Annotated in this window: 62 protein-coding genes and 2 pseudogenes; 32 read left to right on the plus strand and 32 right to left on the minus strand. The window is 63.6% G+C overall.

Translation table 11 applies throughout. The annotated features are described in order from the left end of the window. Window positions 1-227 precede the first annotated feature (227 nt). Window positions 228-1,127, minus strand: a complete 900-nt coding sequence (locus tag FJ417_RS28415) for a LysR family transcriptional regulator (protein ID WP_140785733.1) — start codon at window positions 1,125-1,127, stop codon at window positions 228-230. A gap of 106 nt (window positions 1,128-1,233) precedes the next feature. On the opposite strand from FJ417_RS28415, the gene FJ417_RS28420 reads away from it, so the two are divergent. After that, complete coding sequence (locus tag FJ417_RS28420) at window positions 1,234-1,995, plus strand: SDR family oxidoreductase (protein ID WP_140785734.1); 762 nt, start codon at window positions 1,234-1,236, stop codon at window positions 1,993-1,995. On the opposite strand, the gene FJ417_RS28425 is transcribed toward FJ417_RS28420, so the two are convergent. After that, window positions 1,992-2,843, minus strand: coding sequence for a hypothetical protein (locus FJ417_RS28425; RefSeq protein WP_140785735.1), 852 nt, complete (start codon window positions 2,841-2,843; stop codon window positions 1,992-1,994). The two genes, FJ417_RS28420 and FJ417_RS28425, sit on opposite strands and share 4 nt — an antisense overlap. A gap of 76 nt (window positions 2,844-2,919) precedes the next feature. Here FJ417_RS28425 and FJ417_RS28430 point away from each other — a divergent pair, with 76 nt between their 5' ends. The 3 genes from FJ417_RS28430 to groL all read left to right on the plus strand — a co-directional run bounded on the left by FJ417_RS28430 (window position 2,920) and on the right by groL (window position 5,959). Beyond that, window positions 2,920-3,720, plus strand: a complete 801-nt coding sequence (locus tag FJ417_RS28430; RefSeq protein WP_140785736.1) for a class I SAM-dependent methyltransferase — start codon at window positions 2,920-2,922, stop codon at window positions 3,718-3,720. Between the two features lie 226 nt (window positions 3,721-3,946). Then, window positions 3,947-4,243, plus strand: a complete 297-nt coding sequence (groES, locus tag FJ417_RS28435; protein WP_006203049.1) for a co-chaperone GroES — start codon at window positions 3,947-3,949, stop codon at window positions 4,241-4,243. Window positions 4,244-4,306: 63 nt separating this feature from the next. Beyond that, window positions 4,307-5,959 (plus strand): chaperonin GroEL, encoded by a 1,653-nt coding sequence (gene groL, locus FJ417_RS28440; protein ID WP_140641057.1) that lies wholly within the window; start codon window positions 4,307-4,309, stop codon window positions 5,957-5,959. A 701-nt stretch (window positions 5,960-6,660) separates the two neighbouring features. On the opposite strand, the gene FJ417_RS28445 is transcribed toward groL, so the two are convergent. After that, a complete protein-coding gene (locus FJ417_RS28445; protein ID WP_140656922.1) occupies window positions 6,661-7,275 on the minus strand; it encodes a TetR/AcrR family transcriptional regulator in 615 nt (204 codons plus the stop codon). 111 nt (window positions 7,276-7,386) lie between these two features. Between FJ417_RS28445 and FJ417_RS28450 the strand changes: the two genes are divergently transcribed. Genes FJ417_RS28450 through FJ417_RS28460 form a run of 3 tightly spaced genes read left to right on the plus strand, consistent with a single transcriptional unit; the run spans window position 7,387 to window position 9,276 of the window. Beyond that, entirely contained in the window at window positions 7,387-8,397 is a 1,011-nt protein-coding gene (locus FJ417_RS28450) for an NAD(P)-dependent alcohol dehydrogenase (RefSeq protein WP_140785737.1), read from the plus strand. Between the two features lie 37 nt (window positions 8,398-8,434). After that, window positions 8,435-8,869 (plus strand): OsmC family protein, encoded by a 435-nt coding sequence (locus FJ417_RS28455; protein WP_140785738.1) that lies wholly within the window; start codon window positions 8,435-8,437, stop codon window positions 8,867-8,869. A 20-nt stretch (window positions 8,870-8,889) separates the two neighbouring features. After that, entirely contained in the window at window positions 8,890-9,276 is a 387-nt protein-coding gene (locus FJ417_RS28460) for a nuclear transport factor 2 family protein (protein WP_140785739.1), read from the plus strand. 79 nt (window positions 9,277-9,355) lie between these two features. Here the strand turns inward: FJ417_RS28460 and FJ417_RS28465 are convergent, their stop codons facing one another. Together FJ417_RS28465 and FJ417_RS28470 are read right to left on the minus strand one after the other, a co-directional pair. Next, complete coding sequence (locus FJ417_RS28465) at window positions 9,356-9,871, minus strand: OsmC family protein (RefSeq protein ID WP_140641048.1); 516 nt, start codon at window positions 9,869-9,871, stop codon at window positions 9,356-9,358. A 56-nt stretch (window positions 9,872-9,927) separates the two neighbouring features. After that, window positions 9,928-10,353, minus strand: coding sequence for a GFA family protein (locus FJ417_RS28470; RefSeq protein WP_140641046.1), 426 nt, complete (start codon window positions 10,351-10,353; stop codon window positions 9,928-9,930). A gap of 194 nt (window positions 10,354-10,547) precedes the next feature. On the opposite strand from FJ417_RS28470, the gene FJ417_RS28475 reads away from it, so the two are divergent. After that, window positions 10,548-11,561 (plus strand): AraC family transcriptional regulator, encoded by a 1,014-nt coding sequence (locus tag FJ417_RS28475; RefSeq protein ID WP_181175606.1) that lies wholly within the window; start codon window positions 10,548-10,550, stop codon window positions 11,559-11,561. Between the two features lie 7 nt (window positions 11,562-11,568). Here the strand turns inward: FJ417_RS28475 and FJ417_RS28480 are convergent, their stop codons facing one another. The 4 genes from FJ417_RS28480 to FJ417_RS28490 all read right to left on the minus strand — a co-directional run bounded on the left by FJ417_RS28480 (window position 11,569) and on the right by FJ417_RS28490 (window position 13,433). After that, entirely contained in the window at window positions 11,569-12,180 is a 612-nt protein-coding gene (locus tag FJ417_RS28480; RefSeq protein ID WP_140711052.1) for a LysE family translocator, read from the minus strand. A gap of 266 nt (window positions 12,181-12,446) precedes the next feature. Further along, window positions 12,447-12,803 (minus strand): YkgJ family cysteine cluster protein, encoded by a 357-nt coding sequence (locus FJ417_RS28485; RefSeq protein ID WP_181183326.1) that lies wholly within the window; start codon window positions 12,801-12,803, stop codon window positions 12,447-12,449. Between the two features lie 62 nt (window positions 12,804-12,865). After that, window positions 12,866-13,024 carry a hypothetical protein gene (locus FJ417_RS33275; protein WP_181183323.1) on the minus strand — a complete coding sequence of 53 codons (159 nt, stop codon included), beginning with the start codon at window positions 13,022-13,024 and terminating at the stop codon, window positions 12,866-12,868. Window position 13,025: 1 nt separating this feature from the next. After that, window positions 13,026-13,433: a hypothetical protein gene (locus FJ417_RS28490; protein ID WP_095768506.1), complete on the minus strand. Its 408-nt coding sequence runs from the start codon at window positions 13,431-13,433 to the stop codon at window positions 13,026-13,028. Between the two features lie 93 nt (window positions 13,434-13,526). Here FJ417_RS28490 and FJ417_RS28495 point away from each other — a divergent pair, with 93 nt between their 5' ends. Further along, window positions 13,527-13,751: a hypothetical protein gene (locus tag FJ417_RS28495; protein WP_140785740.1), complete on the plus strand. Its 225-nt coding sequence runs from the start codon at window positions 13,527-13,529 to the stop codon at window positions 13,749-13,751. Window positions 13,752-13,803: 52 nt separating this feature from the next. Here the strand turns inward: FJ417_RS28495 and FJ417_RS28500 are convergent, their stop codons facing one another. Continuing rightward, window positions 13,804-14,559, minus strand: a complete 756-nt coding sequence (locus FJ417_RS28500; protein WP_140641038.1) for an SDR family NAD(P)-dependent oxidoreductase — start codon at window positions 14,557-14,559, stop codon at window positions 13,804-13,806. A gap of 104 nt (window positions 14,560-14,663) precedes the next feature. Continuing rightward, on the minus strand, window positions 14,664-15,323 hold the full coding sequence (locus FJ417_RS28505; RefSeq protein WP_181183324.1) for a glutathione S-transferase family protein: 660 nt from the start codon (window positions 15,321-15,323) through the stop codon (window positions 14,664-14,666). A gap of 161 nt (window positions 15,324-15,484) precedes the next feature. Between FJ417_RS28505 and FJ417_RS28510 the strand changes: the two genes are divergently transcribed. Further along, window positions 15,485-15,664, plus strand: coding sequence for a CsbD family protein (locus FJ417_RS28510; RefSeq protein WP_140785742.1), 180 nt, complete (start codon window positions 15,485-15,487; stop codon window positions 15,662-15,664). A 57-nt stretch (window positions 15,665-15,721) separates the two neighbouring features. On the opposite strand, the gene FJ417_RS28515 is transcribed toward FJ417_RS28510, so the two are convergent. Then, window positions 15,722-16,852, minus strand: coding sequence for a metallophosphoesterase (locus FJ417_RS28515; protein WP_140785743.1), 1,131 nt, complete (start codon window positions 16,850-16,852; stop codon window positions 15,722-15,724). Between the two features lie 154 nt (window positions 16,853-17,006). Here FJ417_RS28515 and FJ417_RS28520 point away from each other — a divergent pair, with 154 nt between their 5' ends. Next, the gene (locus FJ417_RS28520) at window positions 17,007-17,594 is read left to right on the plus strand and encodes a hypothetical protein (RefSeq protein ID WP_140785744.1); all 588 of its coding nucleotides are present in this window, start codon (window positions 17,007-17,009) and stop codon (window positions 17,592-17,594) included. Between the two features lie 49 nt (window positions 17,595-17,643). Here FJ417_RS28520 and FJ417_RS28525 read toward each other — a convergent pair whose 3' ends face one another. Further along, window positions 17,644-18,303: a TetR/AcrR family transcriptional regulator gene (locus tag FJ417_RS28525; protein WP_140785745.1), complete on the minus strand. Its 660-nt coding sequence runs from the start codon at window positions 18,301-18,303 to the stop codon at window positions 17,644-17,646. A 244-nt stretch (window positions 18,304-18,547) separates the two neighbouring features. Here FJ417_RS28525 and FJ417_RS28530 point away from each other — a divergent pair, with 244 nt between their 5' ends. Continuing rightward, entirely contained in the window at window positions 18,548-19,306 is a 759-nt protein-coding gene (locus FJ417_RS28530) for an NIPSNAP family protein (protein ID WP_140785746.1), read from the plus strand. Here the strand turns inward: FJ417_RS28530 and FJ417_RS28535 are convergent, their stop codons facing one another. Both FJ417_RS28535 and choX read right to left on the minus strand, forming a co-directional pair. Beyond that, window positions 19,307-20,143, minus strand: coding sequence for an alpha/beta hydrolase (locus FJ417_RS28535; RefSeq protein ID WP_140785747.1), 837 nt, complete (start codon window positions 20,141-20,143; stop codon window positions 19,307-19,309). After that, on the minus strand, window positions 20,140-21,078 hold the full coding sequence (gene choX / locus FJ417_RS28540) for a choline ABC transporter substrate-binding protein (protein ID WP_140785748.1): 939 nt from the start codon (window positions 21,076-21,078) through the stop codon (window positions 20,140-20,142). The genes FJ417_RS28535 and choX overlap by 4 nt, the downstream gene beginning before the upstream one ends. Before the next feature lie 78 nt (window positions 21,079-21,156). Here choX and betI point away from each other — a divergent pair, with 78 nt between their 5' ends. Then, window positions 21,157-21,807: a transcriptional regulator BetI gene (betI, locus tag FJ417_RS28545; RefSeq protein WP_140785749.1), complete on the plus strand. Its 651-nt coding sequence runs from the start codon at window positions 21,157-21,159 to the stop codon at window positions 21,805-21,807. Window positions 21,808-21,880: 73 nt separating this feature from the next. Here the strand turns inward: betI and FJ417_RS28550 are convergent, their stop codons facing one another. Beyond that, a complete protein-coding gene (locus FJ417_RS28550) occupies window positions 21,881-22,852 on the minus strand; it encodes a LysR family transcriptional regulator (protein WP_140785750.1) in 972 nt (323 codons plus the stop codon). A gap of 105 nt (window positions 22,853-22,957) precedes the next feature. Here FJ417_RS28550 and FJ417_RS28555 point away from each other — a divergent pair, with 105 nt between their 5' ends. From FJ417_RS28555 to FJ417_RS28570, 4 genes are all read left to right on the plus strand, one after another. Then, entirely contained in the window at window positions 22,958-23,440 is a 483-nt protein-coding gene (locus FJ417_RS28555; RefSeq protein ID WP_140657019.1) for a cupin domain-containing protein, read from the plus strand. A 297-nt stretch (window positions 23,441-23,737) separates the two neighbouring features. After that, window positions 23,738-25,135, plus strand: coding sequence for a class II fumarate hydratase (gene fumC, locus FJ417_RS28560; RefSeq protein WP_140785751.1), 1,398 nt, complete (start codon window positions 23,738-23,740; stop codon window positions 25,133-25,135). 409 nt (window positions 25,136-25,544) lie between these two features. After that, window positions 25,545-25,967, plus strand: a complete 423-nt coding sequence (locus tag FJ417_RS28565; RefSeq protein ID WP_140710710.1) for a DoxX family protein — start codon at window positions 25,545-25,547, stop codon at window positions 25,965-25,967. A 172-nt stretch (window positions 25,968-26,139) separates the two neighbouring features. Next, window positions 26,140-26,562, plus strand: coding sequence for a DoxX family protein (locus FJ417_RS28570; RefSeq protein ID WP_140785752.1), 423 nt, complete (start codon window positions 26,140-26,142; stop codon window positions 26,560-26,562). A gap of 4 nt (window positions 26,563-26,566) precedes the next feature. On the opposite strand, the gene ppx is transcribed toward FJ417_RS28570, so the two are convergent. Both ppx and FJ417_RS28580 read right to left on the minus strand, forming a co-directional pair. Continuing rightward, complete coding sequence (gene ppx / locus FJ417_RS28575; protein ID WP_140785753.1) at window positions 26,567-28,102, minus strand: exopolyphosphatase; 1,536 nt, start codon at window positions 28,100-28,102, stop codon at window positions 26,567-26,569. Further along, the gene (locus FJ417_RS28580; protein WP_140785754.1) at window positions 28,099-30,294 is read right to left on the minus strand and encodes an RNA degradosome polyphosphate kinase; all 2,196 of its coding nucleotides are present in this window, start codon (window positions 30,292-30,294) and stop codon (window positions 28,099-28,101) included. The genes ppx and FJ417_RS28580 overlap by 4 nt, the downstream gene beginning before the upstream one ends. Before the next feature lie 252 nt (window positions 30,295-30,546). Between FJ417_RS28580 and FJ417_RS28585 the strand changes: the two genes are divergently transcribed. Both FJ417_RS28585 and FJ417_RS28590 read left to right on the plus strand, forming a co-directional pair. After that, window positions 30,547-30,792: a zinc-finger domain-containing protein gene (locus FJ417_RS28585; protein WP_140656878.1), complete on the plus strand. Its 246-nt coding sequence runs from the start codon at window positions 30,547-30,549 to the stop codon at window positions 30,790-30,792. Window positions 30,793-30,821: 29 nt separating this feature from the next. Next, window positions 30,822-32,054 carry an FAD-dependent monooxygenase gene (locus FJ417_RS28590; RefSeq protein WP_140785755.1) on the plus strand — a complete coding sequence of 411 codons (1,233 nt, stop codon included), beginning with the start codon at window positions 30,822-30,824 and terminating at the stop codon, window positions 32,052-32,054. A gap of 158 nt (window positions 32,055-32,212) precedes the next feature. Here FJ417_RS28590 and FJ417_RS28600 read toward each other — a convergent pair whose 3' ends face one another. From FJ417_RS28600 to FJ417_RS28620, 5 genes are all read right to left on the minus strand, one after another. Beyond that, entirely contained in the window at window positions 32,213-32,878 is a 666-nt protein-coding gene (locus FJ417_RS28600; RefSeq protein WP_140785756.1) for a TIGR02117 family protein, read from the minus strand. A gap of 274 nt (window positions 32,879-33,152) precedes the next feature. After that, complete coding sequence (locus tag FJ417_RS28605) at window positions 33,153-33,956, minus strand: amino acid ABC transporter ATP-binding protein (protein WP_095768430.1); 804 nt, start codon at window positions 33,954-33,956, stop codon at window positions 33,153-33,155. A 14-nt stretch (window positions 33,957-33,970) separates the two neighbouring features. Next, window positions 33,971-35,128, minus strand: a complete 1,158-nt coding sequence (locus tag FJ417_RS28610; RefSeq protein WP_140641002.1) for an amino acid ABC transporter permease — start codon at window positions 35,126-35,128, stop codon at window positions 33,971-33,973. Window positions 35,129-35,132: 4 nt separating this feature from the next. Further along, on the minus strand, window positions 35,133-36,320 hold the full coding sequence (locus FJ417_RS28615; protein WP_140785757.1) for an amino acid ABC transporter permease: 1,188 nt from the start codon (window positions 36,318-36,320) through the stop codon (window positions 35,133-35,135). 62 nt (window positions 36,321-36,382) lie between these two features. Continuing rightward, complete coding sequence (locus FJ417_RS28620; protein WP_140640998.1) at window positions 36,383-37,411, minus strand: amino acid ABC transporter substrate-binding protein; 1,029 nt, start codon at window positions 37,409-37,411, stop codon at window positions 36,383-36,385. Window positions 37,412-37,877: 466 nt separating this feature from the next. Between FJ417_RS28620 and FJ417_RS28625 the strand changes: the two genes are divergently transcribed. The 4 genes from FJ417_RS28625 to FJ417_RS28640 all read left to right on the plus strand — a co-directional run bounded on the left by FJ417_RS28625 (window position 37,878) and on the right by FJ417_RS28640 (window position 40,808). Next, a complete protein-coding gene (locus tag FJ417_RS28625) occupies window positions 37,878-39,050 on the plus strand; it encodes a cystathionine beta-lyase (protein WP_140785758.1) in 1,173 nt (390 codons plus the stop codon). A 136-nt stretch (window positions 39,051-39,186) separates the two neighbouring features. Continuing rightward, window positions 39,187-39,885, plus strand: a complete 699-nt coding sequence (locus tag FJ417_RS28630; RefSeq protein ID WP_140785759.1) for an RNA polymerase sigma factor — start codon at window positions 39,187-39,189, stop codon at window positions 39,883-39,885. Between the two features lie 99 nt (window positions 39,886-39,984). Continuing rightward, the gene (locus tag FJ417_RS28635; RefSeq protein WP_140640992.1) at window positions 39,985-40,509 is read left to right on the plus strand and encodes a DUF4142 domain-containing protein; all 525 of its coding nucleotides are present in this window, start codon (window positions 39,985-39,987) and stop codon (window positions 40,507-40,509) included. Beyond that, complete coding sequence (locus FJ417_RS28640; RefSeq protein ID WP_140640990.1) at window positions 40,506-40,808, plus strand: cupredoxin family copper-binding protein; 303 nt, start codon at window positions 40,506-40,508, stop codon at window positions 40,806-40,808. Before FJ417_RS28635 ends, FJ417_RS28640 begins: the two co-directional genes overlap by 4 nt. 43 nt (window positions 40,809-40,851) lie before the next feature. Here FJ417_RS28640 and FJ417_RS28645 read toward each other — a convergent pair. Beyond that, a pseudogene (locus tag FJ417_RS28645) lies at window positions 40,852-40,986 on the minus strand (CGNR zinc finger domain-containing protein); the annotation flags it as partial. Here FJ417_RS28645 and FJ417_RS28650 point away from each other — a divergent pair. Both FJ417_RS28650 and FJ417_RS28660 read left to right on the plus strand, forming a co-directional pair. After that, window positions 40,984-41,199: pseudogene (locus FJ417_RS28650) on the plus strand (SDR family oxidoreductase); the annotation flags it as partial. The pseudogenes FJ417_RS28645 and FJ417_RS28650 sit on opposite strands and share 3 nt — an antisense overlap. Window positions 41,200-41,713: 514 nt before the next feature. Then, window positions 41,714-42,790 (plus strand): HPP family protein, encoded by a 1,077-nt coding sequence (locus FJ417_RS28660; protein WP_140640986.1) that lies wholly within the window; start codon window positions 41,714-41,716, stop codon window positions 42,788-42,790. Between the two features lie 46 nt (window positions 42,791-42,836). On the opposite strand, the gene FJ417_RS28665 is transcribed toward FJ417_RS28660, so the two are convergent. Next, on the minus strand, window positions 42,837-43,673 hold the full coding sequence (locus FJ417_RS28665) for a crotonase/enoyl-CoA hydratase family protein (RefSeq protein ID WP_140785760.1): 837 nt from the start codon (window positions 43,671-43,673) through the stop codon (window positions 42,837-42,839). Between the two features lie 73 nt (window positions 43,674-43,746). Here FJ417_RS28665 and FJ417_RS28670 point away from each other — a divergent pair, with 73 nt between their 5' ends. After that, window positions 43,747-44,331, plus strand: a complete 585-nt coding sequence (locus tag FJ417_RS28670; protein WP_140785761.1) for a TetR/AcrR family transcriptional regulator — start codon at window positions 43,747-43,749, stop codon at window positions 44,329-44,331. A 56-nt stretch (window positions 44,332-44,387) separates the two neighbouring features. On the opposite strand, the gene FJ417_RS28675 is transcribed toward FJ417_RS28670, so the two are convergent. Then, window positions 44,388-45,611, minus strand: a complete 1,224-nt coding sequence (locus tag FJ417_RS28675) for an anion transporter (protein WP_140785762.1) — start codon at window positions 45,609-45,611, stop codon at window positions 44,388-44,390. A gap of 637 nt (window positions 45,612-46,248) precedes the next feature. Between FJ417_RS28675 and FJ417_RS28680 the strand changes: the two genes are divergently transcribed. Further along, complete coding sequence (locus tag FJ417_RS28680) at window positions 46,249-48,108, plus strand: CHASE3 domain-containing protein (RefSeq protein WP_246687576.1); 1,860 nt, start codon at window positions 46,249-46,251, stop codon at window positions 48,106-48,108. Window positions 48,109-48,122: 14 nt separating this feature from the next. On the opposite strand, the gene FJ417_RS28685 is transcribed toward FJ417_RS28680, so the two are convergent. Then, the gene (locus FJ417_RS28685; RefSeq protein ID WP_082048942.1) at window positions 48,123-48,287 is read right to left on the minus strand and encodes a DUF3309 family protein; all 165 of its coding nucleotides are present in this window, start codon (window positions 48,285-48,287) and stop codon (window positions 48,123-48,125) included. A gap of 94 nt (window positions 48,288-48,381) precedes the next feature. Beyond that, entirely contained in the window at window positions 48,382-48,519 is a 138-nt protein-coding gene (locus tag FJ417_RS33280; RefSeq protein WP_181182584.1) for a hypothetical protein, read from the minus strand. 147 nt (window positions 48,520-48,666) lie between these two features. Here FJ417_RS33280 and FJ417_RS28690 point away from each other — a divergent pair, with 147 nt between their 5' ends. From FJ417_RS28690 to FJ417_RS28705, 4 genes are all read left to right on the plus strand, one after another. Further along, window positions 48,667-48,834 carry a Thivi_2564 family membrane protein gene (locus FJ417_RS28690; protein ID WP_095819989.1) on the plus strand — a complete coding sequence of 56 codons (168 nt, stop codon included), beginning with the start codon at window positions 48,667-48,669 and terminating at the stop codon, window positions 48,832-48,834. 101 nt (window positions 48,835-48,935) lie between these two features. Further along, window positions 48,936-49,187, plus strand: coding sequence for a hypothetical protein (locus FJ417_RS28695; protein ID WP_140785769.1), 252 nt, complete (start codon window positions 48,936-48,938; stop codon window positions 49,185-49,187). A 123-nt stretch (window positions 49,188-49,310) separates the two neighbouring features. After that, the gene (locus FJ417_RS28700; protein ID WP_140785763.1) at window positions 49,311-49,751 is read left to right on the plus strand and encodes a GFA family protein; all 441 of its coding nucleotides are present in this window, start codon (window positions 49,311-49,313) and stop codon (window positions 49,749-49,751) included. Window positions 49,752-50,284: 533 nt separating this feature from the next. Then, the gene (locus FJ417_RS28705; protein WP_140785764.1) at window positions 50,285-50,830 is read left to right on the plus strand and encodes a hypothetical protein; all 546 of its coding nucleotides are present in this window, start codon (window positions 50,285-50,287) and stop codon (window positions 50,828-50,830) included. Between the two features lie 26 nt (window positions 50,831-50,856). On the opposite strand, the gene FJ417_RS28710 is transcribed toward FJ417_RS28705, so the two are convergent. Beyond that, entirely contained in the window at window positions 50,857-51,117 is a 261-nt protein-coding gene (locus FJ417_RS28710) for a hypothetical protein (RefSeq protein WP_140640973.1), read from the minus strand. A gap of 168 nt (window positions 51,118-51,285) precedes the next feature. Between FJ417_RS28710 and FJ417_RS28715 the strand changes: the two genes are divergently transcribed. Continuing rightward, a complete protein-coding gene (locus tag FJ417_RS28715) occupies window positions 51,286-51,480 on the plus strand; it encodes a hypothetical protein (protein ID WP_140659348.1) in 195 nt (64 codons plus the stop codon). Between the two features lie 109 nt (window positions 51,481-51,589). Here the strand turns inward: FJ417_RS28715 and msrA are convergent, their stop codons facing one another. The 3 genes from msrA to FJ417_RS28730 form a co-directional block, all read right to left on the minus strand. After that, the gene (gene msrA / locus FJ417_RS28720; protein ID WP_140659349.1) at window positions 51,590-52,111 is read right to left on the minus strand and encodes a peptide-methionine (S)-S-oxide reductase MsrA; all 522 of its coding nucleotides are present in this window, start codon (window positions 52,109-52,111) and stop codon (window positions 51,590-51,592) included. 163 nt (window positions 52,112-52,274) lie between these two features. After that, window positions 52,275-52,508: a hypothetical protein gene (locus FJ417_RS33285; protein ID WP_181183325.1), complete on the minus strand. Its 234-nt coding sequence runs from the start codon at window positions 52,506-52,508 to the stop codon at window positions 52,275-52,277. A gap of 100 nt (window positions 52,509-52,608) precedes the next feature. Beyond that, the gene (locus tag FJ417_RS28730; protein WP_140785766.1) at window positions 52,609-52,977 is read right to left on the minus strand and encodes a hypothetical protein; all 369 of its coding nucleotides are present in this window, start codon (window positions 52,975-52,977) and stop codon (window positions 52,609-52,611) included. Window positions 52,978-53,156 lie beyond the last annotated feature (179 nt).

Consider the following 53,156-nt stretch of genomic DNA (forward strand, 5'->3'; position numbering starts at 1 on the left):
TAGGTCTCGGCTTGCTGAAGAATGGAACCGTGGAGTTCCTTCGCGCCCCCCTCTGTCCTGCCGGACATCTCCCCCACAGGTGGGGAGATTGGCAGCTTTGCCGGCGGCGCCCTTTCTTCAACGTCGGAGAGTGGCGAAAGCCGGCGCGACAGCTGATCTCCCCCCTCGTGGGGGAGATGGCCGGCAGGCCAGAGGGGGCGCTGTCCCGCCAGCATTGCGAAGATCTCCTAAGACACATCCAGCTTCGGCCCCAGGATCTCCACCAGCCAGTCCACGAACACCCGCACCCGTGGCGACAATTGTCGGCTGCGCGGATAGAGCACCGAGATCGGCGTCGGCGTCGGCGGGTTGCCGGGCAGCACCTCGACCAGCCGGCCGGCCTCGATGTCGGCGGCGAAGCGGCGGCGCGGCGCCTGGTAGAGGCCAAAATCCTGGCGCACCAGCGTGGCGGCGGTGTCGGAATTGGAGACAGTGACGCGCGATGGCAGCACGATCTCGCGGATCTTGCCGTCGACGGTGAACTCCAGCGGCATCACCTGGCCGGTGCGCGACGAGACGAAGCCGATCATCATATGCCCGGCGAGCTCGTCCAGCGTGCTCGGCAGGCCGTGATGCTCGATATAGGCGGCGCTGGCGAGTGTCGCTTCGCGCGCCATGCCGATGCGGCGCGCGATCATGTCGCTGTCGGGCAGTGTTCCGGCACGCACCACGCAGTCGACGCCCTCGCGCACCAGGTCGACGAAGCGATCGCCCTCGCCGATATGCACGCTGAGCCCGGGATGGCGCGCGAGCAGCGCCGGCAATTCCGGGATGACCAGGGTGCGGGCCAAATGGCCGTTGATGTCGATGCTGAGCCGCCCGCGCACTTCATGCGCGCCAAAGGTGCCCTCGGCGTCCTCGATGTCGGCGAGAATGCCGAGGCAGCGCTGGTAATAGGCCTCGCCGTCGAGCGTCGTGGTGACGTGGCGCGTGGTGCGTCGGAGCAGTTGCACGCCGAGCCGCTCCTCAAGCTGCTTGATCGCGGCGGTGGCGCTGGAGCGCGGCAGGCCGAGATCGGCGGCAGCCGCGGTAAAGCTGTGGCGTTCCACGACGCGGGTGAAGAGCCGCATGCTGTCAAACCGATCCATCGCCGATTGTTCGCATAGACTGAATAGTGTTGGCAATCCATGCCCGATTATATCGGACGGTCAGGCGAGTATATGCATCTCCATCCAAGAAGAAGGAGATTTCGCCATGACCACTCGTCCCATTGCCCTCATCACCGGCGGCAGCCGCGGCCTCGGCCGCAATACCGCGGTCAACCTCGCCCGCCGGGGTGTCGACGTCATCGTCACCTATCGCTCTCGCGCCGATGAGGCGAAGACGGCAATCGCCGAGATCGAGGACGCCGGCGGCCGGGCCGCCGCGCTTGAGCTGGATACCGGCGCCGTCGCCAGCTTCCCGGCTTTCGTCGAGGCGTTGAAGAAGACGCTTCACGAAACCTGGCAGCGCGACCGCTTCGACTATCTCGTCAACAATGCCGGCACCGGCCTGCGCAAGATGATCGCCGAGACGACGGAAGAGGAATTCGACACGCTGATGAACACCCATCTCAAGGGCGTGTTCTTCCTGACCCAGGCGCTGCTGCCGCTGATCGGCGATGGCGGCCGCATCATCAACATCTCGAGCGGGCTGGCCCGTTTCGCCGCGCCCGGATCGTCGGCCTACGCGATGATGAAGGGCGGCATCGAGGTGTTCACGCGCTACCTTGCCAAGGAGCTTGGCGCGCGCGGCATCACCGCCAACACCGTGGCGCCAGGCGCCATCGCCACCGACTTCAATGGCGGCCATGTGCGCGACAACGCCGAGATCAACCGCATGGTGGCCGGCGTCACCGCGCTCGGCCGCGCCGGCGTTGCCGACGACATCGGGCCGATGATCGCCTCGCTGCTGTCGGACGACAATCGCTGGGTCAACGCCCAGCGCATCGAAGTGTCAGGCGGCATGAACATCTAGGTGACCTGGCGGATCAGTCCCTCGAAGCCGTCGGCAAGGTTGGCATTGCCGGCGGCGATGAAGCTCGACAGGTTCCTGGCTCGTCCGGGTGTCTTGTTGGCGTCGAGCAGCACCGCCCTGCCCTCGTGCATGACGAAGTCGAATTTTCCGTAGTCGAAGCCGAGCCGGCGCCTTAGCGCGCGCAGTTCGTCCGGAACCGGAACCGCCTCGCGGCGGATGGTGTCGTCGCCCTTGACGAGGCTCTGCGGCGAGACATGGCGGGTGCAGCGCTCGCGCTCGCCGCAGAACAGCCAGAAGCGGGCGGCAAAACCGTCCGGCTCCGGTTCGGGAATGAATTTCTCGACGAGCAGATCCTGGCGCTCGAAGGCCTCGGCCGGAACGTCGGCGAGCGAGGCATGGATCTCGTATTTGTCGAAAGGTTCGACGCCGGGAAACGGCTCCGGCCTGCCGGCGCGCCGTGCGCGCTGGTTCAGTTGCTGTTCCGGCGTTCCCCAATGGTTGAGGCTGCTCTTGACGATGACCTGTCCCTGCCAGTCGTCGCCTTGGCCAATCACGGCGCCGCTGATGCGGCGTTTCGAAATGTCGGCCGTCCCAAGGTTGAGGCAGAAGGGAAAGCGCCGCGCATAATCGACATAGTCGGGCGGCGTCACGGTCACGTCGAGATGCAACACCGCGATGTCGGCGGCCGGCTTCGCCGAGGTGCCTCTCAATATCTGGACCGAATGGCCGCGGCGCTTCAGCTCTTCCAGCAGGTCGAAGAGCATATATGGGCTATCGCGGCGCATCAGCAGTCCGCGCCGGCTCTGGAAGCGGTCGAACTCGTGCGTGATCACCGCGATGCGCGCCATGCCCGCCCCCCACTTGGCTTATCGAGCGTCGTCGATTATTCGATCGAATACAACGCGCTGCTAGGCTGGGGTTTGCATGACGCAACATTGGAATGCAATTCGCAAGCACTGGCAGTTGCTCGGCTCACCTCTGCGGCCGCCGGCGGAGGTGGTCGAGACTTACGACCGCGAGCTCGACCTTGCCCGGTCGCACGTCGTGATGTTCGGCGTGACGCCGGAGCTCGCTGGGCTGGGCGCCAGTATGACGGCGGTCGACGAATCCGCCGACATGATTGCCGGCATCTGGCCAGGCGACACAGAAACGCGCAAGGCGGTGCAAGGCGACTGGTTCGACCTACCGTTTCCAGGCGCAAGCGTCGATGCGCTGATCGGCGATGGATGCCTCTCGGTCATCGGCACCGCGAACCTCAGGCGCACACTGTTTGCTTCGATCGCGCGTGCGCTGAAAGCAGACGGGCGCGCCGGCATCAGGCTTTATGCTTCCCCCGGGACTCCAGACGACCCGAAGGATATCCGCGCCCTGGCGCTGAGCGGCGGCGTCGCAACCTTCCACGAGCTCAAATGGCGCGTGGCGATGACCGCAATCGGCGGCGCGCCTGACTACACGATACCGGTGAGGGGCATCCTCGAACAATTCGAAGCGCTGTTTCCGGATCGCGAAGAGCTTGCGGCTCGCACAGGATGGGAGCTGCCGGTCATCGGAACCATCGACGTCTACCGCAACTCGTCGGTCATCTACAATTTCGCCCCCGCGGCAGCACTCATCGAGGAAGCCCAGACCTTCTTCGATGATGTCCGGCTGGCCTCGACCGGCACATACGGGCTCGCTGAACGCTGCCCGCTGCTGGTGCTGCGGTCGCCGAAGCGCCGGGACTGACGGACGAGATTGCTCGTCGGCGCCTCGCGACACCCGGTGCTTTTCGGGCTGGCGTTCCGCGTGAGAAAAATTTCGCGTCGCCTCCCCCTTGCGCGCGCCTTGACTCCGGCAAGGCGCCGGCCTATTTCAGCGCCACGTTAGCACTCGTCTTTGGTGAGTGCTAACCCATATCCGGCCTCGCCGGATGGAGGAACAGTTCTCACCGTTCTCATTCGAGGAAGAAAACATGGCAAAGTCCAAGTTCCGCCCGCTTCATGACCGCGTGGTCGTTCGCCGGGTCGAATCCGAATCCAAGACCGCCGGCGGGATCATCATCCCGGATACGGCGAAGGAGAAGCCGCAGGAAGGCGAGATCATCGCCGTCGGTTCCGGCGCCCGCGACGAAGCAGGCAAGCTCGTGCCGCTGGATGTCAAGGCCGGCGATCGCATCCTGTTCGGCAAGTGGTCAGGCACCGAAGTCAAGCTCAATGGCGAAGACCTTCTGATCATGAAGGAATCCGACATCATGGGTATCATCGGCTGATCATCGGCCTCACCTGAATCTTCATCTTCGGGCTCTTCCCGAGCCCCTGCCAGGAGCTAAAACATGGCTGCCAAAGACGTAAAATTCTCCCGCGATGCCCGTGAGCGCATGCTGCGCGGTGTCAACATCCTCGCCGACGCGGTGAAGGTCACCCTCGGCCCCAAGGGCCGCAACGTCGTCATCGACAAGTCGTTCGGCGCCCCGCGCATCACCAAGGACGGCGTCACCGTCGCCAAGGAAATCGAGCTCGAGGACAAGTTCGAGAACATGGGCGCACAGATGGTCCGCGAAGTCGCTTCGAAGACCAACGACATCGCCGGCGACGGCACCACGACCGCAACGGTTCTGGCGCAGTCGATCGTCCAGGAAGGCCACAAGGCGGTTGCCGCCGGCATGAACCCGATGGACCTGAAGCGCGGCATCGACCTCGCCGTTGGCGACGTCGTCACGACGCTGATCAAGAACGCCAAGAAGATCAAGACCTCGGAAGAAGTTGCCCAGGTCGGCACCATCGCCGGCAATGGCGATGCCTCGGTCGGCTCGATGATCGCCGAAGCGATGCAAAAGGTCGGCAATGAGGGCGTCATCACCGTCGAGGAGGCCAAGACCGCCGAGACCGAGCTCGAAGTCGTCGAAGGCATGCAGTTCGACCGCGGCTACCTGTCGCCCTACTTCGTCACCAACGCCGACAAGATGGTTGCGGACCTGGAAGACGCCTACATCCTTCTCCACGAGAAGAAGCTCTCCAACCTGCAGGCCATGCTGCCGATCCTCGAGGCTGTCGTGCAGACCTCGAAGCCGCTGGTCATCATCTCGGAAGACGTCGAAGGCGAGGCTCTGGCCACGCTGGTCGTCAACAAGCTGCGTGGCGGCCTGAAGATCGCCGCCGTCAAGGCGCCGGGCTTCGGTGACCGCCGTAAGGCCATGCTGGAAGACATCGCCATCCTCACCGGCGGCCAGGTCATTTCCGAAGACCTCGGCATCAAGCTCGAGAATGTCGGCCTCAACATGCTCGGCCGCGCCAAGAAGGTGTCGATCTCCAAGGAGAACACCACCATCGTCGACGGCGCCGGCAAGAAGGCCGAGATCCAGGGCCGCGTTGCCCAGATCAAGCAGCAGATCGAGGAGACCACCTCGGACTACGACAAGGAGAAGCTGCAGGAACGTCTCGCCAAGCTGGCCGGCGGCGTTGCCGTCATCCGTGTCGGCGGTGCGACCGAGATCGAAGTCAAGGAAAAGAAGGACCGCGTCGATGACGCCCTCAACGCGACCCGCGCGGCCGTCGAAGAAGGCATCGTTCCCGGCGGCGGCGTCGCGCTTCTGCGCGCTTCGCTGAACATCAAGGCAACCGGCGCCAACTCCGACCAGACCGCTGGCATCAACATCGTTCGTCGCGCCCTGCAGGCTCCGGCCCGTCAGATCGCGTCCAACGCCGGTGCGGAAGCATCGATCGTTGCCGGCAAGATCCTTGAGAACAAGGGCGCGACCTTCGGCTACAACGCCCAGACCGGCGAATATGGCGACATGATCGCCATGGGCATCGTCGATCCGGTCAAGGTCGTGCGCACCGCTCTCCAGGACGCGGCCTCGGTCGCCGGCCTGCTGGTCACCACCGAAGCCATGATCGCCGAGGCTCCGAAGAAGGAGTCGGCTGGCGGCATGCCCGGCGGTATGCCTGGCGGCGGCATGGGTGGCATGGGCGGCATGGACTTCTAAGAAGTCCATAAAGCACGCCCATCAACTAACATTGCTCAAGCCCGCAAACGGGCTTGAGTGGCGGCATGGACTTCTAATCCAGGCTACCAAGCTGATACGGAAAGGGCGCCCAGAGGCGCCCTTTCTTGTTTTGCGAGGATTATCGGGGCGATCAACGTTTGATCGGCATTCCGAAACGAAATCGCTTCGCCGTGAAGATAAGTCGCCGCAACGCCTTCAGGCCGGCCGCCGCGAGCTTTCCCTCAGCCTTCATTGCCCGGTCCGTCCAGCATGGCCTTCACGCCTTCCAGATCGACACCAACGAAGGAAGCGACGGCCCATCCGCTAGAGGCCGCGCAGCGACCAGCCTTTCCGCGAGGTCGACCGAAATACCTTGCTCGGCCAGCAGGAAACCGGCTCGCTCATTTCTGCCACGCGAGAAACATGGCGCGTGTCCGGTTGCAGCGGCCGGCGCGAAAGCAGCGGCGTCCAGTCAACGCCGCCGGCAGGCACCTCCCCCGAGCCGGAAAGCGCCACCTCGGCGGAGGCGTTGTACTTGAAATGCGCGGTTTCAGTCGAGATTCCTGGCAAATTGCGGTCCGCGAACCGCCTGATCCGACTGTCTGCGCCCCAACGCCCGCGCCCGAAACCGCTTCGCCGGCCGCCCCGTTGCGGCAAGACCTGGGGAGTTAAGCCGATATTTCCGGAGCCGGCAAAGCCCTTTATCCTAAGGCGGTAGCGTCCGCCTCCCGGGCTACCTTGCCAGCAAGCACCGCTTGCTCGACCAGCGCGGCCACTTCGTCGGCGACAGTCAAGACCGGCGTGCGGTCGCGGGTGGCGCGCGCGATCACCATAAGGCCCTCCAGCGAAGATTCGACCAGCAGGGCCAGCGCCTGCGCGCGCCGCTCCGGCACCCCTGCCCTGACGAAAGCCTGGCGCAGCAGTCCGATCCACTGCTCGAAGGCCGACCGGCAGATTTCAGCCAGGTCCGGCACATCGTTCGGAGCATCGAGCACCAACGGCGCGACCGGGCAGCCGAGCGAGAATTCGTTCTCTTCCAGCATGCGGGCCACCGACTGGTAGATGTGGTGCACGGCAACGGCTGGGTCGCTTTCCTCCAACAGCGCGGCGCCAAGTCGCTCGGTCACATCGGCGACACTGGCGCGCGTCACTTCGATGACCAGTTGGTCCTTGCCGCCCGGGAAATGGAAATAGAGCGACCCGCGAGGCGCGCCGCTGGCGCTCAAAATGTCGTTGAGCGACGTGCCGTGATAGCCGCGCTGCCGAATGAGCAGCCCGGTCGCCTCGATCATGCGGGTGCGTGTGTCCGTCGCCACGTCGACCTCTCGACTGTCAACCTCTGTCAGGAGCTTGCATTATAGGGCTTGCCCATAATATGACAATCGGTCTACATAATATGTAGATCGGTCTACATATTTGAGACAACAATGCAAACCTATCGGCTCGAGGGGCAAGGCAGCATCGACAAACTGGCGTTGCGCGAGGAGGCGATGCCGCAGCCAGGTCCGCGTCAGATCGTCGTGCGGGTGCGCGCCACCTCGCTCAATCGCCGCGACACGATGATCCTCAACGGCACCTATCCTCTGGCACCCCGCGCCGGCATCGTGCCGCTGAGCGACGGCGCCGGCGAAGTCGTCGCGGTCGGCGACGGTGCGACCCGCTTTGCCATCGGCGACCGCGTCACCGGCAGCTATTTCGCGCGCTGGATCGACGGCCGCATGCATCCGGGCATCGTCGATCAGCTCGGCTGCACGCTGGACGGCATGCTCTGCGAATACGCGCTGCTCGACGAGCAATGGGCCGTGCGGCTGCCCGACCACCTCTCCTGGCAAGAGGCGGCGACCTTCACCTGCGCCGGGCTGACCGCCTGGAGCGCGCTGACGGGCGCCGAGATTCCAAAGCCCGGACAATGGGTTCTCACCATTGGCTCAGGTGGCGTCGCGCTGTTTGCGCTGCAGTTCGCCAAGCTCATGGGTTGCCGCGTGGCCGCCGTCACCTCGCGCGCCGAGAAAGCCGAAAGGCTGCGGACGCTCGGCGCCGACGTCGTCATCGCGGTAGCCGGAACGCCGGAATGGGGCGTGAAATTGCGCGAGGCGACCGGCGGGATCGATCTCGTCGTCGAGACCGGCGGCCCGGCGACTTTTACGCAATCGCTGATCGCCAGCGCGCTTTACGGGCGCATCGTGCTGCTCACCGTGCAGGACCACAACGGCAAATCGGTCGAGATCCCGGGCGCCGTCTACCAGCGCAGCCTCGTCACCATCGGCCGGCTGTTCGTCGGCAGCCGCAACGGGCTGGAGGCGATGCTTGCCGCTGTCGCCACGCACCGGCTGAAACCCGTCCTCGACAAGGTCTTCCCCTTCGCCGAGGCGCGCGAGGCCTGCCGTCATTTCCAGCGGGGCGACGTCTTCGGCAAGGTCGTCATCGACGGCGCGTGACCACCACACTTTCCCACAAACAGAGAGGAGACCAGCCATGACAATCCGTGAAGCCTCGGCCCAGTGGCAGGGCACGCTCAAGGAAGGATCCGGCCGGCTGCGGCTGGGCAGCGGCGTGTTCGAAGGCGCCTATTCCTTCCCGTCGCGCTTCGAGAACGGCCCGGGCACCAATCCGGAAGAGCTGATAGCGGCCGCGCATGCCGGCTGCTTCTCGATGGCGCTTACCGCCGTGCTCGGCGGCGAAGGCCACACGGCCAAGAGCATCCACACCATTGCCAAGGTGCATCTCGGCGCGACCACGGCCGGGCCGACGATTACCCGCATCGAGCTCGAGACCGAGGCGAGCATCGCCGGCATCTCGGCCGAGGACTTCGAGCGGCTGGCGCAAAAGGCCAAGGCAGCCTGCCTCGTCTCGCGGGCACTGGCCGGCGTCGCCTCGATCACGCTCAAGGCGAACCTTGCAGACCACTGAAACGGAAGGAGGAAAATCCAATGACCCAGGAATTGATCATCGACATCGCCGCGGCCAAGCGCTCCGCCGAGACGGCGGAAATCATGCGGCGCTACAACGACGTCTTCCAGCGTCACGATCCGTCGGCACTGGACGAACTGGTGGCGCAGGATTGCGTGATCGAGAACACCACGCCGGCGCCGGACGGCGCCCGCCGCATCGGCAAGGCCGCCTGCGTCGAATTGTGGTCGGCGATCGCCACCGGACCCGGCACCCGCTTCGATGTCGAAGAGACGTTCGTCGCCGGCGACCGCGCCACGATCCGCTGGCGCTTCTGGATGTCCGACGGCAGTTCGCTGCGCGGCGTCAACCTGATGCGTGTCGCGGATGGGCAAATCGTCGAGGCGATGGGCTATGTGAAAGGATAGGGCCTGGCGCGGAAGAGCCGCGTTCAGGCCCAGTCCGGAATCCGTCCCGCCAGGATCTGGATCCCGGGCAAGCCGCGGCCTACGAGACGACCCGATTGAGTTTCACGAAGGTCTTGGGACTGCGCTGGATGGTCTGGAAGACCACGCAGTAGCGATCGGTGAGTTCCATGAGCTGGGTCAGCCGGCCTTGCTCGACATCCGACTCGATGTCGAAGCGCAGGCGGATTTCCTTGAAGCCGACCGGCACACCTTCGGTGACGCCGAGCGTGCCGCGAAGATCGACGTCGCCCTCGGCGGAAATCTCCGCCGACTTGATCGGAATCTCCAGCACGGCCGCGGCCGCCCGCATCGAGACGCCGGCGCAGGCGATCAGCGCCTCCAGCAGCATGTCGCCGGAGCAAAGCTCCCGCCCGCTGCCGCCGGCCTTCGGATGGATGCCCGCCAAGGCAAGACCGCGTCCGGTCTCGACCTTGCAGGTCACCTTCGAGTCGTCGGCATTGCCCCTGGCCTTCAAGGTAAGAAGTGCTGCCCGCGCGTCCTTGCGATAAAGATCCTTGATCGGCTCCTGCGTGGCGCGAAACGTCGCGATATCCATTGCTGTCCTCCTGTCGTGAATTGCGGTTGTCTGAAATCGTCGGCCATCGTCCGGACCTATTCCGGGACTGCGATGCCGGAGCCGCCGAGCTCGGCGGGAAAATCCTTCAACTTCGGCAGTCCGTCCTTCATCGGCAGGACCGTCTCTGCGTAGTTGACATGGACCCCCGGCTTGAATTCCACCGTCGGTATGGTGGCGGCATAGACGTCGACCAATCCGAGCGGCGGATGATCCGTCATCAGATGACCGCCGCATTTTGTGCAGAACTGGCGGTCGCTCATCTCGGACTTCTTGAAGCCGGATAGAAGCTCCGCGCCCTTGGTGACCTTGACGTTCCGTGGCTTCCACAGCGTGAAGGCATTCACCGGAGACGCCGACCACGACCGGCAGGAACCGCAGTGGCAGTAGCCCATTGCCTCGGCGGTTCCGTGGACTTCGATTTCCACGGCGCCGCAAAAACACCCGCCCTTATGTACCGTCATGACTTTCGATCCTTATCCAGGTTTGGTTCGACCGTGCTCAGCGCCGGTTGAGCCGGCACCGCACAGCGCTGTCGGGGTTTAAAGCTTCCGCCATTGAACGGAATGACGGGGCGTCCGCCTTACTTGACAGCTCGTCCGGAACTGGAAAGGGATGTCGCGCCGGATTGCCGCGCGGCTTGCGGGAAATGGGTGGAATGGCCGGGGATGCTCTTTCTGACCTTTTGAAAACGGTGCGCCTCACCGGCGCGACGTTTTTCGACATCGAAGGCCACGACCCGTGGGCCGTCCATTCGCCCGCGCCGTCGTCGATATTGCCCAAGGTACTTCCCGGCGCGGATCATCTGATTTCCTATCATGTGGTAACGGCCGGCCACTGCTTCGCGCGGATCATCGGCGACGAGCCGATCCCGATGGAAGCCGGCGAAGTCGTGGTCTTCACCAGAAGCGACCCGCACATCATGTCGAGTCATCCCGACTTGCGCGCCGACCCGCCGACGGCCGACGTGCTCGACATAGCGACTGCGGGCCGAATGCCTTTCTACATCAACTGCGCCGGCGGCGGGTCGCGCTCGGTCAGGCTGATCTGCGGCTATCTCGCCTGTGATGCCCTGCCCTTCAATCCGCTGCTCGAAGCGCTGCCGCCGGCCATCAAGGCCGGCGACGCCAGGGGCGATGGCGGGTGGCTCGGCCAGTTCATCAGGCAGGCGGTCTCGGAGGTGGCTGACAAGCGGGCCGGCAGCGAAACAGTGCTCACCAAGCTCAGCGAGCTGATGTTCGTCGACGTGCTGCGCCGCTATGTGGAATCGCTGCCGCCGCAACAGACCGGTTGGCTGGCGGGCCTGCGCGATCCGCATCTGGGCAAGGCGCTGGCGCTGATCCACGACCGGCCGGCGCACAATTGGACGGTGGAGGCGCTGGCGAAGGAGTCGGCATTGTCGCGCACCGTGCTTGCGGAGCGCTTCACCAGAATCGTCGGCATGCCGCCGATGCACTATCTCGCCAAATGGCGCATGCAGATCGCCTCGGAACTGCTCAGCGCCGGCAACAGCAACGTCGCCAGCATCGCTGCGGACATCGGCTATGAATCCGAAGCGGCGTTCAGCCGCGCCTTCAAGAAGATGATCGGCGTCCCGCCTTCTGCCTGGCGGCTCGGGGTTCGGGCTGCGGCCGGTTCCGGAAGCGACGAGGCTTCCGAAACCGAGGGCTGACCGTCCGTTAGCGATCGGCCAGCGCCAGCTTGGCGCCGAGCATGACGAAGGCGGCGGCAAAACTGCGGCGCATCCAGGTCAGCACTTTCGGCCGCGACACGATGTGGCTGCGCACCGACGCCGCGAACACGCCGTAGATGGCGAAGACGACGAAGGTCATCAGCATGAAGACCCCGGAGAGCTCGAGCATCTTGGGCAGCGCATGCGGCTCGGTGGTGCTGACGAATTGCGGCAGGAAGGCGAAGAAGAAGATCGACAGTTTCGGGTTGAGGATGTTGACCAGGACGCCGGAGGTGATGGTCCTGGCGGTCGAGCGCGGCGCGGCATCCTCGTCGATGCTGAGGCCGCCTTTTTCCTTCAACGTGTTCCAGGCCATGTAGAGCAGATAGGCGACGCCGAGATATTTCAGCGTCTCGAAGGCGATGGCGCTTGTGTGCAGCACCGCTGCGAGGCCGGTGATCGCGGCCGCCATATGCGGGATGATGCCCAGCGTGCAGGCGAAGGCGGCGATAATTGAAGCCCGCGCGCCGCGCGAGAGGCCGGCGCTCAGCGTGTAGAGGACGCCGGTGCCAGGCGAAGCCACGATGATCAGCGACGTCAACAGGAATTCGATGCTCATGGATTTCCTCCGCAGCCCTGCCCGACGGGAAGGTACCGGGAGGAATGGGTGTCGGCAAGCGGCGGAGAGCTTGATCTCCTCCCATGTGGGGGAGATGGCCGGCGGGCCAGAGGGGGCGCGAAGGAACGCGGCCTCTCAGTCCCTTTTCTTTGAAATCTATTCGGATGTCCGATCGAAGTTCGGCTGAGACGCCGACGGGACAGCGCCCCCCTCTGCCCTGCCGGGTTTTCGTCCTTCGCAAAGCCAAGCAGTTGGCTTCGCGTCCGCTAGGCGGACCAGTCCTCAACTCCCACAAGCGGGGAGATAGGCAGTTCGAGCCCATGCGCTGCCCTCGCCATCAGGCAGTCGTCACCGCCCGGCATGCAGGCGCGGCAGACATCGGGGCGGAGATCATAGATGCCGCAGGCCGTGTGCTTGCCCACCTCGCCGGTGAGCGCTGAACATCGGCCGCCCTCGCTGCGCATGCCGGATTGGTCCGCGGCTACCAGCTCGGCCGGAATGCGGTCGAGCTGTTCGTCATCCTCGGTCGAAAAACGCGGCCAGTCGGCCGAATAAGAGCAGCAGGCGCCGCAGCTCTGGCAATCGAATACGTCGACCGTACCGGCATCCTCGTCGACAGACACAAAGGACTGACCGGGCAGCCCGAGCGGCCTGGCTGTGCGACCGGCGTCCTGCGGCAAGGGCGCTACTTCTTTCTGGTCTTGCGCGCCGGCGCTTCGGCCGACGACTTGAACAGATCGGTCGCAACCTCTGCGGACGCGTCCGGCTTCACCGCCGGCTTGGCTGGCTTGGCAGTGGCGGGCGGAGCTGCCGGCTGGTCCTTGGCGGAGAATTTTATGGCCATGTCAGTCCTCGTCAGAAAAGCGCGATGATGGCGCGTTCGGGTTGCGCAAGCGGCCGATCAGCGCCGAGACCGCCGTGATGTTCATTTCCTCGGGCGACCAGTTCCTGGCGTCCTCGATGTGGTGCGGCGCCAGCTCACGATGCGTGCTGCCGCTGTAGGCGGCATCCTGATAGCTGGTGCGCTGACGGGTCTTGGCGTCTTCCCGCACATACTCGATCAGATAGTTCGGGGCTTCGGCGCGGCCGCGCACGCCAACGCGCACCTGGGCATCGCCATGCGCGCGCTTGCAGCGTTCGAGCCTTTCCAGCACTCGGCGAACATATTCGATCGGCTTGTCAAGGGTGTCGACCATGTCGGCGATGGTCGCATCGGCGGCGATCGGCGTTGATGGCACGCGTTTGGCGGCCATCAGCGTGTGGCTGCCGGTTTCGGCAAGGCCTGCCCACATGATTCATTCAAGATAGCGGTCAAAATCTTCTCCTGCCCGGAGGCTGATGCCGAAATGGCAGAGCGTCTTTCGGCCATGACCACGCACAAAGCAACATGGCGTCAGATTAAATTGCGGACGTCCGCATCCCTGGCCTTGCAGCATTCCTATCACATCGTGGCGGGCGTTTGGGACTATCCGCAAAAAGGACAAAAAAATTCGTCGGCTGCGGAACCAATGTCATGGCAAGCCGTTTCTACTCAAGCCGTCGGCAATTCACGAGCAATCGAGAACGGTTGACGGCAAAAGCGCCTCCCGCGCCGTAACACGCGCGAGAGGCGTTTTCTATTGCTCAGCGCTCCTGATCGGTCGGACGGATAAGTATCTCGTTGACGTTGACCCTTGGCGGCTGGCTGACGGCATAGAAAATGGCGTTCGCAATATCCTCGGCGGTCAGCGCTTCCATCGTGGCGAGACGGTGTTCGAGGCCGGCCTTGGATTGCGCGTTGGTGATGTGATCGCCGAGTTCGGTACGCACAAGGCCCGGCTCGATGACGGTGACGCGCACTTTGTCGGCATAGACCTCCCGGCGCAGCGATTCCGAAAAAGCCACCACGCCGAATTTGGTCGCCGCGTAACCGGCCGCGCCCGGGTTGGCGACACGGCCGGCCACCGAGGAGACGTTGACGATATGGCCCTTCGAAGCCTTCAAGTGCGGCAGCGCCGCCTTGGTCGTCGCCATCAGCCCGATCAGGTTGAGCTCGATCATCTGGCGCCAGTCGTCGAGATCGGCTTCGGCCGCGGGGGCAAGCAGCATGACGCCGGCATTGTTGACGAGGATGTCGAGCCGTCCCCACTCGGATATGACCTTGTCGACCATCGCGGTGATGTCGCCGGCCTTGGCGATGTCGGCTTCGATGGCGCGCGCCTTGCCGTCCGCCTGTTCGATGCGCGCAACCAGTGCCTCGAGGCGATCGGCACGACGGGCGGCGACCGCGACTTTCGCGCCGGCCGCGGCAAGGGCCACAGCGGTGGCCTCGCCGATGCCGGACGAAGCGCCGGTGACAAGAGCGACCTTGCCCGTGAGTATTGAATTTGCGGTGGTCATGAGAAATCTCCAGGAGCCCGGCCCGCTTCTTCACATAGGCCGTGCCGCCAGGGCTTGAAGTCCCCCATCAGCGCAGTCGACGCAATTTGCGGACCCGGCCGCGCTCAATCCTGTTCGTGCGGCCCGGGCTCCGGCCAGGGCTCCCTGGCGGCTTCCGCATACCAGTGACGCATCGCGGGCGTCGCCAATACCGCATCGACATAGGCGCGGGTGACGGGCGCCAGCTCACCGCCATAGGTGTCGAAGCGCGTCACCACCGGCGCATACATCGCATCGGCCGCGGTGAAATGACCAAACAGGAAGGGGCCGCCGTCACCATATTGCTCGCGGCACCGACGCCAGATCGCTTCGATCCTCGCCCGCTGCGCCTCGCCCTCGGCATCGAGCGACTTATGGGATTTCGGCCGGCGCAGATTCATCGGCCAGCCGTAGCGCACCTCGCGGAAGCCGGAATGCATCTCGGTCGCCACCGAGCGTGCCAGTTGACGGGCGCCGAGGTCTTCCGGCCAGAGCTTCTTCCCAGGGTAGAGGTCGGCCAGATATTCAAGGATGGCAAGCGTTTCCCAGACGATCCTGCCCTTATGATTCAAAACCGGCACCAGGCCGGTCGGCGACACCTTGGCGAGGTTGGCTGCCGTCTGCGGCGTGCGCAGCCGCACGAAGCCCTCCTCGAAAGGGATCTCCAGGTGCTTCATCGCCACCCATGGCCTGAGCGACCAGGAGGAAAAGCACTTGTTGCCGATATAGAGGATGAATTCCGCCAAGATTGACCTCTCTTGATGCTGGTTGCGGCGCAAACCTAACCGCTTCACCTTCGAGCCGAAAGTCATTGTCGCGCCGCCGGTTTGCGGAACCAAAAAACTCCGCGTCCGTTTGGACGCGAGATGCGGTTCTCGCATCCAGGCTCCACCCAGGAGATGCGCGCATGGTGAACAGGGATCAGGTCGCCGGTCTTGCCAAGCAAATGAAGGGTTCGGTCATGCAGGCGGCCGGCAAGGCCACCGGCAACCGGGGGACCCAGGTCGAAGGCGCTGCCGACAAGCTCGCCGGCAAGGTGCAGAAGGCCTATGGCGACGTGAAGGACAAGGTCAAAAGGGCGTTCTGACCGCTCAGCAGTTTGCCTTGACGACAGGACTATGGAGGTCGCCGCGAGGCGGCCTTTTCATGTCTGGAATTGCTTGGCCAAGGCGTTCGTGAAGACGATCTCGCCGTGGTCGCCGGCCGCTTCGCCCAGCACCACGTCCAGCTTGTCGGCCGTCACGCGCGCCAGCGCGAAGCCGCCCATATAGGCCGCCTTCGGCTTGACGATATCGAGCCCATCGCGCTGGTAGATCATCGGCACTTCGTGCTGGTGGCCGTGGAAGACCGCGATGACATTATAGCCCTTGATCGCGGCCAGCAGCGCCTGGCGGTCCGCCTCGCCCCACCAGTGCGGGCGGCCGGAGCCGTCGTCATCGTAGGTGCGTTTCACCGGATCCCAGCGCTCGATCGAGAAAGTGTCCCAGCCATAGTGCTGGAACAGGATCACTGGACGGCCGTCGCCGGCATAGGTGGCGATGTCCTGCTTCAGCCAAGGCAGGCTGCTCGGCGCGCCATGGCCGGTGTCGCCGGCGAAGCGGTGCGTCTGGATAAGATGCAGGCCGCCCCAGTCCCAGGAATAGCAGTCGGTGTCGACGTCATATTCGGTCGCCGGCACCGGCGGCTTGAAGAACACGCCGGGGCGATGGTTGACCTCGACATAGTCGCGCAGTTCGCGGCGATACCAGTCGACATGCGGCGGCGAACCGTTCTGGTCGAGATCGTGGTTGCCCAGCCCGACATAGACCGGGATGTGAACGCGGTCCGGCCCGACACCTTCCTGATAGCGCTGGGAGAACTGCAGAAGCTGCGTGCCTTCGCTGGGTTCGGTGACCTGGCCGCCGCCATCGTCGGTGATGTCGCCGCCGGTGACGAGGCCGAGCGGCGTGCCGATCCGGGTGCCGGCCGAATGCAGCCCGGTGGAAACGCCGTTGATCTCGGCCGGCCACTCCTTGTCGGCAATGGCGTTCAGGGCCGCGACGTTGCGCAGAAGCGCTGCATCGGTCTTGCCTTCCTGCAGGCAGTTGGGGCTGAGCCCGCTCGCCATGCGGCAGGCATGGATATCGGCGATGAAGAGGAAGGTGGCGTCGATCGGCTGGATGCGCCGGCCCGTCTGGCCGAAGGCCACGCGCGGAAAGACGCCGGCGGCAGCGAGGCCGCCCAACCGAGCCATGAAGATGCGGCGCGAAACGGTTGTTGGCGAAGAGCGATTCATCGTCACCCGATTAAACACCCTTGAACCGCCTCGTCCAGTTCAATGCCCGGCCAGCGCCTGGAGACTTTCCATGCCAAGACATGAAAAGCTCTTGGGTCGACAGCGCGGCGGGGGTCTGTCATTGCTTTGGCACATGCATCCAGCGGAGGAAGGCATGAAAACCCTGATAACCGGCATGGCATTCGCCATGCTCGCCGGCGCCGCGCAGGCCGCGGACTGCGTCGACGCAAAAACCGCCAAAGCCGGCTTCGCGCTCGAAAAGGCCGGCATCCGCAGCGAATTCCGGCCGGCGTCCGGCGGCATGGTCGCGGTCGCCAACAAGTATGAATCGGACTCGCCGCAGACGCAGTATCTCTATGCCGGGCTGATCGAAGTGTTCCGCGACAGTGACACCGGACGGCTGTCGATGATCCCGCTCGGCGACCTCAAGAAGCTGTTCCCGCTGAAAGCGGGCGCCAAGAGCAAGACCGAATTCGTGCGACTGTCTTCAAAAAAGGCGCCGAAGGGCACCGAGACACTGGCTTTGGCCGTCAAGGGCAAGGACACCTACAAGCTGGGCGACTGCAAATACAACGTGCTCGTGGTCGGCGAAACGATCACCGGCGATACGGGCAACGTGATCGACACGTTCACGGCGCTCTACTCGCCCGACCTGCAGGCGGTGCTGGCACGGCGGTACGATGAGGGGACGAGCGCGCAGAGCGAGGTGGGATTCGAGACGATCAAGCCGTTGAGGGAGTGAGGTGTAATTGTCAAACGACGCGATCCTTCACGCCTGTGCCCCGCCGGCATCAACCGATCATCCGCCGCGGCAACACGCGACGCCGCCGCTTTGCCGTCAACCCGCTCTGCGATGGCTCGAAACCTTCCAGCGCCCTCAGACACTCCCGCAGCACCCCTGCATCCTGTGACGTCTTGGCCATCGACATGGCGCCGGAATAAGCAGCCACCGCAAGCGCGGCGAAGCGATCGGGATCGGTCCTGCCCTGCCCGCTGTCCAGCTGGTCGGCCCGGATCTTATCGGCGATCGCCCTTCGCCAGCCGGCGAAGATCTTGGCGAGCGCCAGGCGGAATTCATCGTCGGCCAGCGACAGCTCGTGCGCCAGGTTGTTGAGCGGGCAGCCGCGCACATAGCCCTGTTGCTGCAGCTCCGCAGCCACCGCCTCGAACACGGCCCGCACGCCTTCGCGGGCCGAGGATGCCGCCAGCACCGGATCGATCCAGGTCTCCTGGACCGCCGCCGCCACCCGTTCCTCGATCACCGCCAGCGCCAGCGCCTTCTTGGTCGGGAAATGGTGATGCAGCGCGCCGCCGGTGACGCCGGCCGCGGCCATCAGATCGCCGAGGCTCGAGGCGTGATAGCCGCGCGCCTGGAAGGAGTCCTCCGCCACGTCGAGGACGCGCCGGCGCATGCCTTCCGGGTCGTTTGTGCGTTTCTTGCGTATCGCCATGGCGATCTCCCCATCTCCGCTTGTTGGAGATGGTACCTGAACGAAGTGAGGGCGGATAAGGGGTGCCCCGGGGAAAGCCAGCGTCTCACTCCGCTGGAACATCCCTCATCCGTCTCGGCGCTGCGCGCCGATCCACCTTCTCCCGCAACGAGAGAAAGGAAAAACCACGATACCAGATTGACAAAACAGGACAACCGGTCTGTTTTATAAAACAGGATGATCACCCTGTTTTGGGATTCTGACCATGAACCGACCTTCCCGCCTTGCCTCACCCGTCGTCGAGCTTCGGCAATACACGCTGAAGCCAGGGCAGCGCGATACGCTGATCGCGCTGTTCGATCGGGAGTTCATCGAAACGCAGGAAGCGACGGGCATGACCGTCATCGGCCAGTTCCGCGGTCTCGACCGCCCCGACATGTTCGTCTGGCTGCGCGGTTTCGAGGATATGGAGACGAGAAAGGACGCGCTGAGCGCCTTCTATGGCGGCCCGGTCTGGACAGCGCATCGGGATGCCGCCAATGCGACGATGATCGATTCCGACAACGTGTTGTTGCTCAAACCGGCATGGCGGGGTGCGGAGTTCGACCTCTCAGACTTACAGCGGCCGACAGCCGCCGAAGCTGAAAGTATGAACGGCGGAAGGTGTTTGCCTGGCTTTGTTGAGATTTCGATTCATCATTTGCAGCGAGGCGCCGAGGCCGGTCTTGCCGGGCGTTTCGAGGCGGCGGCGGTTCCGCTGCTCGCGGCAAATGGCGCCCGGCTGCTCGGCGCCTTCGTCAGCGAGCATGCCGAAAACACCTTTCCGCGTTTGCCCGTGCGTGCCGCTGAAAACGTCTTCGTCATCGTCGCAGGGTTCGACGATGGCGATGCCCACGCCGGCCGTCGGGCCGCCCTCGCCGCTTCGCCGGCATGGCGGGCGATCCATGAAGCCTTGCAAGCCGCTTCCACAAAGCCGGCAGAGACGTTGCGTCTGACGCCTACGGCCCGTTCGCTGCTGAGATAGTCACGCGGTCGGCAGCATGCCCGCTATTGCCTCGGCGACAAAGGCCGGGTCTTCCCAATGCGGGTTGTGACCGCAATCCTGTGCCCACACCAGACGCGATCCGGCCAGCGCGTCAGTCAGTGTGTGCTGGTGCGCCGCGCCGAAGAGCGGGTCGCGCCCGCCGGCGATGATCAGCGTCGGGACCTGCACGGCCCGTGCCGCGGCGGTCAGATCGGTGCGGCGGACTTCTTCGAGAATGGCGCGCCAGCGCGCCGCGGGAATCGCGGATGCGTCCTTCGCGAGGCCGGCGAGAAAGGCCCGCGGCACACCTGACCGGCAGGCATGCCACCAGTCATAGAAAGGATCGGACGGCGAGATCGGATCACGAAGCGCTGCCACGCCATCGATCAGTTGGTGATGCGATCCGAAATCGGGCCTCAGCGTGCTGGCCACGATCACCAGCCCACTGACCAGTTCCGGATGCCGAGCGGCCAGCGCGATCGACACCATGCCACCCAGCGAATGCCCGACGACGACCGGTCGCTCGAGCCGCAGGCGCCGGATCAGCCCCGCCATGTCGTCGGCGAAACCAGCGACGCCAAAACCCTCACCCGCCTGCGAGCCACCGTGGCCACGCAAGTCCGGCATGATCAGCCGGCGGCCGGGAAGATGCGGCGCCAGCAGCGAGAAGCTGCGGCTGGTGTCGGTGAAGCCATGCACAAGGACAAGCGGCGGCTCCGAACCGGCGATCTCGACATAGGCAAGGTCGAGACCGCCGACCTCGGCGATGCGCTTGCGCCCGGCCCAGGCGGCCTGCTCTACCTCCCGCTCCTCAGACTCCGATCGCGCCGGCCTCACAGTCCGAGCTTTTCCTTGACCGCGGCAAGGCCGGGCTTGCCATCGAAGGTGGTGACGCCGGCCAGCCACGCATCGAGGCGATCCCTGTGCAAGGCGATCGACTTCAGCGCCCCGTCCTCCGGCTTCATGCCGTCATTGATGAGGTAGCCCATGCCGACATTTTCCATGTCGATGTCGAAGGCAAGGTTCTTCAGAAACTTTGCGACGTTGGGACATTCCTGCAGGAAACCCTTGCGCACCTGGGTGGTCACGGTGGCGGCGCCGAAATTCGGGCCGAAGAACTTGTCGCCGCCGGTCAGATATTTGAAGTCGTACATCGTGTTCATCGGATGCGGCGCCCAGCCCTGGAAGACGATGAACTGCTTCTCCTTGATCTCGTAGCCGACCTCCGAGAGCATGCCGGCCTCGCTCGATTCCACCACCTGCCAGCCGTCGAGGCCGTATTGCGGATCGGCAATGGCGTCCATCATGAGCTGATTGGATCCGGGCTCGATGCCATACATCTTCTTGCCGAACTTGTCGGCGAACTTGTGCAGGTCCGACAGGTCCTTGACGCCGGCATCCCAGACATAGGTCGGCACGGCGAAAGTGTATTTGGCGCCGACCAGGTTGACGCGCACATTCTCGATCGAGCCGTCCTTCTTGTAGGGCTCGTAATAGGTGACCATCGCCGGATCCCAGTAGCCGAGGAACAGGTCGAGGTCTTTGTTCTTCATCCCCTCATAGATGACGTTGATGCCGAGCACTTCGCTCTGCGGCTCGTAGCCGAGCGCCTGGAGCAGCACCTTGGCCACGCCGGTGGTGAAGGCGAGATCGTTCCAGCCGGGCTCGGCCATGCGGACCGTTTTGCAGCTCTCGGCCTCGGCGGCCCGGGCCGGCTGGGAGGCCAGCATCAGGGCCGTGAGACAAATCCCATTCGCAAGCATGCGCAACATTCCGGTTCTCCTCATCGCTTTTGACCTCTTGGTCTATTTATTGTCCCACTGGTCAATTGTTGATCTGGACGGACGAAAATGTCAACATGGATTCGCCATGCATGGATCGGTCCCGTGAAACTCACGCGCCTCAGCGACATACGCCGCAAGGAGCTGCGGCAGGCGGCCTTCGTCGTTCTGGAGCGCGAAGGCATCGCCGGCGCGACGCTGGAAAAGGTCGCGGCCCAGGCCGGCGCGTCGAAGGGCATCGTGCTGCATTATTTCCGCAACAAGCAGGAGCTGTTCGAGCACGCCATGCGCGAGGCCAACGCCGTGCTCTGTCACGCGGTGGTCGCCAGGCTTCAGCGGGCGCGGACGCCGATGGAACGGCTGGATGCGGTGATCGAAGGCAATTTCGAGGAGCATTTGTTCCTGCCGCCGCTCTGCCATGCCTGGCTGTCACTCTGCGCCGAGGTGCCGCGCGACGAGAAATTGGCACGTATCCAGAAGGTGATCCACGCGCGCATGCGTTCGAACCTTTTATCCGGCCTGCGCGGCCTCGCTGCGCCGGAACTGGCCGAGGAGATCGTGCTTGGCGTCACCGCTTTGATCGACGGGCTATGGCTCAGGCTCGGCCTGCAGCCGGGCAGCGTCACGCGCGAGCAGGCGGTACGCCAGGTCAAGGATTTCGTCGCGGGGCGGCTAAGTGTGCGCCAGCCCGCGCCGGTCGGGTTAGCCTCAGCCGGATAAGGTTCATACCAGCGATCGCTCCCGCGCTTGACCGTCCGCGTTGCTCAGCGCTGCACTCCCGCTCCAACGGCAGCTATACCCCCGGGAGAGCACTTGCGGTGCCGTCCCAGTCCTTGAAGCCGAGCGTTCCCACCTCATCGAGTATCTGCTCGCGGATCCAGCGATGCGGTGGCTCATCATCGCGGCGGGCGTGCCAGTACATTCTGACCGCCGGCGATGGTATCGGGATCGGCGCCCGATAGATGCCGATCGGCAGGGATTTTGCCGCCGCTACAGCGAACTGCGTGGGAACCGCGGCCAGATAAGGCCCGTTCGCCACGGCCAGCGCGACGGCCTGGAAGTGCGGCAAAGCAAGCATGACGCGGCGCGCCCGGCCCATCCTGCCCAGCGCATCGTCGGTGAAGCCCGACATCGATCCATCGATGGAGCGCAGCGCATGCGGCAGCGCGCAGAACAGGTCGAGTGGCACCTCTTCGCCCTCGGCGATGCCGGCCTGGCCGAGCGCCGCATTGTCCTTCGCCGCGACAATGGCGAAGGGCGAGCCGAACAGCGCCACGCTTGAGACCCACTCCGCGACCTCCAGCGGGCGCTCCAGCGCAAGGTCGATCCGATCGTCCTGCAACAGCTTCGAGACGTCGCCGATGGCGCTGTCGAGGAAACGGAACGATACGCCGGGCGCCACCGCCGCAATGCGCGCGGCGAAGGGCGGCATAAGCAGCATTGAGAAGAAATCCGCGCCCATGAAGGTGAATGTCCGTTCCAGCCTTGCCGGATCGAAATCGGTCGCCAGCTGAAAGGCGCGCTCGATCTCGCGCAGCGCCGCGCGCACCGGCTCCGCCAGGCTTTCGGCGCGAGGCGTCGGCACCATGTCGTTGCCGCGGCGCACGAAGAGCTGGTCGTTGAGCGCATGGCGCAGGCGGTTGAGCGCGGCGCTCACAGCCGGCTGGCTGAGGCCGATCTGCTCGCCGGCGCGCGTCACGCTCTTCTCGCGCAGCAGCGCGTCGAGCACCCTCACCAGATTGAGGTCGAGCGCGTTCAAATTCATCGCATCAATCCGCCCCATACGATCATTCGATTTCCATCACCGGCTCGTCCTTGCTTAGGTCGCCGTCGAAGCCGCTTTGTCGGCACTCAACAAGGGAGAGCAATGATGACAATGATCAACACGACGATCGCAGGCAAGGAACTCCTCTGGTTCAACAACACGCTCGTTGCCATCCAGGTTTCGTCGGCCGACGGCGAGGACGGCATCTGCATCATCGAGCACCGCCAGCCCTACGGCGATTCCGCGCCGCTGCACGTGCACCGCAATGAGGACGAGGTGTTTCATATCCTCGAAGGCCGGATACGTTTTGTCGTCGACGGCCGCGAGCGGCTTGCCGGCGCGGGCGAAACGGTGCTCGCTCCGAAAGGCCTGCCGCACACTTACAAGGTCGAGTCTCTCGAAGGCGCCCATACGCTCACCGTCACGCGCGGTTCGGATTTCGAGACGATGGTGCGCAAGGCTAGTCGCCCTGCGGAGCGAGCCGAACTGCCGCCGGCGGCAGCGCCGACGCCGGAGATGATTGAGGTGTTGACGAGCCTGTGCGCCGAGAACGGCATCGATATTGTCGGGCCGCCGCTGGGGTGCTGATCTCCCCCCTTGTGGGGGAGATGGCCGGCAGGCCAGAGAGGGCGCTGTCCCGCCAGCCCTTCGCTCCTGTTCGAAACAGCCCGAAGGATTTCCAAACGCCGTGATCCTTCGCGCCCCCCTCTGACCTGCCGGGCATCTCCCACGAGGGGGAGATTGGCCGTCACCGCCGTCTCGCCCGAAGCGAGAAGGAAGAGGCGCCCTTCAACCGATTTGCATCTTCCCCGCCCGCAATCTCCGCTTGATGCGGTTTGTGCAACGCGATACGCCGTTGCCCAAATCGACAGACGGAGACTTGCCGTGAGCGCTGAAAAGACCAGAACCGAAACCGATACGTTCGGTCCCATCGAGGTGGCGGCCGACCGCTATTGGGGCGCGCAGGCGCAGCGTTCGCTCGGCAATTTCAAAATCGGCTGGGAGAAGCAGCCGGCCTCGATCGTGCGCGCGCTCGGCATCGTCAAACGTGCCGCCGCGGAAGTGAACATGGAGATGAAGCGGCTCGATCCGGCCATCGGCAAGGCGATCGTCGACGCTGCGCAGGAAGTCATCGAAGGCAAGCTCGACGATCATTTCCCGCTGGTCGTGTGGCAGACGGGTTCGGGCACGCAGTCCAACATGAACGCCAACGAGGTGATCTCCAACCGGGCGATCGAGATGCTCGGCGGTGTCATGGGTTCGAAGAAGCCGGTGCATCCGAACGACCACGTCAACATGAGCCAGTCGTCGAACGACACCTATCCGACGGCCATGCACATCGCCTGCGCCGAGCGGGTCGCGCATCACCTGATCCCTGCGCTGCATCATCTGCACAAGGCGCTCGACGCCAAGGCCCGCGCCTTCAATCACATCATCAAGATCGGCCGCACGCACACGCAGGACGCCACACCGCTGACCCTTGGCCAGGAATTTTCCGGCTATGCCGCGCAGGTCGCCTCCTCGATCAAGCGCATCGAGCAGACGCTGCCCGGCCTGCAGGAACTGGCGCAGGGCGGCACCGCCGTCGGCACCGGCCTCAACGCGCCGGTCGGCTTCGCGGAAAAGGTGGCGGACCGCATCGCTTCGATCACCGGCATCGCCTTCGTGACCGCGCCGAACAAGTTCGAGGCGCTCGCAGCACACGATTCCATGGTGTTCTCGCATGGCGCGATCAACGCGGCGGCAGCAGCCCTCTTCAAGATCGCCAACGACATCCGCCTGCTCGGCTCCGGCCCGCGCTCGGGCCTCGGCGAGCTGTCGCTGCCGGAAAACGAGCCAGGTTCCTCGATCATGCCGGGCAAGGTCAACCCGACCCAGTGCGAGGCGCTGACGCAGGTCTGCGTGCAGGTGTTCGGCAACAATGCAGCGCTCACCTTCGCCGGCAGCCAGGGCCATTTCGAGCTCAATGTCTACAACCCGCTGATGGCCTACAACTTCCTGCAGTCGGTGCAGCTGCTGGCCGACGCCTCCGTCTCCTTCACCGACAATTGCGTGGTGGGCATCGAGGCGCGCGAGGACAACATCAAGGCAGCACTCGAGCGCTCGCTGATGCTGGTGACGGCGCTGGCGCCGACCATTGGCTACGACAACGCCGCCAAGATCGCCAAGACCGCGCACAAGAACGGCACGACCTTGCGTGAGGAGGCCTTGGCTACCGGCTTGGTCAGCGAAGCCGATTACGATCGGCTGGTGCGGCCGGAGGACATGACGCATCCGGGGTAAGCACAGCTCCCCCATTCGACAGTTGCAGGCTGCCGCAGCCGATTTTGTCATTCAGGGCGAAGCAGAAGCAAAGCTCCGTCGCGGAGACGCTGGAATCCCTGCCGTTACCTCGGGCATGGGCACAGCGGAGCAGAATCTCCACCGCGGCGGCCGCTTTGAAGTCATGGAATGGATCCTCGGGTCTGCGCCGCGTCGCTTCGCTCCTTGCTTCGCCGTGGATGACGAAGCGATAGGGATTTTGCGGCAGCACAGTTTACTGCCTCATACCAATCCGCCGACATGATTTTCGCGCCCTCCCGGCAGATATCGAAACATCTTTCTGTGAACAATGTGTCGTCGCATAGGCGGCTTTGGTGAACAGTCCACATCGTCTATCTGACTGGGTATTCAACCCATTCGGAGAACCGCCATGTCCATCAACTCTTCCGTCGCCGGTACCGGCGCCCAGTCCAACAGTTCCACGACGATCCTGCTCGGCCGCATCCTGCTCGCGGCCATCTTCCTGCTTTCCGGCTTCGGCAAGCTCACCGCCATTTCCGGCACCGCCGGCTATTTCGGCGCGATGGGTCTGCCGGTGCCGACCGTGACGGCCGTTGTTGTCGGCCTGATCGAATTGCTTGGCGGGCTCGCTGTCCTGCTCGGTTTTCAGACCCGGATCGCCGCTTGGGTGCTTGCGATCTTCACCATTGCGACCGCTCTTGTCGCCCACACCGGTTGGGCCGATCAGAACCAGATGATCCATTTCATGAAGAACCTCGCCATCACCGGCGGTTTCCTGCTGCTCGCCTCGTCCGGCGCCGGCGCTTATTCGATCGACGCAAAGCGCGCCTGAGGCACTGTTGTTTGACGCAATTCCAGACGGAAAACCGCTTCGCACTTTTCCTGGAATTGCTCCCCTCCCAAGCCTTAAACGCGAGCGGCGCGGAATTTTCCGCGCCGCTTTTTCGTTGCAGGCGTAGACTGCAGCGGCAGCCGGCCTCATACGCCGGCAAGGGAGGTCGGCCATGTTTCGCAACGCGTTGCTTCTGGTCTCACGGCTTCTGTTGGCCGCGCTCTTCGTGCCGTCGGGCTTCCAGGCGCTCACCAATATCGGCGGCACGATCAGCTATTTCACGGGCCTCGGCCTGCCGCTGCCGACCTTGGCCGCCTGGGGCACCGGTCTGTTCGAGCTGATTGCCGGGCTTTTGATCCTTGTCGGTTTCCAGACGCGGATCGTGGCGCTTTTGCTTGCGGCCTTCTGTGTGGTTGCAGGTTTCATCGGCCATTACGGCCAAGGCGGTGAAGATGCGACCCTCGCCTTCCTGCACCAGCAGATGCTGATGAAGGACGTCGCCATTGCCGGCGGCTTCCTGGCGCTCGCCATGGCCGGCGCCGGCGCATGGTCGGCTGACGGGCGTGGGTTCGGGATCGGCGCCGACGTCACCTGATCCGTTACTTCACCGAAACGCTCGGCCCGCCCTCGACCGCCAGCACGAGGCGGCGGTTGGTGATACGTGCCAGTTGCGCCAGCCGGCCGGCTGGGCGCTCACCATAGAGGTCGGAAAGCGAGGCCGGCAGCACCAGGGCCAGCGTGCCGTTGCCGCGGCTTTCCCATTTCAGCCGCGGCATTACGCCGGGCATCGCCGCGGTGAGCAGATAGACCACGCGCATCATCGCCGCCAGGACGCGGGCGCGCTCGAGCAGCCTGGGCGGCGCCAGCGCTTTGATCTCCGGCGCGATGCCGTCGTTGAAGATGCCGTCATGGCGGTAGGCGTTGGCCAGGGCCAGATAGGCGCGGCCGGGATGGTCGACGCCGATGAAGGAAGCATGCGCAATGATGTTGAGCGATTGCCTGCCGCGATATTCGGGATGCGCGCGCCAGCCGATATCGGCGAGCAGGCAGGCGGCATGGCGGTAGCGCGCCTCGTCCTCCGTCTCGTCGATGCCGAAGGCCTTGAACGCCTTGCCGGTCCATTCGACCAGGTCATGCGCATGGTGCACCGAGCGCGAGCGTAAGAGCGCCAGTTCCTCCGCGGCCGAGATCAGCGGATCGGATTTCTGCTCCTCGGCGTCGAGCAGCGAATAAAGGAACCCCTCGCGCACGCCTTGCGCCGAGACGACGATCTTCGAGGGCTGCATCGCCGTCATGATCTCCTGCAGCACGACCGCGCCGTAGGGCAGCAGCGAGCGGCGGTTCTTGGAGACGCCCTCGATGCCCCTCACCTTCTCGACCTCGCCCTTGGCCACCTGCTTCAGGAAAGCCTGCGCGCTGTCGGCCGAAATCTCGTAGTTGTGCATGACGCCAAGCGGGTAGTTGGTCATCTCCATGTGCAGCCTGGCAAGGTTTCGCCAGGTGCCGCCGACGGCGTAGAAGACCCTGCCCTGCCCACCCTTGAGCAGCTTTGCCCGCGCCAGTTCCTGGCGCGCGATCTTCTGCGCCTGGACGAGCGAGTTCTTCGCCATATCCTGCAGGCGCAGGCCGCCGAGCGGCAGCGTGATGCCCTCGCCGATCGTTTCGCGATTGATGTCGATCAGTTCGAGGCTGCCGCCGCCAAGGTCGCCGGCGATGCCGTTGGCCGGATGGAAGCCGGAAATGACGCCGAGCGCCGAATAATAGGCTTCCTGACGACCGGTGAGCACGCGGATCTCGGTTTTCAGAACGTCCTCGGCGCGGTGGATGAAATCGGGGCCGTTGCCTGCCTCGCGCGCCGCCGCGGTGGCCAGCACATACATATGCTCGGCGCCGGCTTGATCGGAAAGCGCGCGAAAACGGCGGAATTCCTCCATCGACCGCGTCACCGCCTCGGGGTCGAGCTTGCCCGTCGAAACGATGCCGCGGCCGAGGCCGGCCAGCATCTTTTCGTTGAACAGAAGCGTGGGCGAGCGTGCCAGCCCCTCATAGACGACGAGGCGGATCGAGTTCGATCCGATGTCGATGATCGACAGCGGGCGCCGGTCCTGAAGCCGGCCCTGGGAAACTGCAATCACGCGGCGCCGTTCTTCTTGCGGCGCTTGAACTGGGCGATGCGCTTGGGCGCATGCGATTTCAGCGCGTCGCCCCGTCCGGAGAGGCTCGGATTGGTCATGAAATATTCCTGCGCGTTGAACGGTTCTTCGCCTTCCTCCAGCACAACGCGCCGGGAGGTGCCGTCAGCCAATACGTCGAAACTTTGCTGGTTGTCCATGATGTTGCCCAGCATGATCTGGCCAAGCACCTGTTCATGCACAGTTGGATTGGTGATCGGCACCAGGGTCTCGACGCGGCGGTCGAGATTGCGCGGCATCATGTCGGCCGACGAGATGTAGACGACCGCCTCGTCCGACGGCAGGCCGTGGCCGTTGCCGAAGCAGAAGATGCGACTGTGCTCGAGGAAGCGGCCGACGATCGATTTCACCCTGATATTCTCGGAAAGACCCGGCACCTGCGGCCGCAGACAACAGATGCCGCGCACGACGAGGTCGACCTCGACGCCGGCGCGGCTGGCGTCGTAAAGCGCGTCGATGATGGTCGGATCGACCAGCGCGTTCATCTTCATCCAAATGCGCGCTGGTCGGCCTTCGCGGGCATGGACGATCTCGTCCGAGATGTGTTTCAGGATGCGGTTGCGCAGCGTGAAGGGCGACACGGCAATGCGCATTTCCTCCGCCGGCTCGGCATAGCCGGTGATGAAATTGAAAAGCTGCGCGACATCGCGCGCGATCGTCGGGTCGGTGGTGAAGAAGGACAGGTCGGTGTAGATGCGGGCGGTAACCGGGTGGTAGTTGCCGGTGCCGAGATGCACGTAGTTGCGCAGCCGGCCATCCTCGCGGCGCACGATCAAAGACATCTTGGCGTGGGTCTTCAGCTCCAGGAAGCCGAACACGACCTGCACGCCGGCGCGTTCGAGGTCGCGCGCCCAGCGGATGTTGGCTTCCTCGTCGAAGCGCGCCTTGAGCTCGACAAGTGCCGTGACCGACTTGCCGGCCTCGGCGGCGTCGATCAGCGCGCGCACGATCGGGCTGTCGTTGGAGGTGCGGTAGAGCGTCTGCTTGATCGCCACCACTTCCGGGTCGGCGGCGGCCTGGCGCAGGAACTGCACCACCACGTCGAAGGACTCGTATGGATGATGGACGACGATGTCCTTCTCGCGGATGGCGGCGAAGCAGTCGCCGCCATGCTCGCGGATGCGCTCGGGAAAGCGCGGATTGTAGGGCGTGAATTTGAGGTCGTCGCGCGGAATGGCGACGATCTCGGAGATCTGGTTGAGCGCCAGCGGACCGGTGAGCACGCTGATGCGGCTCGACGAGACGCCGAGCTCGCCGGCGACGAAGTCCCGCAACGCGGCCGGCATCAGCGTGTCGAACTCGATGCGGATCACCGAGCCGCGGCGGCGTCGCTTCAGTGCCGTTTCGAACAGGCGCACCAGGTCTTCCGACTCTTCCTCGACCTCGATGTCGCTGTCGCGGATGATGCGGAACGTGCCGGAGCCCTTGACCTCGTAGCCGGGGAAAAGCTTGCCGATATAGATACCGACCACTTCCTCCAGCGGAATGAAGCGGACATGGTTCTTGCGGTCGGGGAGGCGGATGAAACGCTTGAGCGCCACCGGCAGGCGCAGCAGCGCGCTCATCTCCTCGCCATTCTTGCGATGGCGCAACTGCAGGGCGATGGAAAAACCGAGATTGGGAATGAACGGAAACGGATGCGCCGGGTCGATCGACAGCGGCGTCAGCACCGGGAAAACCTGCTCCTGGAAATGCTCTTCCAGCCAGGCCTTCTCGTCCTTGGTCAGCGCATCGCGGGTGATGCTTTCGATGCCTTCCTTGTTGAGCAGGACCATCAGCGCCGAGAGGCTCTTCTGCTGGTCCTCCTGCAGGCGCTCGACCTCGCGCAACAATTGCTCGAGCTGCTGCTCGGGCGTGCGGCCGTCCGGGCTTTTCAGCGCGATGCCCTCGCGCACCTGGCCGGCAAGGCCGGCGACGCGGACCATAAAGAATTCGTCGAGATTGGCTGCCGAGATCGACAGGAAGCGGACGCGCTCGAGCAGCGGGTGATGCTCGTTCAGCGATTCCTCCAGCACGCGGCGGTTGAATTGCAGCCAGGAGAACTCGCGGTTGACGAAACGGTCGGGATTGCCCCCGTCCGGGCTTGCCGCTTCGACGGTGATGAACTCGCTCTGCACAGGCTTCAGTTCGTTCATGGTTTCCCGCTCTTGCCCGCAGCCGTCCCTAGGAGGCGCCGCATATTGCCGTTCAACGACGCTCTAGCATGTCTTTGTGACGCATGATCATCACGGAATCGCTCCGACACCGGCCCCATGCGCTTAACCGGCTCAACTTATCCTCTGCCAGCCTTTTGCGACAGTTTGATTTCATCGATCTTGCAAACGGACCTGTTATGCTCCAGATGCAGACTGGTCACACCCACTGGCCGAACCCAATTGGAGACGACGATGGCAGGCGGCAGCATTCCCCATTTCCAGAACGACGCGGGCCACCCGGTCATCGAGATCGGCGTCAAGGAATTCATGTGCACCGGCGCCAATCCGCCTTTCGACCATCCGCATGTGTTCCTCGACATGGGCGACGACAATGAGAAGGTCTGCCCCTACTGTTCGACGCTCTACCGCTATTCAGCGTCGCTGAAGGCGACGGAAACGCAGCCGGCCGGCTGCCTCTATGTCGACCAGGCCGCCTGACCCTGCAGATCACGAACGACTGCTAGATCATGGCTGAAACACGGTCCCGGCAAATCGTCATCGCCGGGGCTGGCATCGCCGGGCTGACGGCGGCGCTTGCCTTTGCCGAGCGCGGCTTCCCGGTAAAATTGTTCGAGCAGGCAAAGCAACTCGAAGCGGCCGGCGCCGGCCTCCAGCTTTCCCCCAACGCGACCCGCATCCTGCGCCGGCTCGGCGTGCTCGACCGCCTGCTGCCCAACGCGATCCGGCCGCAAGCGGTGGTGCTGAAGGACGCGGGAAGCCTGCGCGAGCTGGCGCGTGTGCCGCTCGGGGAAGCCGGAGAAAAACGCTGGGGCGCGCCCTACCTGGTGGCGCACCGCGCCGACCTGCAGGCAGCGCTGATGGCCACGGCGGCGGACCGGCCAGATATAGAGCTTGTCACCGGGGCGCGCGTGACCGGTATCGCCCTCGACCCGCAAAGCGTGACCGCGACGGTCGAGATCGACGGCAAAGCGACGAGTGTCACGGGCGGCCTGCTGATCGGAGCGGACGGTGTTTGGTCTTCGCTTCGCGCGGGGCTTGCCAGGACGGCCGGCTTTGCGGCGAGCCGCTTTTCGGGTGAGCTCGCCTGGCGCGCGACGGTCCCTGCGGAAAGTGCCGCCGGCCAGGCCTTTGCGCAAATCGGCGCCGCAAACTGCATCACCACCTTCCTGCATCCCGGCTTCCACATGGTCGCCTATCCGGTGAGCAAGGGCCGCGCCTTCAACCTTGCGGCCTTCACCAAGGGCGAGCGCATCGCCGAAGGCTGGTCCGGCCATGCGGACCCTGCGATCCTCTCAGGCGCCATCCAAGGCACGGCGGCGGCACTGTCGAGGCTGGTGGCACTCGCCGGCCCCTGGACGGCGTTCCCCATTCACACGGTCGAGCAGCGCCGCTGGGCAACGCCGGACGGCATCGCGCTGATCGGCGACGCCGCGCATGCCATGACGCCGTTCGCGGCCCAAGGCGCGGCGATGGGGATCGAGGACGCCTCGATGCTCGCCAATCTGGTCGCCGATTTTCCGGGCGATCCAAGGCAGAGCCTGACGGTTTGGGAGAATCTCAGACGGCCGCGCGTCGAAAAAGTGCTGAAACGCGGCGCGCTCAATCGCTTGGCCTGGCATGCCAGGGGACCGATGGCGATCGTCCGCAACTTGGTGCTGGCGACGCGGCCGGCGGAGAAGCTCGCCGCGGACTTGGACTGGCTCTATGGCTGGGAGGAGCGGAAGGTGGTCAGGCGGTAGAGCGGCAGACGACCGGATAGGCGGGGCGAAGGAACGAGGCGCTCGCCAATTGCTACTAAAGCGCGTCGCGCTGAAGCGGATTCAGGCGACGCGCTTTAGCCTTTGTTTTCATGCATGTCGTTATCGCAAAACCGCTGCACACTTTTGCGCGACATGCATTAATCATACAACCGCAACGACCACCACAGCGTCACCGGCAGCGGGTTCCACCATCCCGTGCGCAGGCCGGCGGTGCGCAGCGCAGCCGCCGTCCAGGTGTTGCAGCCGACCAGGGCGTTGAAATGGCCGTTGGCTTCGTAGAAGCGGTCGTAGGTTGAGTACCCAGCATTCTCGATCGCCATCGGGCCACCGGGCCCCTGCCGAAAACTCGCCGCGATATGGTCGAGCAGCGCCGCAAAATGCGCTTCGTCGATGTCGAAGCCGGCGACGGCGGGATGCTGCTCCTTGATCGCGCCGGCGACATCGACATGCATCACCGAAGCGTCGATGGTGAGCGCTTTCAACACCGGCGCGGCCTTCAGCTGCGACCATGTCGGGGTCTCCAGATAGAAGGCGCGGCCGCCCCAGCCGAAGACGATGTAGCGCGCCCCTGGCGCCTCGATCGGCAGACCGGCGTCGGCGAGGAAGGCAAAGCGCCGGCGCACGCCATCATCGAGGGGCACGGCGATGTCGGTGTGGATCGGGTTCCTCAGCACCAATATGTGCCGCGTCCCCTCGCCTCGGGCGGCGGCTGGCCAGAGCGGGCGCGGCACCAGCGTGCCGAGCGCGGCGGCAAGCACCACCGCTACGACGAACATTGCCAGATATCGCAGGAATTTTCGCATCAGGCGCGGTAAGCCGGCCACATTTGTCGCAGCTCTCGAGATTGGCCGAACCCGTTCGTGACTTCGTCATCCTCGGGCTTGACCCGAGGATCCATGCCGTGACCTCTGCCTTAGGGCGCGACGGTGCAGAATTCTGAACCGCAGCAACACCTCGATGTCACAGCATGGATTCTAGGGTCCGCGCCGCGTCGCTTCGCTCCTTGCTTCGCCCTAGAATGACGAAGCCGAGGGGTGGTTCGAGCAACCTCCGAGCAACCTGTTACCGGGCTCCGCCTCAGTGCAGGATCTGGCTGAGGAAGAGCTTCGTGCGCTCATGGCGCGGATGGTCGAAGAACTCGGCCGGCGTGTTCTGCTCGACGATCTGGCCCTGATCCATGAAGATCACGCGATTGGCGACCTTGCGGGCAAAGCCCATCTCGTGGGTGACGCACAGCATGGTCATGCCTTCTTCCGCCAGCCCCACCATCGTCTCCAGCACTTCCTTGATCATCTCCGGATCGAGCGCCGAGGTCGGCTCGTCGAAGAGCATGATGCGCGGGTTCATGCACAGCGAGCGCGCGATCGCCACGCGCTGCTGCTGACCGCCCGAGAGCTGGCCCGGATATTTGTTGGCCTGCTCCGGGATCTTGACGCGCTTGAGGAAATGCATGGCGATCTCCTCGGCCTGCTTCTTCGGCATCTTGCGCACCCAGATCGGCGCCAGCGTGCAGTTCTCGAGGATGGTGAGATGCGGGAACAGGTTGAAATGCTGGAACACCATGCCGACCTCCCGGCGCACTTCGTCGATCTTCTTCAGATCGTTGGTGAGTTCCTTGCCGTCGACAATGATCTTGCCCTTCTGGTGCTCCTCCAGCCGATTTATGCAGCGGATCATGGTCGACTTGCCGGAACCGGACGGACCGCAGATGACGATGCGCTCGCCGCGCATCACCTTGAGGTTGATATCCTTCAGCACATGGAACTCGCCATACCATTTGTGCATGCCGACGATGTCGATGGCGACATCGGTAGTGGAGATGTGCATCTTGGCGGCGTTGACCTTGATTTCTTCCGCGCTGACGGCGTTTTCGGTGGCCATAACCTGTTCCCTTTTTATCGTTTATAGCCGGTGTCGAGCCGGCGTTCGGTGTACATTGAATAGCGCGACATGCCGAAGCAGAACAGCCAGAATACGAAGGCGGCAAAGATCAGGCCGGACTTCGCGGTCTGCGGCGTCGCCCAGTTGGCATCGGCGAAATTCTGCTTCACCACGCCGAGCAGGTCGAACATCGAGATGATCAGCACCAGGCTGGTGTCCTTGAACATGCCGATGAAGGTGTTGACGATGCCGGGGATGACCAGCTTCAGCGCCTGCGGCAGCACGATCAGGCCCATTTTCTGCCAGTAGCCGAGGCCGAGCGAGTCGGCGCCCTCATACTGGCCCTTCGGGATCGCCTGCAGGCCACCACGAATCACTTCGGCCATATAGGCGGCGGCAAACAGCGACACGCCGATCAACGCACGCAGATATTTGTCGAAGGTAACGCCCACGGGCAGGAACAGCGGCAGCATGACGCTGGCGAAGAACAGCACCACGATCAACGGGATGCCACGCACCGTCTCGATAAATATGACACTAAGCACCTTGATGATCGGCATCTTCGAGCGCCGGCCGAGCGCCAGGATCACACCGAGCGGCAACGACACCGCAATGCCGACAAAAGAAAGGCTGAGCGTGACCAGCAACCCACCCCAGCGCGCAGTCTCGACAGCCGGCAGGCCGAACACACCGCCGAGCAGCAGGAAGAAGGCGACGACCGGCAATCCTGCGAAAAGCAGGATCGCGTTCAGTCTTTTGCCCGGCACGCGCGGGATCAGCATCGGCACCAACAGCACCACGAACAGGATGGCGACCAGGATCGGCCGCCAGCGCTCCTCGATCGGATAGGTGCCGAACATGAACTGGCCGAACTTGGCGTTGACGAAGGCCCAGCAGGCGCCGGTCCAACCGTCGGGTTGGATGCCGCCTTGTGTGACGGTGGTGCAGACGGTGCGGTCCGGCCCGGTCCACTGGGCATTGAGGAAAGCCCAGCTGATGACCTGCGGCAGGATCCACAGCACAATGGCGATGCCGAGAATTGTGAGGACGGTGTCGCCGACCGAACCGACCAGGTTCTTGCGCACCCAGGCATAGGCGCCGCGTTCGGTAGGCGGGGCCGGCTGCGCAAGCGCCATCTCGGTGCGCACCCAGGACATGTCGTGTTCCTGCATGGCCCTACCTCTCCACCAGCGCCATTCTGGCGTTGACGATGTTCATGACAAAGGACGTCACCAGGCTCAGCACCAGATAGGCGATCATCATGATGAACACGCCCTCCACAGCCTGGCCGGTCTGGTTGAGGACCGTGCCGGCGGTGGCGGTAAGGTCCGGATAGCCGATGGCGATCGCCAGCGAGGAGTTCTTGGTCAGGTTGAGATACTGGCTGGTGAGCGGCGGGATGACGATGCGCATTGCCTGCGGGATGACCACAAGCCGCAGGATCGGACCGGAGCGGAGGCCGAGTGCCGCCGCTGCTTCGCTCTGGCCTTTGCTGACGCCCCTGATGCCGGCGCGCACGATCTCGGCGATGAAGGCCGCCGTGTAGAAGGAGAGCGCCAGCAACAGCGACAGGAATTCCGGCTTGACCCAGAAGCCACCGGTCAGGTTGAAGGTCGACTGCTTCGGAAAATCGAAGGTGAGCGGCATGCCGCTAAGCAGGTAGGCCAGCACCGGCAGGCCGACGATAAGCGTGACCGATGTCCAGAAGACCGGAAATTGCTGACCGGTCGCCTTCTGCCGCTGTCGCGCCCTGTGGGCGACGAACCAGGCCATTGCAATGGCGAGCAGCAGTGCGACGCCGATCAGCCAGGAGCCATCCCCCCAAACGGCGCGCGGAAAATAGAAGCCGCGCTGGTTGAGGAAGGAGCCGAAAGGCAGGTGGATGCTCTCGCGTGGCGGCGGCAGCACGGCCAGCACGCCGGAATACCAGAAGAAGATGACCAGCAGCGGCGGGACGTTGCGGAATATCTCGACATAGACGGTGCAGATCTTGCGGATCAGCCAGTTCTGCGACAGGCGGCCGATGCCGATGGCGAAGCCCACGATGGTCGCAAGCACGATGCCGGCGACGGCAACGATGATCGTGTTGAGCAAACCGACGACCAGCGCGCGGAAATAGGTCGAGTCAGACGTATAAGCGATCGGCGTGTCGGAAATGTCGAAGCCGGCCCTGCTTCTGAGGAATTGGAAGCCTGAAGCGATGTGCAGGCGCTGAAGGTTCTCGATGACGTTGTTGACGATCCACCAGATCGAGCCAAAGAGGAGGATCACGACCAGCGTCTGAAAGAACAGGCTGCGTATTCTCGGGTCATTGATGAAGGAGCCGCGACTCGGCTCCCCGCGAAGAATTTCCTGCGAAGCCATGGACCGTCCCCTGGAAAGAGAAACCGGGAGGCAGACGACCTGCCTCCCGGATCACGTTTCAATCAGCGGATCGGCGGACCGTATTGCAGGCCGCCCTTGGTCCACAGCGCGTTGATGCCGCGCGCGATCTTGAGAGGGCTGCCCGAGCCGACATTGCGCTCGAACATTTCGCCGTAATTGCCGACCGCCTTGACGATGTTGACAACGAAGTCGTTGGAGAGGCCGAGATCGGCACCGTACTTGCCGTCGGGTTCAGTGCCGAGAAGGCGCTGGATGTTCGGATCGGTCGACGTCTTCATCTCGTCGACATTGGCCTGCGTGATGCCGGCTTCCTCGGCGTTGAGCAGCGCGAAATAGGTCCAGCGCGCGATATGCGCCCACTGGTCGTCGCCCTGGCGCACGGCCGGGCCGAGCGGCTCCTTGGAAATGATCTCGGGCAGCACGACATGGTCGGCCGGCGAGGAGAGCGTCAGACGGATGCCATAGAGGCCGGACTGATCGGTGGTGTAAGCATCGCAGCGGCCGGCGTCATAGGCGGCGTTGACCTCTTCGAGCTTCTCGAACACGACGGGGTTGTACTCCATCTTGTTCTTCTTGAAGTAGTCGGCGAGGTTGAGCTCGGTCGTGGTGCCGCTCTGCACGCAGACGGCGGCGCCCGAAAGCTGCAGCGCGGAGTTCACGCCGGGCAGTTTCTTGGCGTTGATCATGAAGCCCTGACCGTCATAGTAGGTGATGCCGACAAAATCGAGGCCGAGCGCGCTGTCGCGGTTGCTGGTCCAGGTGGTGTTGCGCGACAGGATGTCGATCTCGCCTGACTGCAGGGCGGTGAAACGCTCCTTGGCGCTGAGCGGCGTGAACTTGACCTTGGAGCCGTCACCGAAGACAGCGGCCGCAACGGCGCGACAGAAGTCCGCGTCGATGCCCTTCCAGTCACCCTTGTCGTCCGGCGCCGAGAAGCCGGCGAGGCCGGTCGAGACGCCGCACTGGATAAAGCCCTTCTGCTTCACGGTATCGAGCGTGCCGGCCGAAGCGGCGGACGCCATGAACCCGAGCGCGGCGGCGCCAAGAATGCCGATTGCAATGTGTTTCATGACCCACAGACCCTTTTCTGTTACAGGCGCCCCTATCGCCAGGCGACGCTTGATCTTTTTTCGTTTGTGAACGCAGCTCCCACTTCAAGGCCCACTCCCGGACCCGCATCGGTTGCCGATGCGCTGCCTCCCATTCACGAAACGCATCGAAGGCGATTATTCCTGTGAGGTCAAGGGAAATGACCGATTCCAGAGAGGTTTGAAAAGCAATTGCCGCAAATGCCTGAATTGCGGACAAGAGCACATGAAACCGGCAGGCGATGCGAACAAATCAGCCAAGTTGCGCCGCCGCGAATCGGTGGTCCGGCGCCAGAATCCGCAGCGGCAATAGCGGTGCTTTACTGGGCTTGCGCGCCTTTGCATTGGCCCAGCGGAAGATCGGCTTTTGGCGGGCTCGGCGCGGTTGCGCCGGCATTGCCGCCGCTTTATGGCTGGTCCGCTGACATCATTCGACAGGCGACGAACCATGGCTAGAGACGGCATCGAAATGGGCATCAACACGCTGCTTGCCCATTCGGGCAACAACCCGCACGACTATTTCGGCTTCGTCAACCCGCCGATCGTGCATGCCTCGACAGTGCTCTATCCCGACGCCGCTTCGATGGCCGGGCGCAGCCAGAAATACACTTACGGCACGCGCGGCACGCCAACGATGGACGCGCTGACGCTCGCCGTCGATGCGCTGGAAGGCTCGGCCGGCACGATCGCGGTGCCTTCCGGGCTGGCGGCGGTGACGATACCGCTACTCACCTTCCTTGCCGCCGGCGACCACCTGTTGATCGTCGACAGCGTCTACCACCCGACGCGCCACTTCGCTGATACGATGCTGAAGCGGCTCGGCGTCGAGGTCGAATATTACGAGCCGCGCATCGGCGCCGGCATCGTATCGCTGATCAAACCAAACACAAAGGTGGTGTTCACCGAATCGCCGGGATCGAACACCTACGAGGTGCAGGACATCCCGGCTATCGCCAAGGCTGCGCATGCTGCCGGCGCTATCGTGATGATGGACAACACCTGGGCGACGCCGCTCTATTTCAAGCCGCTCGACCATGGCGTCGACATCTCGATCCATGCGGCGACGAAATATCCGGCCGGTCATTCCGACGTGCTGCTCGGCACGGTGTCGGCCAACGAGACCCATTGGAAGCAGCTTTATGATGGCTTCTGCACGCTCGGCTGCTGTTCGGGACCCGACGACATTTACCAGGTGCTGCGCGGCTTGCGCACGATGGGAGTGCGGCTCGAGCATCACCGCAAGAGCGCGCTCGAGATCGCGGGCTGGCTGGAAGAGCAGCCCGGCGTCGCGCAGGTGCTGCACCCGGCTCTGGAAAGCCATCCCGACCATGCGCTCTGGAAGCGCGATTTCTGCGGCTCCAGCGGCATTTTCTCGATCGTGCTCAACGGCGGCGGGCAGAAGGCGCAGCATGCCTTCCTCGATGCGCTCAAGATCTTCGGTCTCGGCTATTCCTGGGGCGGCTATGAGAGCCTCGCCGTTCCGGTCTTCCTCGGCGACCGCATACTTGCCAGGGGTTCGTATGCCGGCTCGCTGATCCGGCTGCAGGTCGGGCTGGAAGATGTCGAGGACCTCAAGGCCGATATTCTGCGCGGGCTGGCAGCGGCAGCCGCGGCCGGGTGACAGGCTGATCGGCGCAAGATTCCGACCGGCAGACAAGCCTCGGTCGAAGAAGTAGCATTGCCGATGCTACTCGGGAACCTTTTGTCGGCAGGCGCATCCAATCGCGGATGTAACGTTGCCGGGAGATCGGGGCGAGATGAGACAGCCTGCTATTGAAGCCGCCGAAATCGGTGCGGCCAGGGCCGGCGACATGGCATTGGTCAGACGGGCGCTTGCGCGCGATCCGGGTGCGTTCCGCACTATCATCAAGACGCACAACCAGCGGCTCTACCGCATCGCGCGCGGCGTCGTGCGCAACGACGCCGAGGCCGAAGACGTCGTGCAGGAGGCCTATATGCGCGCCTTCGCCAATCTCGGTGCCTTTCGCGGCGAGGCTTCGCTTTCCACCTGGCTGTCACGCATCGTCATCAACGAAGCGCTCGGCCGGCTGCGCAAGCGCAAGCGCGTCGTAGCGATGCCCGAAAACCCGGAGGCGCAGATCATCCGGTTTCCCTTGAACCAAAACGACTTGAATCCAGGTGACGATCCGGAGCGGACGATGGCGCAGCGGCAGATTCTGGGACTTGTCGAACGGGCGACCGACAGCCTTCCCGATGTCTATCGCACCGTCTTCGTAGCCCGTGTCATCGAGGGCCTGAGCATCGAGGAAACCGCCGAGCTTTTGGGTATCCGGCAGGAAACGGTGAAGACGAGGCTGCACCGGGCGCGTGCCCTGGTGCGCAAGGCGCTCGATGACGAGATCGGCCCGGTGCTGCTCGACGCCTTCCCCTTCGCCGGCCGGCGCTGCGATCGGCTGACGCAGGCGGTGATGACAGGGCTCGGATTCGAGCACTGATTTCGGTCTTTTCCCCGGAACATTTCGTTCTCGCCCGCATCCAATGGCAGTCAACACCAGATGAGCCCAGGGCCATGCGCGCCGGGCGAAGGAGATATCATGTTCATGCGACCGACCGCCGCCCTCGCAGCCCTTTTCTTCGTCAGCACCGCGCCGCTGGCGCTAGCCGCCGAAAAGCCCACCGACCCGCAGATCGCCCACATCGCCTATACGGCCGACGCGATCGACATCGAAGCGGCCAAGCTGGCCATCAAGAAGTCCAAGAACAAGGCGGTCGTCGACTTCGCCAAGGACATGGCGCGCGACCATGAAGCGGTGAACAAGCAGGCGCTCGACCTGGTGAAGAAGCTGAAAGTCACGCCCGAGGACAATGACACCAGCAAGGCGCTGGCCAAGGCGGCGGAGGAAGAACGCGCCAAACTGGCGAAGTTGAAAGGGGCTGCCTTCGACAAGGCCTACATCGACAACGAAGTCGCCTATCACAAGCAGGTCAACGGCGCGCTCGAAACCCTACTAATCCCATCGGCCAGCAATGCCGAACTGAAGAGCCTGCTGGAGACTGGTCTCAAGATCTTCCAGGGACATGAGCAGCATGCCGAACATGTCGCCGGCATGCTGAAATGAGGCCGCTGCTTCTTGCCATGGCGCTGACGCTCATCGCTTCGCCGGCGCTTTCGACCACGATCGAGGTGACGATCGACAAGCTGGTCTTCTCGCCGGCAAGCATTCAGGCCAAGGTCGGCGATACGATCGAGTGGACGAACAACGATATTCTCGCCCACACCGCCACGGTCAAAGGCGGCTGGGATGTGATGATCCCGGCAAAGTCGAAGGGCAAGGTCACGCTGAAGGCGGCGGGAGCGGTCGACTATTTCTGCCGCTTCCATCCCAACATGAAGGGCCGTATCGAGGTAGCCCCTTGATCCGACCTACCAATCGAGCGAGGCGCGCCGCGCCTCGCTCGATTTAGTTGTGGTCATGATCCTTGTGCCTGTGCCGGTGCGCGGCCTGCTTTGCCCGGTTGCCACAGGCGGCCATGCTGCACCAGCGGCGTCTGTGACCGCGCGTATGGTCGGCGAAAAGCAACGTGCAGGCGGGACCGGCCGGCGACGCTCCTATCTCGAGCACTGGGCACCGCTGCACAAGATGAGCGTCGAGAATGCGGCGGCGAATTTTCCGAAAGAAGCCGGCATCGCCCGATATGGAGACCCCGAGGAGATCGCCGAACTGATGGCCTTCCTCGTCTCGCCGGCGGCACGCTGGATGACCGGCTCGACGCTGCGCATGGACGGCGGTGAGGTGAAGTCTGTCTGAAGGAGGACAATGCAATGATTGCCTGGGATCGCGTGACGCGCGCGCATATCTTGCGCGCGATAGAGGACTACGACCGGCTGGGGCCTGACCGGTTTTTTCGCCGAGCACGGCTTTGCGCCGACCACGACCTATGAATTGGCCTGGGAAGACCGTCTTTATCCACCAAAGGCGATCCTCGGCACCGCCTATGAGTTCGCCACGGGTGCGCAGCTAGCCTCTGGCGATTTCGAAGGGGCAGGAGTGGTGCGGTGAAGGTGCTCGGCGCGCTGGGATTCAACAGCAAGCCAAAGCAGAGGTAGCGTGGCCGGCGATTGCAGGGCCGATTCCGCAAACGGCCGTAACGCCTTGGCGCGATTGAGAAAGCCGAGGCCGCTGGCGGCATGTCCTACTCAGCTGGCGGCGCAATAATATTCTCCCAGGCTGCGAATATACGGATTGGTTTGGCTTCCAAATCCGTGGTTTCAACGGCATTGCGAGCAACGCAATTCCACCCCAAATCGATCCAGGACCTGCCATGGCGTTCCGCCTCTTTGTTCCGATCCTAGCCGGCGCCACGCTGCGTGAACGGCTGATCGCCTGCATCGGTGCCGTGATCGGCATCGCGCTGACCGGCGTGATCAGCGGGCTTGCGATGGGCAAGGGCGCGGATGTAGCAATGCTGGTGGCGCCGATGGGCGCTTCGGCGGTGTTGCTCTTTGCCGTTCCCTCGAGCCCGTTGGCGCAGCCCTGGTCGATCATCGGCGGCAACACGATCTCGGCGCTGGTCGGCGTGACGGTGGCGCATTTTGTGCACGACACGGTGATCGCCTCTGGCCTTGCGGTGGCGCTGGCAATCGCCGCCATGTCATTCTCGCGCTCATTGCATCCGCCGGGCGGCGCAGCAGCGCTTACCGGCGTACTCGGGGGGCCGGCCGTTGCCGCCGCCGGCTTCCTGTTTCCTTTTGTGCCGGTGGCGCTGAACTCAATCATATTGGTGACGCTCGGTTTTCTGTTCCACAAGCTGTCACGACGCAGCTATCCACACGTGCATCAACCCGCGGGCGGCCACGGCACCGCCGACCGGCCGCCGGCCGAGCGTGTCGGTTTCCGGCCCGAGGACGTCGATGCGGCGCTGTCCGCGCTGGACGAGACTTTCGACATCGACCGCGACGACCTGGAGCGCCTGCTGCGTCAGGTCGAGTTGCAGGCGATGGTGCGCTCGCAGCGCACGCTGCTGTGCAAAGATATCATGTCCCGCGATGTGATCTCGGTGCCGGAAACCGCCTTGGCCGACGAAGCACGCAAACAGCTGATCGATCACAACATTCGCACTCTGCCGGTGGTCGACACGGACGGCAGGCTCACCGGTGCGGTAGGCCTGCGCGAGCTGACGCGAGCGACCGATACGGTGAAAGGGGTGATGTCGAAGGCCGGCACCGCCTTACCCGACACGCCGGCGATGAGCCTGCTGCCTGTGCTGACCGACGGGCGCAGCCATGCCGTGGTGATCGTCGATAGCGAGCGGCGTATACTCGGCCTGATCACCCAGACCGACATGCTGGCGGCAGCCGCGCGCGTACAGGCGCCGGCGCAGCTTAAAGCGGTGGCATAGTGCTGGACCAATCACCTGGCATGCCCCCGCTCGCCGTTCGATCGCGCTACCGCGCCGCTCGTCTTGTCCCGGCCGGCCGGGTGATATGCATCCATGTGCGATCATAGATCGGCTTGCGTCGCTCCATCCAGGCACTCAGGCCTTCGCGCAGATCGGCCGTGGGAGCCATGCGCGCGAATTGCTCTGCCTCGACGAGCAGGCCTTCGGCGATGCTCTGGTTGAGGCCGCGCGCGACAGCGGTGAGGATGCTCGCCACCGCCGCCTGCGAATGGCTGACGATACGCCGCGCGAGGTCGAGCGCGGCCGGCATCAGCTGACCGTGCGGCACGACCTGGTTGACGAGGCCGAGCTCCAGCGCCCGGGCGGGCGAGAACGCATCCCCGGTGAGCAGCAGTTCCAGCGCGCGCTTGCGGCCGGCCAGTCTCGGCAGGCGCTGCGTGCCGCCGAATGTCGGCGGCATGGCGAGTTTTATCTCGGGCTTTGCAAACAGCGCGCGATCGCTGGCGATCGCCAGCGGCACCGCCTCGGTGACTTCGCAGCCGCCGCCAAAGGCGAGGCCGTTGACGGCGGCGATCACCGGCTTGCGGAAGGCTTCCAGCCGGGCCGTCAGGCGCTGGCCACGTGCCACGAAATCGCGCAGCGCGACATCGGCGCCTTCGGCCACGCTCAACGAGAATTCGTGGATATCGGCGCCGGCGGAGAAGGCGCGCTCCCCTGACCCAGTGAGGATCACGGCGCGCACGCTATCGTCCGTCTCAATCAGGTCGAGAAGCGAAAGCAGCCGGTCGATCAGCGCGTAATTCAGCGCGTTCAGCTTGTCGGGACGGTTGAGGGTGAGGATGACGACGTCGTCGCGCGTCTCGCTCAGCACAAGGTCGGTCATGACTTTTCCTTTCCGGCGGGATAGGAGCAGGCTTTCGATTGCTTGTATATTCACTAGTCGGTATACTACGAACATGAGCGAAAAGGCCAATCCCACCCGAAAGCGCCTCGTCGATGCGGCGACCAAGCTGTTCTATGCCGAAGGCATCGGCCGCGTCAGTGTCGATGCGGTGGCCGAAAAAGCGGGGCTCACCAAGCGCACGCTCTACTATCACTTCAAGAGCAAGGACGACCTGATCGCGGCCTATCTCGACGGCCGCGACCAGCCCAATCTCGAGCAGATGGCCGGCTGGTTCGAGGCGGCGGAGGGCGGCGCGGATAAAAAGGTGGAAGCAATCTTCACCAACCTGGCGCGGGTGGCGCGCCACCCCAAATGGAAGGGCTGCGGCTTCCTGCGCACGGCGGCAGAGTTGGCCGCGACGCCGGGGCATCCGGCGGTGAAGGCTGGAGCGCGCCACAAGACCAATTTCGAAAAATGGCTGGCAAGCGCGCTTTCAAGCTACGATGTCGCCGAGGCGAAAATGCTGGCGCGCGAGATCGTGCTTCTGATGGACGGCGCCTTTTCCAGCATGCTGATCCATCACAACCCCGACTACGTCGCCGCCGCCGGCCACGCCGCCGCGACGCTGATACGGGCAAGGATGACGGGCAAAGGCTAAGCCGGACCGTAGCGCTCCCAGCGCACCGAATAGAGCGGTCCGAAGGGACCGCATCCTCAGGACCAGGCCAGCCAGGCCGTACCGACCAGAAGCGTCACCAGCGTCAGCGGCAGGCCCACCTTGAAGAAGGCGGAGAAGGAAAGCTCCTTGCCGGCCGCCTTTGCCTGCTCGGCGACAATCAGATTGGCGACCGAGCCGAGCAGCGTGAAATTACCGGCAAGCGTCGAGCTCATTGCCACAACAAGCCAGGCGCGCTCCGGGTTTTCCAACCCAGGGATGAAGGGCCGGAGCGCCAGCACCGCCGGCACATTGCTCATGATGTTTGAAAGCACCGCGGTGAAGCCAGAGAGCCGCCAGACATCGTCGAGGCCGATGTTCTTCGCCCAAACGATCATATCGGGCGTGAGCAGCGTGCGCTCGGCGCCGGCCACCACCACGAACAGGCCGGCGAACATGAAGAGCAGGGGCCCGTCGATCTCGCGGTAGATGCGCCGCGGCTTGATAGCCCGGGTGACCAGCAGGAAGGCGCCGGCAATCAGTGCTGCCTTGGCGACGGGAACGCCGGCAAAGAAGGCGAGCGCCAGCAACACGCAGACGATGGTGGCCTTCAACACCTGCCCGGGCAGCATGCGGCCGCGATAGACTTCTGGGCTGAGTTCGGCGGGGCGGGAGAATTCGGTGCGGTAGACGATGCGCACGATGACGATGACGCAGAGCAGGCCGAACAGCGCCACCGGCGCGAGCGCCAGCGTGAAAGCCGGATAGGAAATGCCGGACAGCGCGCCGATCACCATGTTCTGCGGATTGCCGGTGATGGTGGCGACGCTGCCGCAGTTCGAGGCCGTGCAGGTGGCGATGAGGTAAGGCACCGGGTTGCGGTTGATGACCCGTGTGACGTGGACGACGATCGGCGCCATCACCAGGCAGATCGCGTCATTGACCAGGAAGGCCGAGAGCAAGCCGGTCAACAGCGTCACCATCACCAAAAGCATGAACGGTGCATGGGCATGCTCGATGGCAAAGCCGCCGAGCGCCCGAAACGCGCCGGAGACCTTCAGATGCGCCACGACGATCATCATGCCGAGCAGCAACGTGATGGTGTCGAAATTGATGGCCTTGTAGGCATCATCGATGCCGATCGCGCCGATGGCGATCATGGCGGCGCCGCCCAGCAGCGCAATGCCGGCGCGGTCGAGGCGCAGGCCCGGGATACGGCCGACGGCGACGCCAGCATAGGTGAGCACGAGGATGAAAAGCGCGCCGGCGCCAGTCCAAGTCATTGCAAGAAGGTTCCCGTTGCCTGCCCGGCCCCCGCCAGAATCCGTCGACGCATCGGGCGGCACCACATTTAACAAGGCCAGCGCAAAGGGAAAGCGCGCAAGCGCATGAAAGCCTTGTCTCGCTTTCATGTCTTTCACGTTCATAAACCCTAATGTAAAGAATAGTGAATTAACATATGTGACCGATATCCAGGCGTTGGGGACTAAACGGATGAATACGGTCGTTGAAGCGGAACATCGCGTCCCGCCACGGGAGGAATTGATGCGTCCGCAGGAATGCTCCCGTTGTCATGGGGCCAAGAAAGTTTTCGTTTGCGCGCGCTGGCTGAGCTCAAATGGCCATTGCTGCCCAGGAGGCACGCATCGGCTGAGTTGTCCTGGACACAGCATTGTCTGCCTCGAATGCAGCGGACGCCAGAGCTAACGAGATCCGTGGAGGAGTGCCGGTCGACCGCCAAACGCAGCCGCGGCGGAATCTCCTTTTGGCATCGGCTGAGCGCGCTGTCGTTAAAGTTTGACGTAGCCAGACCTGGCTAACTTGCTGCATTCATTGCCTGATGGACTTGGCTATTGCCTTGCGCTTTGCCGCCGCCTACGACTTGGCGAATTTCATGATTTCCTCAGGGCTGACAAAGCAATGATCGTCCGACTGCGACGCGCCCTGCGATGGCAAGCGCTTCCGCTCTTTGCCGGCTTTGCCACTGTCGCACTGATCATTGGCGCACGCGCCATCCTCGCCGAAGCGCAGATCGCGGATCGCGACGCCAGCCGCGAAGCGTTCGAAGCCCAGCAGTTGCTGTCGGGCCTGCTATCGCTCGCCCAGGACGCCGAGACCGGCCAGCGCGGCTATCTGCTGACAGGCGAGAAGAATTACCTGCTGCCATATCAGCATGCGGTCGATGCGCTGCCGGCGCTGCTCAGGCGCATCGACGAGATGTTTCCGGCCGGCAGCGACAGGGCGCAGCAGGCCGTCGGCATCAAGGATGCGATTACCCGCAAGCAGGCCGAACTCGCGGAGACGATCAGGCTCTACGACACGGGCAACACGGCCAAGGCCCTGGACATCGTGCGCGGCGGCCGAGGCAAGCTGGATATGGACCAGATCCGCGCCAATATCGACGCGATCCGGCGCATCGACGGCGCGAGCCTCGCTTCCCGCGCGGAGCGCATGGAGCAAATCGAAGGCTGGTTGCGCGCCGGCTCGTTCGCCGCGCTGCTGGGCATCTTCCTGCTCGGCATCTACACGATCCGCCAATCCAGCCGCCGCTTCCACGAGGTGGCTACGGCGCAAGACGCCTTGAGCGCGAAGAACGCTGCGCTGCTCAACGAGATCGAGACGCGTGAAAAGGCGGAGTCGCAACTTCGCCAGGTGCAGAAGATGGAAGCGGTTGGCCAGCTCACGGGCGGCATCGCGCATGATTTCAACAATATGCTGGCCGTTATCACCAGCGCCATGAACATCGCGCAGCGCAAGCTAGCCCGCGGCGAACATGACGTGCAGAGCTTCGTCGAGGCGGCCGCCGACGCCGCGGCGCGCGCCGCCAATCTCACGGCCAGGCTGCTTGCCTTTTCCAGGCAGCAGCCACTGGCGCCACAGATCGTCGACGCCAATCGCCTCGTCGCCGGCATGTCGGACCTTTTGCGCCGCGCGCTCGGCCATGCGGTCGAGATCGAAACGGTGCTGGCGGGCGGACTCTGGAAAACGCATGCCGACCCGAGCCAGGTCGAGAACGCGATCATCAACCTGGCGGTCAACGCGCGCGACGCGATGGACGAAAAGGGCAAGCTCACCATCGAGACGGCCAATTGCTATCTCGATGAAGCCTATGCGGTGGCGCATCCGGAGGTGAAGGCTGGCCAGTATGTCATGATCGCGGTGACCGACACCGGCGCTGGCATGTCACCCGACATCGTGGCCAAGGCTTTCGAGCCGTTCTTCACCACCAAGCCTGCAACCAAGGGAACGGGGCTCGGGCTCAGCCAAGTGTTCGGCTTCGTCAAGCAATCGGGCGGACACGTCAAAATCTATTCGGAGCCCGGCGAAGGCACGACGATCAAGATCTATCTTCCACGTTTCACAGGCCCGGAAGAGGCGGCAACGCCGCCAAAAGCAAGTGGCAGGAGCGATGTCCCGGCCACCGAAACCGTGCTGCTCGTCGAGGATGACGCCCGCGTGCGCTTTTCGACGGCCGCTACGCTGCTGGAGCTCGGATACACGGTCGTCGAGGCCGCCAGCGGTGAGGAGGCGCTGCGCAAGCTCGCCGAGAATGCGGCCATCGCACTGATGCTGACGGATATCGTTATGCCGGGCATGAACGGCCGTCAGTTGGCCGAACAGGCACGCGGGCGTTCCCAATCGCTGAAAGTGGTGTTCATGACCGGCTTCACCCGCAACGCGGTCGTGCACAATGGCGTGCTCGACCACGATGTGCACTTCATCGCCAAGCCGTTCACGCTGGAACAACTGGCGGCGAAGCTGAGGGATGCGCTGGCTTGATTGCTGGGCGGCTATCAGATCCGTCCGAGCACAACCAGAATGATGACAATGACAAGAACCAGCCCCAGACCACCGCCGCCATAGTAGCCCGTGCCGTAGAACGGCCCGCCGCCCAAGCCACTGAAGCCGCCCAGCAGGGCAAGGATAAGAATGATTATAAGAATTGTGCCGAGACCCATGGACTTTTCCTCTTTCTGAAGCGCGAACCCAGCGCCGTTATGACCAAGTCAACTCGCAAGCGGCACGCATGTTCCGCTCACCTCCGGGCCGATGCTATTCAGGACTGGCCGAGTGAGCCGACACCATTGGCTGCCCGGGGTTGGCCTCAAGTTTGATGGGAACCAAAAACATAAGCGCGATGGCGATCGCGATCGAGGCGATAATGGTAGCGGTGCTGAATACGTCTTTCACGTTCCCATCCTTTAATATTCAAAAGATGCTGAACAACGTCTTCGCCAAGTCTCCTGTTCCACTTGACCTTCGTGGAACCATTCTCCCGTCCGCAACGTTTGAGGCAGCCCGATCTGGGCAACCTTGGGATAAAACGGAGGCAGGCATATGGGCGCATCGGTTCTTATCGGCATATTGATCACCTTCCTGGTGGTGATCCTGGTGCTCTACCTCGTGCAACGCCTGCCGCTCGATGCCCGCGCGCGGCAGATCGCGCAGATCATCGTCATCATCATCGGCATCATTTCGCTGCTCAAATATCTTGCGGTGTTCTAGCCGCGATCCATATTCGGCACCCGGAAACGTCAAAAACCTGGTGTCCCATGAGACCCTCGTCGATCGCACTTACCGCAGGCAAGATATTGTTGGGCGGCACAATGTTGTGCGCCGCGAGCGCTGCCTATGCCCGGCCAGATACGCGCGTCATGACTTGCGCGCAGACGCAGGCGCTGATCAAAAGCGACCATGCCGTGGTCTTGACCACGGGTCCAGACACCTATGACCGGTTCGTCCGGCAATTCGGCAATGAGTGCGACTGGCCGGAAGTGCCTGTCTCGACGACGGTTCCGACCAAAGGCGGCGAGTGCCGCGTCTATCGGTGCGAGGAGCCGATCAACTTTCCCAACTGACCGATGCTTCTTGCGCGCCGGCGCGGAACCATTGCAACCTCCTGCGGGTTTTAGCAGCCAGCAGCGGGACTTGCCGGGCGCGAGAGAGACGCGGCTCCGTGCACAACCGCAGGAGGAACGGCAATGCCTGAAATCGCGCGCAGCGGCAGTTGCCTGTGTGGCGGCGTGCAGTTCCGCGTCACTGGCGAGCCGCTCCGGGTCGGCCTCTGTCACTGCAAGGACTGCCGCAAGACAAGCGGATCGGCCTTCCATGCGTACGCCGTATGGCCGCTAAGAGCGTTCGAAACCACCGGCATCACCAGCAACTATGGCGCTCGGAGTTTTTGCCCCACATGCGGAAGCCGCGTTCCTTTCGTCGGCGATAATGAGGCCGAGGTCACGATCGGCAGCCTGGACATTGCTCCGACTGAAGGGCTGATGCCGAGCTACGAGTTGTGGATCGGACGCCGCGAGCCCTGGCTGCAAGCCCTCCCCGCGGCGCAACAGTTTGAGCATGACCGGATCGCCGATGATTCGGCGGCAGGCGCTGAAGCCGGCCCGGAGCCACTGCAAAGGTCGGCCTAGGTTGAGTTCTTGGCGGACTTTAGTCAGAACGATAATCTTCGGTCCACCGGTGCCTCCGGCACGCCCGGAAAAACGCCCGGCCGTGGGCCGATATGCTCGGGCTTTCCTGGAAGTTTCAACCACCGGTCGGTGCCGGCCAAGGCAGACGTTAGCGTTGTGGGATGCGGCGAAGAGGCCGTAAGCCGGCCTGGTTCCAGACAGCAGCACGCAAAGAATTTTATCCGTTTTACAAAATATAAGAATTTTCAGCCATGCTTCTTGCGGAAATACACCTCCCGGGATTGTTTTGCCTGCTTGCCCGCTGCGCCTACCATGTGGAATACCAAGCTGCAGTTGCAATACCGAAGTGAAAATTCTTTCGGCTCAAGAAATTTTCTCTTTGCCCTCTTTCTGGTTATATCAAATATGACATCCCGAAATGCCATTGGCAGCAAGCCTTATGACTTCCGGCCTTGTACAAAAGGCCATCTTTGTTTCTTTCATTTTTTGCTACATAGTGCTGCCGAATCTTGAAACCGGACGGGGCGGTTTTCATGACATCGGCGCCTGAACACGGCCGCAACATGCATATGCGGTATCCACCGATCGACGGGTTCTGGACCTGGGACATCAAGCGCGACCGTGTCTATGGCGATGCCAATCTTTCAGATTATTTCGGTCTGACACTCGATGAGTTCTCCCACGGCACCTCGTTTGAACGATGCATGCAAAGCATCGATAAGGACGACCGCTCAAGGGTTCGGCTGGCTATCCGCAAGGCCGTGGAGCACAGGGCCGGCTTCAGGGAGGTCTATAGGGTCCATTCCGAAAAGATGGGATTGCGCAAGATCCTGGCCGTCGGCCAATGTTGCGTTGACGGGGCGGGCGAGGCAGCGCTCTATCCCGGCTGGTTCGTCGATTTGACGAACGAGGCCGCGTGCGAAGAGCGGGCGCTGCGCGAGATCCGCAACCATGTCGGGCAAGCCAAGGACCTAGCGCGATCGATCGGACACGACCTGATGTCCTATCTCCTGGACAATGTCGAGGAAGAGGTCGAGCAGCGGCTTGGCGCAAGGCTGGGGAGGCGAAGATCGTCTTGAAGCGGCTTTCGCCGATTGTTTGCGGATCAGCTTCGCTTGCCGCGCCTGCCGACTTCAGCCGCGACCATACGCGCGAAATGCGACTGGGGCGATCGGCGCTCGATGAGCTTGGCCCGTTCCAGGGCCGCATCGCCGTAAAATTCGATCAGCACGCCGGCGGCCTTGGCGGCGTCGGCCCTCAACCGGCCGAAATCCGCCTGCCCGCTCTCGCTCAAGGGCTCGCTCCTGGCAATCACGTCAAGCATGGCTTGCAACTTGTCAGGAGTGCTGCCCTCGTCTTCGTGCATGGTCGCCATCCGATTGGGCGCGTAAAATATCGACATTTCCGCGCAATGTCCAACAGGTTCGTTGATCGGGCATCAGTGCAACCGAGTACAGCTTCACCGCGAGCGTGGTGACAATGTTCGTACAAGCATAGTGAGCCAAACTTACCGCACAGACATTTGGGGGCATCCATGGACCAGCCTAGCAAAATGGAAAACCTGCAGTTTGCGCAGGGGATCTTGCGAGAACTTCGCCAGAAGGCGGAGGCCGATGGCGAGAAGCTTCTGACCTATCTGATCGACATGGCCTATCTCGAAGCCAGCGACCGCATCCGCGCCCACTGGATCGGCAGCCACGAACACGAAGGCCACCGCGCCAAGGGCTGAGGTTGCCCGCCCGGGACGGAGGCCGGAACGCAAAAAGCCCGCCATGCCTTCCGGCACGGCGGGCGGATCAAAGCGCGTAAAGGCCTGTATGAAACAGCCTGGCCTCTGACTATGACGCGGCCGCCTGTTGGCGGACCGGAAGCTTCCAGCCCGGGCGCGCGAAATGGCAGGTGTAGCCGTTGGGGTAGCGCTCGAGATAGTCCTGATGCTCGGGCTCTGCTTCCCAGAAAGGCCCGACCGGGGCGAGTTCGGTGACGACCTTGCCAGGCCACAGGCCGGACGCGTCGACGTCGGCTATCGTGTCCTCGGCGATCCGCTTCTGTTCATCGCTGGTGTAGAAAATCGCCGAGCGGTAGCTCGCGCCGATATCGTTGCCCTGACGGTTCCTTGTCGTCGGATCGTGGATCTGGAAGAAGAATTCGAGCAATGTGCGGAAGCTTGTCCTGGCCGGATCGAAGTTGATCTCGATCGCCTCGGCGTGGGTGCCGTGGTTGCGGTAGGTGGCGTTCGGTACATCGCCGCCGCTGTAGCCCACTCGCGTCGAGATCACGCCGGGCAGGCGCCGGATCAGATCCTGCATGCCCCAGAAGCAGCCGCCCGCAAGGACCGCGCGTTCGGTGGAAGAAGCCATGTCACACCTCCTTTGGATTGCTCCATAGATAGGGGTTGCGGCCGGGTTCTTCCAGCGGTTCGAGCGGCCAATCGCTGACACCGGCATCGAAGTATCCGGCGTGGACGGTCTGCCCCTGTCTGTTTCAAAAATATATGCTTGCACGGCTTCGACGCCGTCGCGATCACGAATCCGGCGTTTGCCTGAATCTCCGCACCACCACCTCGAAGACGATATCCGAAAACTGCCCGAGACTGTTTTGATTGGCATCGGCACTTTCCGAAAAATCCTTAGGCAGCATCGTCAGCACGACCTTCAGATACTGCTCCGGTTTTTCGGCCCGCACCGCGGCGATGACGCCGGCGCCATGGGCGCGGAAGTCGGCGCGAAGGGCTGCCGCGAAATCGTCGACGAGCATTTTTCGCGGGCGCTTCGGGCGAGTGGCCAGAGCGGCCCCGGCTTGGGGGCTCTTCGGCTTTCGGCTTGCCCGCTTCGCGCCTGCGCGGTACCTGCTTTCGTCAGCCATGGGTGGCCGCTTGCGATGGCGCGGCCTTTGCCGCCTTGACCTTGCGGACCTTGCGCGCTGGTTTCCTGCGTGGCCTGGCGCTGGCCTGCTTGGCGGTCCGGGCATCGGCGGCCGGCGCGGCCATTGCTTTCAGCTTCGCCGTCACCGAGCGGACGGAGGACGGGCCGAGGTCCTGGCGCGGAAAACCGAAACCGGCGACGGCCTCATCAGGGCCACCGCGAACCATGCCGATGCGCACGCCTGGCGCGACCTGCTCGACGCGGCCTGGGCTGCGCGGCAGGCTCGACCCCTCGAATTCGCCGATGGCGCTGACGATCTCGGCGCCGTCATCGGCGGTGACGATGGTGGCATAGCGTGGCATCTGGGCCTCAGGCAAAAATGTTGAAAGCGCCGCAGGACAGAGAGGGCGCCCGCCAGCGCTTCGAAGGAATGGATGGCGCGAAAAACAAAAAACCCGCCGGGCTGAACTGACCCCCGAAAGTTGGACACAACCTTCGGGGGTTTTGCATGTCCAAATACAGTGCGCGCTTCAAGCGGTCA

It is taken from the genome of Mesorhizobium sp. B3-1-7, from assembly GCF_006439385.1.
Classification (GTDB): Bacteria; Pseudomonadota; Alphaproteobacteria; order Rhizobiales; family Rhizobiaceae; genus Mesorhizobium.

Excerpts from the sequence above, each read along its gene's own strand:
- FJ417_RS28415 (WP_140785733.1), bottom strand. The coding sequence starts at position 1,127 with ATGGATCGGTTTGACAGCATGCGGCTCTTCACCCGCGTCGTGGAACGC.
- FJ417_RS28420 (WP_140785734.1), top strand. The coding sequence starts at position 1,234 with ATGACCACTCGTCCCATTGCCCTCATCACCGGCGGCAGCCGCGGCCTC.
- FJ417_RS28425 (WP_140785735.1), bottom strand. The coding sequence starts at position 2,843 with ATGGCGCGCATCGCGGTGATCACGCACGAGTTCGACCGCTTCCAGAGC.
- FJ417_RS28430 (WP_140785736.1), top strand. The coding sequence starts at position 2,920 with ATGACGCAACATTGGAATGCAATTCGCAAGCACTGGCAGTTGCTCGGC.
- groES (WP_006203049.1), top strand. The coding sequence starts at position 3,947 with ATGGCAAAGTCCAAGTTCCGCCCGCTTCATGACCGCGTGGTCGTTCGC.
- groL (WP_140641057.1), top strand. The coding sequence starts at position 4,307 with ATGGCTGCCAAAGACGTAAAATTCTCCCGCGATGCCCGTGAGCGCATG.
- FJ417_RS28450 (WP_140785737.1), top strand. The coding sequence starts at position 7,387 with ATGCAAACCTATCGGCTCGAGGGGCAAGGCAGCATCGACAAACTGGCG.
- FJ417_RS28455 (WP_140785738.1), top strand. The coding sequence starts at position 8,435 with ATGACAATCCGTGAAGCCTCGGCCCAGTGGCAGGGCACGCTCAAGGAA.
- FJ417_RS28460 (WP_140785739.1), top strand. The coding sequence starts at position 8,890 with ATGACCCAGGAATTGATCATCGACATCGCCGCGGCCAAGCGCTCCGCC.
- FJ417_RS28465 (WP_140641048.1), bottom strand. The coding sequence starts at position 9,871 with ATGGATATCGCGACGTTTCGCGCCACGCAGGAGCCGATCAAGGATCTT.
- FJ417_RS28470 (WP_140641046.1), bottom strand. The coding sequence starts at position 10,353 with ATGACGGTACATAAGGGCGGGTGTTTTTGCGGCGCCGTGGAAATCGAA.
- FJ417_RS28475 (WP_181175606.1), top strand. The coding sequence starts at position 10,548 with ATGGCCGGGGATGCTCTTTCTGACCTTTTGAAAACGGTGCGCCTCACC.
- FJ417_RS28480 (WP_140711052.1), bottom strand. The coding sequence starts at position 12,180 with ATGAGCATCGAATTCCTGTTGACGTCGCTGATCATCGTGGCTTCGCCT.
- FJ417_RS33275 (WP_181183323.1), bottom strand. The coding sequence starts at position 13,024 with ATGGCCATAAAATTCTCCGCCAAGGACCAGCCGGCAGCTCCGCCCGCC.
- FJ417_RS28490 (WP_095768506.1), bottom strand. The coding sequence starts at position 13,433 with ATGGCCGCCAAACGCGTGCCATCAACGCCGATCGCCGCCGATGCGACC.
- FJ417_RS28495 (WP_140785740.1), top strand. The coding sequence starts at position 13,527 with ATGGCAGAGCGTCTTTCGGCCATGACCACGCACAAAGCAACATGGCGT.
- FJ417_RS28500 (WP_140641038.1), bottom strand. The coding sequence starts at position 14,559 with ATGACCACCGCAAATTCAATACTCACGGGCAAGGTCGCTCTTGTCACC.
- FJ417_RS28510 (WP_140785742.1), top strand. The coding sequence starts at position 15,485 with ATGGTGAACAGGGATCAGGTCGCCGGTCTTGCCAAGCAAATGAAGGGT.
- FJ417_RS28515 (WP_140785743.1), bottom strand. The coding sequence starts at position 16,852 with ATGAATCGCTCTTCGCCAACAACCGTTTCGCGCCGCATCTTCATGGCT.
- FJ417_RS28520 (WP_140785744.1), top strand. The coding sequence starts at position 17,007 with ATGAAAACCCTGATAACCGGCATGGCATTCGCCATGCTCGCCGGCGCC.
- FJ417_RS28525 (WP_140785745.1), bottom strand. The coding sequence starts at position 18,303 with ATGGCGATACGCAAGAAACGCACAAACGACCCGGAAGGCATGCGCCGG.
- FJ417_RS28530 (WP_140785746.1), top strand. The coding sequence starts at position 18,548 with ATGAACCGACCTTCCCGCCTTGCCTCACCCGTCGTCGAGCTTCGGCAA.
- choX (WP_140785748.1), bottom strand. The coding sequence starts at position 21,078 with ATGTTGCGCATGCTTGCGAATGGGATTTGTCTCACGGCCCTGATGCTG.
- betI (WP_140785749.1), top strand. The coding sequence starts at position 21,157 with ATGTCAACATGGATTCGCCATGCATGGATCGGTCCCGTGAAACTCACG.
- FJ417_RS28550 (WP_140785750.1), bottom strand. The coding sequence starts at position 22,852 with ATGAATTTGAACGCGCTCGACCTCAATCTGGTGAGGGTGCTCGACGCG.
- FJ417_RS28555 (WP_140657019.1), top strand. The coding sequence starts at position 22,958 with ATGACAATGATCAACACGACGATCGCAGGCAAGGAACTCCTCTGGTTC.
- FJ417_RS28565 (WP_140710710.1), top strand. The coding sequence starts at position 25,545 with ATGTCCATCAACTCTTCCGTCGCCGGTACCGGCGCCCAGTCCAACAGT.
- FJ417_RS28570 (WP_140785752.1), top strand. The coding sequence starts at position 26,140 with ATGTTTCGCAACGCGTTGCTTCTGGTCTCACGGCTTCTGTTGGCCGCG.
- FJ417_RS28580 (WP_140785754.1), bottom strand. The coding sequence starts at position 30,294 with ATGAACGAACTGAAGCCTGTGCAGAGCGAGTTCATCACCGTCGAAGCG.
- FJ417_RS28585 (WP_140656878.1), top strand. The coding sequence starts at position 30,547 with ATGGCAGGCGGCAGCATTCCCCATTTCCAGAACGACGCGGGCCACCCG.
- FJ417_RS28590 (WP_140785755.1), top strand. The coding sequence starts at position 30,822 with ATGGCTGAAACACGGTCCCGGCAAATCGTCATCGCCGGGGCTGGCATC.
- FJ417_RS28600 (WP_140785756.1), bottom strand. The coding sequence starts at position 32,878 with ATGCGAAAATTCCTGCGATATCTGGCAATGTTCGTCGTAGCGGTGGTG.
- FJ417_RS28605 (WP_095768430.1), bottom strand. The coding sequence starts at position 33,956 with ATGGCCACCGAAAACGCCGTCAGCGCGGAAGAAATCAAGGTCAACGCC.
- FJ417_RS28610 (WP_140641002.1), bottom strand. The coding sequence starts at position 35,128 with ATGCAGGAACACGACATGTCCTGGGTGCGCACCGAGATGGCGCTTGCG.
- FJ417_RS28615 (WP_140785757.1), bottom strand. The coding sequence starts at position 36,320 with ATGGCTTCGCAGGAAATTCTTCGCGGGGAGCCGAGTCGCGGCTCCTTC.
- FJ417_RS28620 (WP_140640998.1), bottom strand. The coding sequence starts at position 37,411 with ATGAAACACATTGCAATCGGCATTCTTGGCGCCGCCGCGCTCGGGTTC.
- FJ417_RS28625 (WP_140785758.1), top strand. The coding sequence starts at position 37,878 with ATGGCTAGAGACGGCATCGAAATGGGCATCAACACGCTGCTTGCCCAT.
- FJ417_RS28630 (WP_140785759.1), top strand. The coding sequence starts at position 39,187 with ATGAGACAGCCTGCTATTGAAGCCGCCGAAATCGGTGCGGCCAGGGCC.
- FJ417_RS28635 (WP_140640992.1), top strand. The coding sequence starts at position 39,985 with ATGTTCATGCGACCGACCGCCGCCCTCGCAGCCCTTTTCTTCGTCAGC.
- FJ417_RS28640 (WP_140640990.1), top strand. The coding sequence starts at position 40,506 with ATGAGGCCGCTGCTTCTTGCCATGGCGCTGACGCTCATCGCTTCGCCG.
- FJ417_RS28660 (WP_140640986.1), top strand. The coding sequence starts at position 41,714 with ATGGCGTTCCGCCTCTTTGTTCCGATCCTAGCCGGCGCCACGCTGCGT.
- FJ417_RS28665 (WP_140785760.1), bottom strand. The coding sequence starts at position 43,673 with ATGACCGACCTTGTGCTGAGCGAGACGCGCGACGACGTCGTCATCCTC.
- FJ417_RS28670 (WP_140785761.1), top strand. The coding sequence starts at position 43,747 with ATGAGCGAAAAGGCCAATCCCACCCGAAAGCGCCTCGTCGATGCGGCG.
- FJ417_RS28675 (WP_140785762.1), bottom strand. The coding sequence starts at position 45,611 with ATGACTTGGACTGGCGCCGGCGCGCTTTTCATCCTCGTGCTCACCTAT.
- FJ417_RS28680 (WP_246687576.1), top strand. The coding sequence starts at position 46,249 with ATGATCGTCCGACTGCGACGCGCCCTGCGATGGCAAGCGCTTCCGCTC.
- FJ417_RS28685 (WP_082048942.1), bottom strand. The coding sequence starts at position 48,287 with ATGGGTCTCGGCACAATTCTTATAATCATTCTTATCCTTGCCCTGCTG.
- FJ417_RS28690 (WP_095819989.1), top strand. The coding sequence starts at position 48,667 with ATGGGCGCATCGGTTCTTATCGGCATATTGATCACCTTCCTGGTGGTG.
- FJ417_RS28695 (WP_140785769.1), top strand. The coding sequence starts at position 48,936 with ATGTTGTGCGCCGCGAGCGCTGCCTATGCCCGGCCAGATACGCGCGTC.
- FJ417_RS28700 (WP_140785763.1), top strand. The coding sequence starts at position 49,311 with ATGCCTGAAATCGCGCGCAGCGGCAGTTGCCTGTGTGGCGGCGTGCAG.
- FJ417_RS28705 (WP_140785764.1), top strand. The coding sequence starts at position 50,285 with ATGACATCGGCGCCTGAACACGGCCGCAACATGCATATGCGGTATCCA.
- FJ417_RS28710 (WP_140640973.1), bottom strand. The coding sequence starts at position 51,117 with ATGCACGAAGACGAGGGCAGCACTCCTGACAAGTTGCAAGCCATGCTT.
- FJ417_RS28715 (WP_140659348.1), top strand. The coding sequence starts at position 51,286 with ATGGACCAGCCTAGCAAAATGGAAAACCTGCAGTTTGCGCAGGGGATC.
- msrA (WP_140659349.1), bottom strand. The coding sequence starts at position 52,111 with ATGGCTTCTTCCACCGAACGCGCGGTCCTTGCGGGCGGCTGCTTCTGG.
- FJ417_RS33285 (WP_181183325.1), bottom strand. The coding sequence starts at position 52,508 with ATGCTCGTCGACGATTTCGCGGCAGCCCTTCGCGCCGACTTCCGCGCC.
- FJ417_RS28730 (WP_140785766.1), bottom strand. The coding sequence starts at position 52,977 with ATGCCACGCTATGCCACCATCGTCACCGCCGATGACGGCGCCGAGATC.